This window comes from Aurantimonas sp. C2-5-R2, assembly GCF_036549495.1.
GTDB lineage: Bacteria > Pseudomonadota > Alphaproteobacteria > Rhizobiales > Rhizobiaceae > Aurantimonas > Aurantimonas coralicida_A.
The window spans coordinates 1-45,990 of sequence record NZ_JAZHLJ010000031.1 but is presented as its reverse complement, the minus strand read 5'-3'; the positions used below and the strand labels follow the sequence as shown (position 1 = coordinate 45,990).

45 protein-coding genes and 3 pseudogenes are annotated in these 45,990 nt (G+C 62.3%); 23 read left to right on the top strand and 25 right to left on the bottom strand.

From position 1 onward, the window contains the following. Positions 1 to 97 precede the first annotated feature (97 nt). Both VQ044_RS14230 and VQ044_RS14225 read left to right on the top strand, forming a co-directional pair. Entirely contained in the window at positions 98 to 1,753 is a 1,656-nt protein-coding gene (locus VQ044_RS14230) for a sensor histidine kinase (protein WP_327648885.1), read from the top strand. Continuing rightward, the gene (locus VQ044_RS14225) at positions 1,750 to 2,391 is read left to right on the top strand and encodes a response regulator transcription factor (RefSeq protein WP_327648884.1); all 642 of its coding nucleotides are present in this window, start codon (positions 1,750 to 1,752) and stop codon (positions 2,389 to 2,391) included. Before VQ044_RS14230 ends, VQ044_RS14225 begins: the two co-directional genes overlap by 4 nt. A gap of 50 nt (positions 2,392 to 2,441) precedes the next feature. Here the strand turns inward: VQ044_RS14225 and VQ044_RS14220 are convergent, their stop codons facing one another. The 3 genes from VQ044_RS14220 to bmt form a co-directional block, all read right to left on the bottom strand. Continuing rightward, positions 2,442 to 2,816, bottom strand: a complete 375-nt coding sequence (locus VQ044_RS14220) for a hypothetical protein (RefSeq protein WP_327648882.1) — start codon at positions 2,814 to 2,816, stop codon at positions 2,442 to 2,444. A gap of 251 nt (positions 2,817 to 3,067) precedes the next feature. Continuing rightward, positions 3,068 to 4,177, bottom strand: coding sequence for a helix-turn-helix transcriptional regulator (locus VQ044_RS14215; RefSeq protein WP_327625902.1), 1,110 nt, complete (start codon positions 4,175 to 4,177; stop codon positions 3,068 to 3,070). 518 nt (positions 4,178 to 4,695) lie between these two features. Next, positions 4,696 to 5,712, bottom strand: a complete 1,017-nt coding sequence (bmt, locus tag VQ044_RS14210) for a betaine--homocysteine S-methyltransferase (RefSeq protein WP_327625901.1) — start codon at positions 5,710 to 5,712, stop codon at positions 4,696 to 4,698. Positions 5,713 to 5,962: 250 nt separating this feature from the next. On the opposite strand from bmt, the gene VQ044_RS14205 reads away from it, so the two are divergent. Beyond that, entirely contained in the window at positions 5,963 to 6,232 is a 270-nt protein-coding gene (locus VQ044_RS14205) for a hypothetical protein (RefSeq protein ID WP_327625900.1), read from the top strand. A 170-nt stretch (positions 6,233 to 6,402) separates the two neighbouring features. On the opposite strand, the gene VQ044_RS14200 is transcribed toward VQ044_RS14205, so the two are convergent. From VQ044_RS14200 to VQ044_RS14175, 6 genes are all read right to left on the bottom strand, one after another. After that, positions 6,403 to 7,473 carry a quaternary amine ABC transporter ATP-binding protein gene (locus VQ044_RS14200; protein WP_327625899.1) on the bottom strand — a complete coding sequence of 357 codons (1,071 nt, stop codon included), beginning with the start codon at positions 7,471 to 7,473 and terminating at the stop codon, positions 6,403 to 6,405. Further along, positions 7,466 to 8,353 (bottom strand): ABC transporter permease, encoded by an 888-nt coding sequence (locus VQ044_RS14195; RefSeq protein ID WP_327625898.1) that lies wholly within the window; start codon positions 8,351 to 8,353, stop codon positions 7,466 to 7,468. Before VQ044_RS14195 ends, VQ044_RS14200 begins: the two co-directional genes overlap by 8 nt. A 220-nt stretch (positions 8,354 to 8,573) precedes the next feature. Further along, a complete protein-coding gene (locus tag VQ044_RS14190) occupies positions 8,574 to 9,572 on the bottom strand; it encodes an ABC transporter substrate-binding protein (RefSeq protein WP_327625897.1) in 999 nt (332 codons plus the stop codon). A gap of 632 nt (positions 9,573 to 10,204) precedes the next feature. After that, the gene (locus VQ044_RS14185; protein ID WP_327648879.1) at positions 10,205 to 10,486 is read right to left on the bottom strand and encodes a hypothetical protein; all 282 of its coding nucleotides are present in this window, start codon (positions 10,484 to 10,486) and stop codon (positions 10,205 to 10,207) included. Between the two features lie 348 nt (positions 10,487 to 10,834). After that, positions 10,835 to 11,617 (bottom strand): EAL domain-containing protein, encoded by a 783-nt coding sequence (locus VQ044_RS14180; RefSeq protein WP_327648877.1) that lies wholly within the window; start codon positions 11,615 to 11,617, stop codon positions 10,835 to 10,837. Beyond that, positions 11,529 to 12,830 carry a GGDEF domain-containing protein gene (locus VQ044_RS14175; RefSeq protein ID WP_327648875.1) on the bottom strand — a complete coding sequence of 434 codons (1,302 nt, stop codon included), beginning with the start codon at positions 12,828 to 12,830 and terminating at the stop codon, positions 11,529 to 11,531. Before VQ044_RS14175 ends, VQ044_RS14180 begins: the two co-directional genes overlap by 89 nt. Before the next feature lie 277 nt (positions 12,831 to 13,107). Here VQ044_RS14175 and VQ044_RS14170 point away from each other — a divergent pair, with 277 nt between their 5' ends. Then, a complete protein-coding gene (locus tag VQ044_RS14170) occupies positions 13,108 to 13,536 on the top strand; it encodes a L,D-transpeptidase (RefSeq protein WP_327648873.1) in 429 nt (142 codons plus the stop codon). A gap of 12 nt (positions 13,537 to 13,548) precedes the next feature. Here VQ044_RS14170 and VQ044_RS14165 read toward each other — a convergent pair whose 3' ends face one another. The 8 genes from VQ044_RS14165 to VQ044_RS14130 form a co-directional block, all read right to left on the bottom strand. Continuing rightward, positions 13,549 to 13,776, bottom strand: coding sequence for a hypothetical protein (locus VQ044_RS14165; RefSeq protein ID WP_327625893.1), 228 nt, complete (start codon positions 13,774 to 13,776; stop codon positions 13,549 to 13,551). Positions 13,777 to 13,803: 27 nt separating this feature from the next. Continuing rightward, entirely contained in the window at positions 13,804 to 14,727 is a 924-nt protein-coding gene (locus tag VQ044_RS14160; protein WP_327648872.1) for a universal stress protein, read from the bottom strand. 217 nt (positions 14,728 to 14,944) lie between these two features. Continuing rightward, positions 14,945 to 15,880 (bottom strand): lipid A biosynthesis lauroyl acyltransferase, encoded by a 936-nt coding sequence (locus VQ044_RS14155; protein WP_327648870.1) that lies wholly within the window; start codon positions 15,878 to 15,880, stop codon positions 14,945 to 14,947. Then, positions 15,877 to 16,932: a zinc-binding dehydrogenase gene (locus VQ044_RS14150; RefSeq protein WP_327648869.1), complete on the bottom strand. Its 1,056-nt coding sequence runs from the start codon at positions 16,930 to 16,932 to the stop codon at positions 15,877 to 15,879. Before VQ044_RS14150 ends, VQ044_RS14155 begins: the two co-directional genes overlap by 4 nt. A gap of 142 nt (positions 16,933 to 17,074) precedes the next feature. After that, positions 17,075 to 18,373: a beta-ketoacyl-ACP synthase gene (locus VQ044_RS14145; protein WP_327648867.1), complete on the bottom strand. Its 1,299-nt coding sequence runs from the start codon at positions 18,371 to 18,373 to the stop codon at positions 17,075 to 17,077. 10 nt (positions 18,374 to 18,383) lie between these two features. Then, on the bottom strand, positions 18,384 to 19,595 hold the full coding sequence (locus tag VQ044_RS14140) for a beta-ketoacyl-ACP synthase (protein ID WP_327648865.1): 1,212 nt from the start codon (positions 19,593 to 19,595) through the stop codon (positions 18,384 to 18,386). Positions 19,596 to 19,795: 200 nt separating this feature from the next. Beyond that, positions 19,796 to 20,077 carry an acyl carrier protein gene (locus tag VQ044_RS14135; RefSeq protein ID WP_327625888.1) on the bottom strand — a complete coding sequence of 94 codons (282 nt, stop codon included), beginning with the start codon at positions 20,075 to 20,077 and terminating at the stop codon, positions 19,796 to 19,798. 264 nt (positions 20,078 to 20,341) lie between these two features. Beyond that, positions 20,342 to 20,731: a DUF302 domain-containing protein gene (locus tag VQ044_RS14130; RefSeq protein ID WP_327625887.1), complete on the bottom strand. Its 390-nt coding sequence runs from the start codon at positions 20,729 to 20,731 to the stop codon at positions 20,342 to 20,344. Between the two features lie 479 nt (positions 20,732 to 21,210). Here VQ044_RS14130 and VQ044_RS14125 point away from each other — a divergent pair, with 479 nt between their 5' ends. The 5 genes and pseudogenes from VQ044_RS14125 (at position 21,211) to VQ044_RS14105 (ending at position 24,187) form a co-directional block, all read left to right on the top strand. Beyond that, on the top strand, positions 21,211 to 21,663 hold the full coding sequence (locus VQ044_RS14125) for a MarR family winged helix-turn-helix transcriptional regulator (protein ID WP_327625886.1): 453 nt from the start codon (positions 21,211 to 21,213) through the stop codon (positions 21,661 to 21,663). Positions 21,664 to 22,137: 474 nt separating this feature from the next. Next, a complete protein-coding gene (locus tag VQ044_RS14120) occupies positions 22,138 to 22,554 on the top strand; it encodes a thermonuclease family protein (protein ID WP_327648864.1) in 417 nt (138 codons plus the stop codon). Then, positions 22,551 to 22,847, top strand: a complete 297-nt coding sequence (locus VQ044_RS14115) for a hypothetical protein (protein ID WP_327648863.1) — start codon at positions 22,551 to 22,553, stop codon at positions 22,845 to 22,847. The genes VQ044_RS14120 and VQ044_RS14115 overlap by 4 nt, the downstream gene beginning before the upstream one ends. Positions 22,848 to 22,976: 129 nt before the next feature. After that, positions 22,977 to 23,165, top strand: a pseudogene (locus tag VQ044_RS14110) (transposase); the annotation flags it as partial. Between the two features lie 761 nt (positions 23,166 to 23,926). After that, a complete protein-coding gene (locus VQ044_RS14105) occupies positions 23,927 to 24,187 on the top strand; it encodes a hypothetical protein (protein ID WP_331827697.1) in 261 nt (86 codons plus the stop codon). Between the two features lie 433 nt (positions 24,188 to 24,620). Here VQ044_RS14105 and VQ044_RS14100 read toward each other — a convergent pair whose 3' ends face one another. Then, complete coding sequence (locus VQ044_RS14100) at positions 24,621 to 25,817, bottom strand: IS701 family transposase (RefSeq protein ID WP_331827696.1); 1,197 nt, start codon at positions 25,815 to 25,817, stop codon at positions 24,621 to 24,623. Between the two features lie 229 nt (positions 25,818 to 26,046). On the opposite strand from VQ044_RS14100, the gene VQ044_RS14095 reads away from it, so the two are divergent. From VQ044_RS14095 to VQ044_RS14085, 3 genes are read left to right on the top strand one after another with little or no spacing between them, the layout of a single operon-like run. Beyond that, positions 26,047 to 26,463: a hypothetical protein gene (locus tag VQ044_RS14095; RefSeq protein WP_331827695.1), complete on the top strand. Its 417-nt coding sequence runs from the start codon at positions 26,047 to 26,049 to the stop codon at positions 26,461 to 26,463. After that, positions 26,460 to 27,077, top strand: coding sequence for a hypothetical protein (locus tag VQ044_RS14090; protein WP_331827694.1), 618 nt, complete (start codon positions 26,460 to 26,462; stop codon positions 27,075 to 27,077). Before VQ044_RS14095 ends, VQ044_RS14090 begins: the two co-directional genes overlap by 4 nt. Positions 27,078 to 27,109: 32 nt before the next feature. Beyond that, positions 27,110 to 28,006, top strand: coding sequence for a ComEC/Rec2 family competence protein (locus VQ044_RS14085; RefSeq protein ID WP_331827693.1), 897 nt, complete (start codon positions 27,110 to 27,112; stop codon positions 28,004 to 28,006). A gap of 102 nt (positions 28,007 to 28,108) precedes the next feature. On the opposite strand, the gene VQ044_RS14080 is transcribed toward VQ044_RS14085, so the two are convergent. Next, a complete protein-coding gene (locus tag VQ044_RS14080; protein WP_331827692.1) occupies positions 28,109 to 28,765 on the bottom strand; it encodes an SOS response-associated peptidase in 657 nt (218 codons plus the stop codon). Between the two features lie 599 nt (positions 28,766 to 29,364). Here VQ044_RS14080 and VQ044_RS25690 point away from each other — a divergent pair. Beyond that, a complete protein-coding gene (locus tag VQ044_RS25690; protein WP_442880647.1) occupies positions 29,365 to 29,451 on the top strand; it encodes a hypothetical protein in 87 nt (28 codons plus the stop codon). On the opposite strand, the gene VQ044_RS14075 is transcribed toward VQ044_RS25690, so the two are convergent. After that, positions 29,440 to 30,051 (bottom strand): HK97 family phage prohead protease, encoded by a 612-nt coding sequence (locus tag VQ044_RS14075; RefSeq protein ID WP_331827691.1) that lies wholly within the window; start codon positions 30,049 to 30,051, stop codon positions 29,440 to 29,442. The two genes, VQ044_RS25690 and VQ044_RS14075, sit on opposite strands and share 12 nt — an antisense overlap. Next, positions 30,051 to 30,356 carry a hypothetical protein gene (locus VQ044_RS14070; protein WP_331827690.1) on the bottom strand — a complete coding sequence of 102 codons (306 nt, stop codon included), beginning with the start codon at positions 30,354 to 30,356 and terminating at the stop codon, positions 30,051 to 30,053. Before VQ044_RS14070 ends, VQ044_RS14075 begins: the two co-directional genes overlap by 1 nt. Positions 30,357 to 30,733: 377 nt before the next feature. Between VQ044_RS14070 and VQ044_RS14065 the strand changes: the two genes are divergently transcribed. Continuing rightward, positions 30,734 to 34,135: a class I SAM-dependent DNA methyltransferase gene (locus VQ044_RS14065; protein WP_331827689.1), complete on the top strand. Its 3,402-nt coding sequence runs from the start codon at positions 30,734 to 30,736 to the stop codon at positions 34,133 to 34,135. A 10-nt stretch (positions 34,136 to 34,145) separates the two neighbouring features. After that, complete coding sequence (locus tag VQ044_RS14060) at positions 34,146 to 34,553, top strand: winged helix-turn-helix domain-containing protein (RefSeq protein ID WP_331827688.1); 408 nt, start codon at positions 34,146 to 34,148, stop codon at positions 34,551 to 34,553. Positions 34,554 to 34,690: 137 nt separating this feature from the next. Here VQ044_RS14060 and VQ044_RS14055 read toward each other — a convergent pair whose 3' ends face one another. The 4 genes and pseudogenes from VQ044_RS14055 to VQ044_RS14040 form a co-directional block, all read right to left on the bottom strand. Beyond that, positions 34,691 to 34,984 carry a hypothetical protein gene (locus VQ044_RS14055; protein WP_331827687.1) on the bottom strand — a complete coding sequence of 98 codons (294 nt, stop codon included), beginning with the start codon at positions 34,982 to 34,984 and terminating at the stop codon, positions 34,691 to 34,693. Beyond that, positions 34,968 to 35,894, bottom strand: coding sequence for an NAD(P)-dependent oxidoreductase (locus VQ044_RS14050; protein WP_331827686.1), 927 nt, complete (start codon positions 35,892 to 35,894; stop codon positions 34,968 to 34,970). Before VQ044_RS14050 ends, VQ044_RS14055 begins: the two co-directional genes overlap by 17 nt. After that, positions 35,884 to 36,264 (bottom strand): carboxymuconolactone decarboxylase family protein, encoded by a 381-nt coding sequence (locus VQ044_RS14045; RefSeq protein WP_331827685.1) that lies wholly within the window; start codon positions 36,262 to 36,264, stop codon positions 35,884 to 35,886. Before VQ044_RS14045 ends, VQ044_RS14050 begins: the two co-directional genes overlap by 11 nt. A gap of 136 nt (positions 36,265 to 36,400) precedes the next feature. Further along, positions 36,401 to 37,246: pseudogene (locus tag VQ044_RS14040) on the bottom strand (branched-chain amino acid ABC transporter permease); the annotation flags it as partial. 84 nt (positions 37,247 to 37,330) lie between these two features. On the opposite strand from VQ044_RS14040, the pseudogene VQ044_RS14035 reads away from it, so the two are divergent. The 8 genes and pseudogenes from VQ044_RS14035 (at position 37,331) to VQ044_RS25685 (ending at position 45,930) form a co-directional block, all read left to right on the top strand. Further along, positions 37,331 to 38,186 (top strand): annotated as a pseudogene (locus tag VQ044_RS14035) (IS1595 family transposase). Positions 38,187 to 38,614: 428 nt separating this feature from the next. After that, positions 38,615 to 39,667, top strand: a complete 1,053-nt coding sequence (locus VQ044_RS14030; RefSeq protein WP_331827684.1) for a TAXI family TRAP transporter solute-binding subunit — start codon at positions 38,615 to 38,617, stop codon at positions 39,665 to 39,667. Positions 39,668 to 39,747: 80 nt separating this feature from the next. Further along, positions 39,748 to 41,670, top strand: a complete 1,923-nt coding sequence (locus VQ044_RS14025) for a TRAP transporter permease (RefSeq protein WP_331827683.1) — start codon at positions 39,748 to 39,750, stop codon at positions 41,668 to 41,670. After that, positions 41,663 to 42,856 carry a CoA transferase gene (locus VQ044_RS14020; RefSeq protein WP_331827682.1) on the top strand — a complete coding sequence of 398 codons (1,194 nt, stop codon included), beginning with the start codon at positions 41,663 to 41,665 and terminating at the stop codon, positions 42,854 to 42,856. Before VQ044_RS14025 ends, VQ044_RS14020 begins: the two co-directional genes overlap by 8 nt. 20 nt (positions 42,857 to 42,876) lie before the next feature. Further along, complete coding sequence (locus VQ044_RS14015; RefSeq protein ID WP_331827681.1) at positions 42,877 to 44,070, top strand: CaiB/BaiF CoA transferase family protein; 1,194 nt, start codon at positions 42,877 to 42,879, stop codon at positions 44,068 to 44,070. 20 nt (positions 44,071 to 44,090) lie between these two features. Next, on the top strand, positions 44,091 to 45,242 hold the full coding sequence (locus VQ044_RS14010) for a thiolase family protein (protein ID WP_331827680.1): 1,152 nt from the start codon (positions 44,091 to 44,093) through the stop codon (positions 45,240 to 45,242). Positions 45,243 to 45,250: 8 nt separating this feature from the next. Then, positions 45,251 to 45,676, top strand: coding sequence for a Zn-ribbon domain-containing OB-fold protein (locus VQ044_RS14005; protein WP_331827679.1), 426 nt, complete (start codon positions 45,251 to 45,253; stop codon positions 45,674 to 45,676). Beyond that, positions 45,673 to 45,930 carry an SDR family NAD(P)-dependent oxidoreductase gene (locus tag VQ044_RS25685; RefSeq protein ID WP_442880642.1) on the top strand — a complete coding sequence of 86 codons (258 nt, stop codon included), beginning with the start codon at positions 45,673 to 45,675 and terminating at the stop codon, positions 45,928 to 45,930. Before VQ044_RS14005 ends, VQ044_RS25685 begins: the two co-directional genes overlap by 4 nt. Positions 45,931 to 45,990 lie beyond the last annotated feature (60 nt).

Genomic DNA, 45,990 nt, shown 5'->3' with positions numbered 1-45,990 from the left:
CCTTTCCCATGAAGCACCTCCTGCTCACAGAGAATCAAACCGAACATCAAATGGGAACCCGTCGATTCAAATTATTCGCCGGATGCTCTAGCCGTACGTGCATCATCTTCTCGCGATATCCGTTGTCAGTCTTGCGGCCGGATGCCGGCTTCTCACCGCCTTTATCGGTTTGGTGGCGACGTATTTGGACCCGAGTCAACCGGTCAGCGATGATCGCGCCGTCTACGCACTCCTGCTTGCCTATGTTGTCTTTGCCATTGGTCTTGTGGTGGTGTCGCGACGGATTGAAAGCGCCAGATATCCCGCGTTGATCGTCCATGCCATCGATATCGCCGTGCTGGCAACGTTGATGCAGTTTACCGAAGGATCGACGAGCCCGTTTTTTCTGTTTTTCACGTTCCTGCTTTTCAGTTCGATGCTCCACTGGAACTGGGTGGGCGCCTTGGCCACGACGGCGGTTCTTGTCGGGATCCTGTTTGTCACCTGGATATCTGGTGTCGAATCCTCCGGTGCCGATCTGGAGGTGCAGAGGATCGTCATACGAGCCGGTTATCTGCTTGTGACGGGAGGTATTCTTGCCGTCCTGGGCGCTCAACGGGAGGGTCAACGTCGGCGCGTCGCCGACCTCGCCAATTGGCCCCTGGAGATGCAAACGAAAGATGACCTGCCGGCACTGGAACACACCCTTGCCCATGCTGCGCATGTACTTCAGGCCAACGAGGTGGTGGTCGTCTGGAGCAGTGAGTACGAGCCCTATCTCTTCACCGTCTCCTGGAGCGAAGATCACCTAAATGCCGCGCGCTCCGGACCAGCGGGGGATGCCTTGCTTTCCGTCGAGGTGACACGCCCGATGGTCGTGGTCGAGCGCGCGGGAGAAAATGTTCTTGTCCTGCTGGATGAAAGCGGAAACCGTTTCAATGCTCGGATCGAATCGCAGGCCCTCCAAGGGTTGCGGCTGCACGGCGGCGTCGTTGCTCCGATCGCGACGAGAAATGTAGCTGGACTCGTTTTTCTCTGCATCCATCATCCGGTTATCGAGACGCTTCCGCTAGCCGCCATCGTGGCAACTCGGATTGCCACGGAACTGGAGCACGATCTCCTGCAGAAACGGCTAGTGGAAACGGCGGCGACCCAGGCACGACGCAGCCTCGCCCAAGACCTTCATGACGGACTTCTGCAAAATCTGACGGCGATCGGGCTGCACATGAAAGCCATGGAAGAACAGGTCCCACCCGGCCTGCGCCAGGTCATGTCGAAATTGCAGCGTGATCTTGCCGCCCAACAGCAAAATGTCCGCAATTTCGTCTCGGGGGCTGAGCGGCTGGATAATCGTGCAGGGGCCCCAGCCCCGATTTCGGAACGTCTCGAGGCCTTTATCTCCGAACTCGAGCAGCGCTGGTCCGTGACAGTCCATCGCCAGGTCCCGCAGCAGTTGACGATTTCGCGGCCAATCGTGCACGGGCTTGAGTTCATCATTGGTGAGGCGGCGGCGAATTCCGTCAGGCATGGTGCGGCGAAGACGCTTTCTGTCAGCCTGCACCCGGTGGCGCAGCGCCTCTACGTCGAGATCGTGGACGACGGATCGGGCTTCGGCGTATTCCAGGGGACACGGGACGATTCGACGCTTGAGGCTTCGGGGCTCGGGCCGCGTTCCATCATGCGGCGGGCCACGAACCTGGGCGGGCGCGTGACGGTGTCGAGCAGCGACCGGGGCGTCTCTCTCCAGATTTCACTTCCCCTGGAAACGTCATGACACGGCGCACGGTCGTCATCGCGGATGATCATCCGCTTGTTCTCGACGGGCTGTCGAACCTGATCGATCGATCCGGTCGGTTCGAGGTGATTGCCGCGTTCTCTGACGGGCTTCTGGCCTGGGAAGCCATATTGCAATTGTCCCCGGACCTTGCCGTTCTTGACGTGGCAATGCCGATGATGGGGGGCATCGAGGTGTTGTGGAACATCCGGGCGAGCCGTTCGCCGACCCGTGTGGTCTTGCTAACGGCATCGATGCGGGATGAGCAGTTGCTCGACGCGGTGGCAGCCGGTCTGCATGGTCTGGTCCTGAAGGAGACGGCGCCCGAGCTCCTGATCAGGGTGATGATTGATGTCGCCGCCGGACGAAAGCATTTGCCTCAAGCTTGGATACGGGCGGCCACGAAACGCGAAGATGCCCGCCGACAGGAACCGCAACAGCGGTTGCCACAGCTGACCGCCTCCGAACACAAGATCGCGAGACTGGTGGCGTCGGGGCTTTCGAACAAGGAAATCGCATCTTCGCTCGGCATATCGAGCGCGACGGTCAAGAACCACCTTCACAACGCTTATCAGAAGCTCGGGGTCACCAACCGGACCGCCTTGGCGTCCGCCCTGATGCGCGTTGCGGGTGGATAGGGGGGAGTGGGCCGACCACTCAGTAAGGGCCAGCCCACTTCAAGATGCGACTAGCGGTTCGCGCCCGGCGCGTCCGTCGTCTCGGTGCTGCTGCTGATCTCGGTCTCAGTGCAGTTGTTGCAGGTGTCGCTGCTGCCGTCGACATAGGAATCGACCTGCCCCTTCGGGCCGTTGACCTCGGTTACCGTGGTGGTGGTATCGGTCCGCACGCCTTGGCTGGCAGCCGCATGGGCGTTCGGCGGTGACTTGTCGCTCATGCCCATGAAGGATTCGGTGGTCGTAGTGGTCATGGTTTCGGTCACGAAACCACCCTGTCCGCCGGGATTGGTGCCGGAGCCGGGTTGCCCGCCTTTGGGGGCGGCAAAGGCCGCACCGCTTGCTGCGAGGAAAACCGCTGCCGTGCAGGCCAATGCAAAACGTTTCATATTAGTAACCCCTGTATGTAGGAAACCGATCTTTGTCTTGCCGGTTAATGTTTTCTTAATATAGTTGGAGGGGCATCGCGAACATGGACCGGATGGTCTAGAAGAACAGTCGGATGAGGAAAAATCCGCTGACCATTTTTATATAAAGAACGGGTTGCGGCAGACCGTCATTTCCCGACGACATGGCAAACTGGATCACCCAAACTGCTTGATAAAACCGCTGGCTAGGCCCTGCGGTGCCTGCAATCCGCTCAAGACCCGAAGAGGCGGGCCAGCACGGCGACGACGTTGGCCTGTCGGGTGACGCCAAGCTTGGAGCGGATCTGTTTGAGGTGCGACCGCGCGGTGTGTTCGGACAGTCCTTCGCGTCTGGCATAGGCGATGACGCTTTCGCCCTCGAGGAGCGCGACGGCGAGACGCGACTCCGCCGGGGTCAGGCCGGTGGCGGCGCGCACGGTGTCGGCGGTGGGTGCCTGCCAGGAAGCTCGATCCTGAACCGTCAGAACGCCCATCCGATTGGCGTCCTTGCCCGTTGGTGAAACGAAGGCGCGCACGATCAGCGGCCGCGCATTGCCCGGCCGACGGAGCCCGATTGGGCGCGGAAGTTCGAAGTTGAGCCCCGCGGCGACCCGAAGCGTCCGGGTCATCATGTCGAACAGAACCGGTCGAGAATCCCGATGCGAGGCCCTCAAGACCCCACGGGTCAGTTCGAGCCCGTCCTTGATCGCGACGATCGCGCGTGCTGGTGCATTCATGTGAAGGACGAAACCGGCGTGGTCGAAAATGATGACGCCGTCGTCGAGGCCGTCCAGGGCGGCAACGATACCGTCGTCGCCGAGGGTTCTGGCTGACACGAGGGCCTGCAATTCGACCACGCGGCAGATGTGAGGACCCAGGACTTCCAGGAGCCGGGTTTCCTCTGGGGTGAAGTCGCCTTTGCTGGCCCGGCGCTGAATTGTCGGTGCGGTAATGCCTCCCAGATGCTCAAGCACCAGGATGCCGGCGTTCCAGCATTCGGGAAATAGCCGGTAGAATTCGTTGTGCACCGGACACTGGGCGATTTCCTGGGCGGTCATCACGTCGCCAGTATGGATCAGGCCTCGACGCCGTTGCGACACGATCCGCTGAAGGCGCAGATCCTTGTCGGCGAAATCCTGGGCGAACATGAGCAGGCCTTCCGGGTCGAAGGGTGCCGAGTCGTGGTGAAAGGATCCGTCGTGTCCGACGGAGTTGAATGTGAAGCGATCCGCCCCGGTTGCCGCCGCGACCCGGCCCATTGCGTCGGCCCAGGAGTTGGAGCCGTCGATGCTTCCGTAAAGACAGGAGAGGGTGTCTTCAACGACCGATGCGCTGGCAGCCATGCAATCGTCTCCCTACCGGATCAGTGCGCGTGCGACTTTCCGTCCTGTCCGTGACGATATGCCCTGCTTAGTGAAGACGCAACTCTAGGGAAATTCGGCAAATGATTAGAAAATAAGTGCTTTCAACTTAAAATATATACGATCCCCCAATGGGGGATGTGCTTTAGCCGGAGCGGGTAAAGCATGAACGCGCGGGTGCCAGGTCTTCGGCGTCCAGTCTCGCCGGAGGGTACGCCTGATCCTGGATCATTGAGGGAGGGCACCGTCATGCCATTCTTTGCTGTCCTCGCGATCTGCTTGAACTCGACGCCGGTCGAAAAATGCCGAGAGGCGACATCGGTGCATAGGGTGACGATCGCCGAGCCCGATATGGCCTTGCCGGCTGCATGCGCGCTGGAATGATCGCAGCCGTCAGGTCGCGACTCCTGCGGGGCGGGGATTATCCCAAAATATTCTGCCGACCCTTGGCGGCGACGGAGGAAGTGGCGACTCGGGAGCGGTAGCAGCCCGTACCGATGTCAGCCGCGGCGGCCGCGACGACCGCGCGTGGACGCGGTGCTGTTCGTTGCCGCGTCGGATGCCTGTTTGTTGACCAACGGCCCGACGGTGTCGACGATCTCTTCCACCGTCGGTCGCGGTCGCCGGCTGTGGGTGTCGATGGCATGGCGCATGGCGCCGAGGTGATGGGGGGAGGTGCCGCAGCAGCCGCCGATGATGCGGGCGCCGACATCGATCGCAAGGCGCGTATAATCGGCCATCTGCTCGGGCGTTCCGGAATAGACCGTCTGGCCATCGACGAAGCGCGGGATGCCGCAATTGGCCTTGAGGACGACTGCGGCGTCGCTGTCGCCGGTGCCCAGTTCCAGACCCGTGGCCAGCATGTCGGAGGCGCCGACGCCGCAATTAGCTCCGATCGCCAGGGGCGTTTCGGCAAGGCCCTCGACCGATTTGTAGAAATCTTTCGGGTGGATGCCCATCATGGTCCGGCCGGCGCTGTCGAAGGAACCGGTGAAGACATAGGGCATAGCGCAGGCGACGGCCGCCTCGGCGGCGGCGCGAACCTCTTCGGCCGCCGACATGGTCTCGATCCACGCGACGTCGGCGCCACCCTCCTTCAGGCCGGCGATCTGCTCGCGGAAGGTCTCGACCGCGTCCTCATAGGACAGATTGCCGAGCGGGGCGAAGATCTCGCCGGTCGGACCGACCGACCCGGCGACGATGACCGGCCGGCCGGCCCCGTCGGCAACCGCGCGGGCGATCTCTGCGGCCTTGCGGTTGAGGTCATGGGTGCGATCCGCCGCCTCATGCAGCTTCAGCCGGTGGCGGTTGGCTCCGAAGGAGCAGGTGAGAATGATGTCGGCGCCGTTGTCCACAAAGGCTTGATGAAGCGCCGTGATCCGCTCCGGGTGGCTCTCCAGCCACATTTCCGGGGCCTCGCCGGATTCGAGGCCCACCTCGAAGAGGTTAGTCCCCGTAGCGCCGTCGGCGAGGAGGACGCCTTTTTCCGCGAGCAGGCGGCTGAGCGGATCGGACATGGATGCCTCTTCGTCACGGATCGGAGGGGTCGCCTTTCGGCGATGCGCCACGCGAAGATGGTAACGCCCCCATCCCCTGCGAAGCGAGCTCTATCATGTCAAGCGCGACCTGCATGCCCTCCCCGTCGCGGGGGAAGAGGGGCGCGGTCTGCTGCCCTTGGGGAGACATTTCCACAGCTAAGTCGTTCCTACGGCATCAATTTTCCCGGCAAGCTCTACCAAAGCCACATTTCGTAAGGATAGCTGGTATTTGAGACGAATCACCGTCGCGCGGACTTGCGCCGCGGTGGAAATGGAAGACGGGGAAATGATGTTTGATCGCGCACCCAAGCGGCTTGACCAAGCGGATATGGTCTATGCCGCGGTTCAAGCTCTTTACGCGGAGGGCTACACCCCAGTGCAGATCGAGGACGCCCTGATTCGACAGGCGCCCACCGATCTCGACCTGCTTGCCGAATGCTACCAGTTGCTGTTTGGCGCCGACGACCGACAGCAGACGATCGCCGATCAGGCAGCCTGACGGCCCGCACCGCGGCGTCAGCGCGATAGCCGGCGCTATGGCGGATGAAACCGTGCCGAGCGTCCCGTTTGCCGTAGCCATGTACCCGTCCGAACGCGCGCCGCCGCCCGGTGATCGAACTCACGACGATCAGCGCAGGCGGAAATGTGGCGCGCGAAGGTGCGGGGGCCTCAGCTCAGCTCGGTCGCGTCGAGCGCGTCCTTGAGTACCGGCGTCACCATCGCAGCCATCAAACCGCGCATGGTCAGCGTGCCAATCGACGCGCCGCTGCCGTTGACGACATGAGCATTGGTGACGCCTTCCTCGCTCATCCGCCGGGCGGCGTCCTCGAGAATGGTACCCTTCTCGACCGGCAGGCTGCCGCCTACCGGAGTCTCTCCTTCCGCGGGAGCCGGGTCCATGACCGTTTCCACCTGGACGACTCGTCCCCGGTTCACTTCGCGGACGAAGGACGAGATGTAGTCGTCGGCCGGCTTCAAGACGATTTCCTGCCCGGTGCCCTGCTGGATGATCTCACCGTCTCTCAGAATCGCGATGCGCTCGCCCAGGCGCAGCGCCTCGTCGAGGTCGTGGGTGATGAAGACGATGGTCTTGTGAAGCTCTGCCTGCAGGTCGAGCAGCACCGATTGCATGTCGTTGCGGATCAACGGATCGAGCGCCGAAAAGGCTTCATCCATCAGTAGGATGTCGGCGTCGGTCGCGAGCGCGCGGGCGAGGCCGACCCGCTGCTGCATGCCGCCCGAGAGCTGGGCCGGATAATTGTCCTCGTAGCCCTTCAGGCCCACCCGCTCGATCCAGCGCATGGAGCCAGAGTGCTGCTCGGCCTTTGACTTGCCCATGACGTGCAGGCCGTAGCCGACATTGTCGATGACGGTCTTGTGCGGCAACAGGCCGAAGCGCTGAAAGACCATGGAGATCTTGTGGCGGCGGAAATCCTGCAACCGCTTGTCGGTCATGGCGAGAACGTCCTCGCCGTCGATCAGGATCTCGCCGCTGGACGGTTCGATCAACCGGTTGATATGCCGGATCAACGTGGATTTTCCCGAACCCGATAGCCCCATAACGACCTGGATCCCGCCCGCGAGCATGTCCATGTTGATATCCTTGAGGCCAAGGACATGGGAATGCTGATCGAGCAGGTCGGACTTCGTCATTCCCTGGCGGACCTTCTCCACCATGGCTTTGTCGTTCGGACCGAACACCTTGTAGAGATTGCGGATCTTGATGGCGACATCAGCCATGGGCGGCCTCCCGGTGACGTTGGAGGCGCTTGCCATAGGCCTGGCTCGCGCGGTCGAAGATGATGGCGATGGCCACAATGGCCATGCCGTTCAGCACCCCTTGGGTGAAGTACTGGTTGGTAATTGCCTGCAGCACCGGCTGTCCAAGCCCACGCACGCCGATCAGCGAGGCGACGACAACCATGGCGAGGGCCATCATGATGGTCTGGTTGATGCCGGCCATGATGGTCGGCAGGGCCAGAGGTAGCTGCACCTGGGTAAGCCTTTGCCAGTTCGACGAGCCGAAGGCGTTGGCGGCCTCGAGTACTTCCTTGTCGACAAGCCGGATGCCGAGATTGGTCAATCGGATGATCGGCGGCATGGCGTAGATCACCACGACGATCAGACCGGGGATCAGGCCGATACCCAGCAGCATGACGATGGGGATGAGATAGACGAAGGACGGCATGGTCTGCATCACGTCGAGGATCGGATTGAGGACCGACTGGACCTTGTCGGAGCGCGACATGAGGATGCCGATGGGCAGGCCGACGACGATCGACAGCAACGTGCACACCACGATGATCGACAGCGTGCGCATGGTGTCTTCCCACATGCCGAAGATGCCGATCAGCATCAGGGCAATAAAGGTGCCTGCGGTGATCCCCTTGGAGCGGCTGGCGAACCAGACGATGGCAACGAGGACGGCGATGACGATCCACCAGGGCGTCTGGAGAAGCAGCTTCTCGAACCAAAGGAGAAAATCGAGAAGCGGTCGGAACAGGGCCTCGATGTCGTTGCCGAACGCGCGCGAAAACGCGCGATATTGTTGATCGATCGCCCGCGACATGAGGCGCAGATTGCGCCCCCCGATCTGGGGAAATTCCGTCAGCCAGTCCAAATGTCAGGTCTCCTCGACGTCCGCTTCCAGTCCCGGCGTTCAACGGCCAATCATGGCCCACTCTTGGGTAGGCGCGGATTCATCCATGGTTACAAAAAAAACGGCCGCGGCGACGCCGCAGCCGTCATGTTTCATCGATCGGGACGGCTCAAGGCGTCGTGACCGAGAGCGGTAAGCCACCGGCTATCGCACGCCCGAACTGCCACCGATCGCGTCAAGATCAAAGCGCTTCCTTGATCTTTTCCGCTGCTTCCGGCGAAACCCATTTCGTCCAGATATCCGCGTTGTTCTCGAGGAAATAGAACGCCGTGTCCTCGCCGGTCGCCTGCTGATCTTCCTTCCAGGCCAGCAGCTTGTTGACGGTCGCGTTATCCCACGAGCGGGTGTTGAGATACTCCGCCGCGGCCTCGGATTCCTTGGCCACATTCGGGGTCACGATCGTGAAGACCTCGGATTTGGTCCAGGCGTTGATCTTCGGATCGGCGCAATCGGCAACCGTAGTGCACTTGGTCCACTCCTCCGGGTCGTGCTCGGCGTCGAAGGCCAGCTTCGTCATCGGGTATTTGCCGAGGATGGCGGTCGGCGCCCAATAGTAGCCGAACCATGGCTCCTTGTTCTCGTAGGCCTTGGCGATCGAGCCATCGAGCCCGGCGGCCGAACCGGTATCGATCAGTACAAAGCCCTTTTCCTCGCCCTCATAGGCGCGGAAGAGGTTGGCTGTGGTGATCTGGCAACCCCAACCCGATGGACAGTTGTAGAAGGCACCCTTGGACGGATCCTCGGTCGACGGGAAGAGATCGGGACGTGCGAGCGCGTCGGCGACCGTTTTGATGTCAGGATGCGCCTCGGCGAAGTAGGACGGAACCCACCAGCCTTCCTCGCCGCCATCCGACAGCGCTTCGGCCGCGAATACGACGGTGCCTTCCTCGACCGCCTTGTCGATCTGATCGCGGAACTGATTGACCCACATTTCCGGCGCGACGTCCGGCTCCTGCTTTTCCGTCATCGATGCGAAAGTGGGCATCGTGTCGCCGGGCAGCAGGCGTGTTTTGCAGCCGTATCCTTCCGAGAGGACGAACTGATCGATCGCGGCCAGCACCTCCGCCGACGCCCAGTTCATGTTTGAAATCGTCAATTCGCAGCTTTCCTGCGCCGATGCGCCCGGTGCGAAACCGAATAGGGCGGCTGCGAGAAAGGTGGAGGCGAGAAGTGATTTCATAAGAATTCCTTATTTATTGGGTTTTTCCGAGTATCGTCAGTGACATTTACATTCGCACTCGCGCTCCGCGCGGCGAAGTGGCACGATCCAGCCGGACGATTACATTCGAAAGCGGTCCGCTCCCAGTGCGTTCCATCGCGGAAACTAGAGGGTTCGGGCCTTGAATCCAACATTTTTTTTGGCCGCGGGGCTAAATAGGGCCGCGCGAGCTTGGCGCAGACCCGTTCAGGACGGGGCGGGTGGCCCAAGCGAGACGTGCCGAATCGTGGCGTCGCGGCGACCATGTGACGGGTTCCGTCGCAGCGTGAGGAAGAGGCTGCCACCCGTCTGTGGTTGCGGAAACCCTAAAGCGAAGCGGCGCCAGCTCCCGGATTCGACCCATTTCATCGCGGAGGGGCGACGCAATAACCGAACGGTAACGCTTACGGTTTACCAACGGATTCGACGCAAGAAGCGCCGCAGCCCCGGATAAGGTTTTGCGTACCGGGAAAGCGACCGCGTTCTTGCCGGTCGTCCGTGATAGAGTGGCCGCGCCTTTCTATAAAAGATTGGCCAGTTGACCCGGCTGTTTCGTCCAAGGGTCCCGATTTTCCGTCACCATCTCGACACCGACCGCCTTTCCTCGGGCCGGGTTACACGTGCACTGGCACCAAATTTTCCACCTCATGGGGCCGGAAGGGCTTGGAAATCCGCGGGACGGCGGCGAGCTGCGCCGGCAGCTGATCCAGGCTGCTGGAGATAAAGCAGAACGGCACATTGTTGCGGAGCAGGAGCTGCGCGATCGGAAGCGACGTCTCGCCGCAAGGGCCGAGGACAACGTCGAGCATTGCGAAATCGAGGCCTTCGTTCACGTAGGCGAGGGCATCGGCGACGGTCGCGGCATGAAGAATCTCTGCATCGATTTTTTCCAGCACGATCCCTTCGAGGTCGATGGCGATAATGGGTTCATCTTCGAGAATTAGAATCTTCATGGACGTGACCCTTCGCGTTCTCTCTCCAATGTTCCAGCGGCGCCGTGGTTGCGCCGATCGTGAATATTTTTAGTATTGTTCTCATTATCAACTAACTGTTAACTATGAATTCCCCGCCTGGCATAGAAAAACCCGGCGGCGGACGAGTCAAAGTCCCGGTGGGCCGTTGCGGTCATAGAATCAGACTTGATTGGCATGAACAGTCTTGGTCGACGCGCTGCAGCCTTACGGGGGCGGTCGCCGCCTGCTGGTCATGGCGCCAGCACGCGGGCGTCGAGAGAGGCGCAGGCGTCAGGAGGCGTGGTTAGCCCGCTGCAGCACGGGAACGTCTGACGGGCTTTCCGCGACGTTGTGCCGGAAGCGCGTCAGGATCTCGGCCGCCGCTTGGTCGGCGGGCATCGGTCGGCCGAAGAAATAACCTTGCAGTTGATCGCAGCCCAGGCTTTTCATCAGCGCCACTTGAGCCTCGGTCTCCACTCCCTCGGTGGTGACCTTCATCTTCAGATGGTGGGCCATGGAGACGATGGTCTCGAGGAGCCGGGAGACGTTCGGTTCGCCGTTTTCCAGGGCGACCATGAAGGATTGGTCGATCTTCAGCTTGTCGAATGGGAAGCGCCATAGGTAGCCGAGTGAGGAATAACCGGTGCCGAAATCGTCCATGTCGATGGATATCCCGAGCGCCCTCAATTCACGGAGCTGCGCGAGAATGTCGTCGGAGCGGTCGAGCAACAGAGATTCCACGACCTCGATCTCAAGCCTCTTCCCGCTGATGTTGGCATCTCGGAGAGCCGTTTCGACGATTCTCACCAGATCGCCGTCGCCGAATTGGACCGGGCTGAGGTTGACCGAGACGAAAAGATCCTGCGGCCACTGGGCGATCTGGCGGGTGGCCTCACGGATGACCCAGGTGCCGATCGCCTTTATGTAGCCGCGCGCTTCGGCGATGGGCACGAAAACGGAGGGAGAGATGTATTCGCCGTTCTCGTCACGCAAGCGCAGGAGCGCCTCGAAGCCGAGCAGGCGCGAGCCGTCGCCATTGACGATCGGCCTGATAGAAAAGTTCGAAGCTCTCATTCTCGACCGCCGCGCGCACCAACGCCTCGACATAACGGCGATGGTGCATCGCCTCGTCCATTGCGGGTTCGAAAAAGACGAGGTTGCGACTTTTATCGGTTTTGTGGTGCAGGTGCGCGATTTCGGCGTGTTTGACCAGCTCGGAGTGGGTGCGCCCGTCCTCCGGCACCATGGCGCAGCCGATCGAGACCCTGGGCTTGACGATTTCGCCCGCGAGTTCGACGGGCTCGCAAACCGCGTCGAAAATGCGTTTCGCCAGTGCTGCAATGTCCTCGATCGAAGTGATGCGGCGGCGCAGAACCGCGAAGTCGTCCGCTCCGATGCGGCCGATGAGATCGCTGGGATCGACGACGGCGGCAAGGCGGGCCGCCACCACCGTCAAAAGTTCGTCTCCGCTGTTTTGGCCAAGCCGGTCGTTGATCTCGGAGAGTTCGTCCAGATCCACATAAAGATAGCCCATCCGCTCGCGCGTCGCCCGCACGGTGGCCAGAACACGGTCGGTTTCCTCCTGCATTCGCCTGCGGTTCATGAGGTTGGTCAAGGCGTCGTAATTGGCCAGGAAGTCGATGCGGTCGGCGGCCTCGGCGATCTTGCGTTTGCGGCGCAGGTAGAGCAGCAAAGGCAGTCCGGTTGCCATGAACAGGATGAGCAGCAATGACACCGAGGCACGGGCAAGCGTGGCTTTGAACGCATAGCGTTGGGCGATCATGTCGGCCACGACGGAAACGTAGCCGATCGTCTTTTCATTCCGAATCAGCGGGGTCAGGAACGAAGGATTGGTGGTTCGGTCATCTTGGACGATCGACCACGCGCCGGGCTTCGTCAGCGTGGTTTTTGAAAGTCGGTCACCCGAGCTGATGCCACCGGGCCGATCGCGCAGCAACCAGTCGTAGCGTTCGGAACGGGATCGGTACACCTCTTGACCGTTGCGGTCGAAAACAGCGAAGCTTTCGATCCCCGCCAGATCCGCGATCTTGCGGATTGATGTCTCTGCGTCAGGGGTGCGGGTGATACCGGTCAAAAACGCGTCGACATGTCCTCCCGGCCCCAACAGAAGGCGCGCGAACTCCGCACCGCGGGCGCGTGCACCCGTTTCGACAAGCTCTCCGACAGTTGCTCCGCCGATCATGAACACGCTCGTGACCACGAACGCGGCGATGATTAATCCGCCGAGCAGGGTCGCGCCGTATCGCTTTATCACGCTGAGTAGCATTGCCATCCGCATCAAAGTTCAGGCGCAACGCTAGAACGAAGGTGTAAACAATTGTCGAATTCAGCTTTGGCAGAGAGCCGTTGCAGCCATTTCTTGCCGCCTCGCGTACAATTAAAGAGCCTCTCTTCGAGAGAGATGTCGATGCGTCCCCACTGTTCCAGCTCGCGGTAAGGAACGCAGGGGCACTTCACGCAATCGGCAATTGACCATCCGGGGGGAAGGAAATTAGACTTTTTTGGGGCGAAGACGTTTTGGCGTTCGGGCTGGAGGAACTACCATGAAAAACGGACTGCTTGCCATCGCCATGGTGGCCGGATTCTTTGCATTCGGCCTATCCAGCGCCGCCGCGGGCCTGGTGGCGAAGGTGGATCTTTCGTCGCAGACGCTGACCGTTATCAAGAACGGTAAGGTGATGTATCGCTGGCCGGTCTCGACCGCCAGGAAGGGCTACGTGACCCCCACCGGAAGTTGGCGACCTAAGCGCACGCACCGCATGTGGTATTCGCGCAAATACGACATGTCGCCGATGCCCTATTCGGTGTTCTACCATGGCGGCTACGCCATTCACGGCACCAACGCGGTCAGCCGGCTCGGACGTCCGGCATCGCACGGCTGCGTTCGGCTCCGCACCGCCAATGCACGCACCTTCTACTCGCTGGTCAAGACGTTCGGGATGGGCAACACCCGGGTCATTGTCCAGCGTTGATACGCCGCTCGCTCAGTGGGTCGGCCGCAAGACCCGCTGTGCGAGATCCGGGGCGTTGGCAGGGCGGGCGACGATCACCGTCACCTTGTGCCCCATCCGCTCGACCCGGTCGGCGTCCGACAGGGCGGAGCGGATCGCATCGACGCGCCGATCGAAAATTCCGTGCGGCGAGTGGCAGAAGGAAACCGTCCAGCGTCCGTCGGTCGGTTCCACGCAATAGTTCAGTTCTGACGCGTGCATGTACGTGCCTCCATCGCAATCGGCCCGTCAGTGGGCCATCAGCAGCGGGATCGGGCAGTCCCTCAGAAGGGCTCGCGTGACCCCACCAAAAATCATCTCGCGCAGGCGCGAGCGTCCATAAGCCCCGGCGACCAGGAGGTCCGCGCCGACGATCGCCGCCTCGTTCAGCAGCGCCTCGGCCGGGTAGTTCCATTTCGGTAGGTGCCGGACCTCTACCGAAATGCCGTGGCGGGACAGATGCTTGGCCATGTCGGCGGCGGGTTCGATACGCTTTTCCTCGCTGGAGGAAGTTTCCGCGACGGAGACCAGATGCACCTGTCGGGCGCGTTCCAGAAATGGCAGCGAGGCGGCGATCGCGTGGGAACACTCGGTGGTGTCGCGCCAGCCGATGAGGATCGTCTGCGGGTCCTTCGACGTCGCCGCATCCGGTGGGATCACGAGCGCAGCGGCCCCGGCATCGAAGAGAACGGCTTCCAGAATATCCGCCAGCCACCTGTCGCCATTGGGGCGTCCGAGCAGGAAGAGGTCGAGCGAGCGGGCCAGCGTTGCCGTTGCCGGGGCCAGCTCGTGCGGCATCCCGTCAACACGCCGCAATTCCACCGCGAAGTCCAGCTTGTCCAAACGCGCGCGAATGGTCTTCTCGGCGACGTCTCCCGCAGCTGCGCCTTCGGCCCAGATTTCGGCGGGAAGGCCCTCGTAGCCGGGTCCGATCGGGATGAAGGCGGTCGGAATGGGGTTGGCGAAAAAAGCTTCGGCATGGGCGCCGAAGATGGCGCGGATCGTCTGGAGGTGGGCGATCTTCGCCGCATCCTGATTGCCTCCGTCGAGATGGACCGCAAGGTCCGCGATGCGGTGCGAACGATCGCGTCGGCTTCGGGACGATGGCGCGCCTTCGAAGTCGGGCGCCCTCGCGCCGCCTTCAGCCCCGGCCCGCATTCCGATGGTGCCCATGGGGTGACCCTTTCGCTTGTCGGAGTATTGCTCCATTCGAAAGGACTTTCCACGCTCTCGTGGGCCGCAACCTTGATCCCGGTCAATTGGCGGACGATTTCGTGCCCGCTTTCTCGGCCGGCTCGACCGTAGCGCGGCTACGCTCCTCGCCGCGCTCCGCGTGGATCACCTCGGCAAACCGACAAACAGAACCGTGTCCTTATTATCGTCCGAGGCTCTAACGCTTGGCCAGTGGCTTCGATTGCCAGCGGTCGTGAAACCACATCCATTGTTCCGGGTGTTCGCGCACCCAGCCTTCAACCGTATCGTTGAGCAGCTGGCAGGTCGCCGCAACGTCGATTTCTCCGGTCGCGTCCCGAGGCAGGTCCAGCCGCGGCTTCAGTTCCAGGCGATAGCGGCCGTTCGGCAGCCGGATCGAGCGCGCCGGGTAGATTTCACAGTCGAACTGGCGGGCGAGCTTCGGCAGCAAGGGGTTGGTCTTACAGGGGCGGCCGAAGAACGTCGTCTCGGCGCCTTTGCGGAATTTCTGATCGACCAGCATGCCGACCGAGCCGCCGCGCTGTAAAACGCCGGCAAGCGACCATGCGGCGCCGGCTTTGGAGGGCACGAGATGTCCGCCGCTGGTCCGGCGGGCCGACTGGACCTCCTTGGCGATGTAGCGGTTATTCGGTTGGCGGAAGAGTGCGGTGAACTCGAGATCGAAGGCCGCTGCGCCGATCGGCAGCAGCTCGAAGCAGCCGAGATGGCCAGTGAAGAAGATGAAGGGTCCCTTGCGCTCGCGCAATTCCAGGAACGTGTCGACGCCTTCGACCTCGATGCGCCCGGCGCCCGGCTTTTCCGGGTCGAAGTCGAAGAGATCGTCGAGAAACACGAACTCCGCGGCGATACGGCCCATCTGCCCCCAGTTCTCCCGGGCGATGCGTTCGACCCAGGCGTCGTCTTTCTCCGGGTAAGCCTGACGCAGATTGTCCTTGGCGAGCCGGTGGCGCGGCGTCAGCGGCCCCAACAGCCGCGCCGTGCGGTCGGCGAGGGCGAGGCCGGTTTCGGCCGGCAACAGGCGAACCAGCCGGAGAAGCCCGAACAGAAGCTGGGCGACGACATAGTCCGCCGCCCGTTTGCCCCTTAGAGCGAGGCGTGTGGCAGTCGGATTCATGCGGCGACGGTGTCCGTGCCCTCAGCCTCAAGATCGAGAACGATCTTGCCGAAGACCTCGCGCGCTTCCATGCGCTTCAACGCGACCTCGATCCCATCGAAGCCGATCCGAGTGTCGATCACCGGATGGACCAGGCCGCGCGCCATCTTCTGCATGGCATCGCGCATGTTTTCCATGCGGCAGCCGAAGGAGCCGAGCAGTCGCAACTGCTGCTGGAACAGCATCATCAGATTGACCTCGGTCGAGATGCCGGAGGTCGAGCCGCAGGTGACCAACCGCCCGCCACGCTTCAGGCACAGCATCGAGGCCGCGAAAGTATCCTTGCCGACGTGCTCGAACACCACGTCGACCCCCTTTTTCTTCGTGAGCTTGCGGGTGACGCCCTCGAATCGATCCTTGCGGTAGTTGATCACATGGTCGGCGCCCAGCGCCTTGGCGCGCTCGATCTTGTCGTCGGACCCTACCGTCGTGATGACCGTGCAGCCCATCTTCTTGGCGAGCTGGATCGCGGCCGAGCCGATGCCGGAGCCTCCGGCGTGAATCAGGATCGTTTCGCCCGGCTCGAGCTTGGCATTGTCGAACAGCATGTGCTCGACGGTGCCGAAGGTGACCGGCGCCAGCGCCGCGCCGATCGCGTCGCAGCCCGGAGGGGCAGGGACGAGGAGCCGGGCGGGCAGGTTGACCTTTTCCTGCGCGAAGCCGTCGAGATGGAAGCCGTGGACGCCCCCGACATGCTCGCAAAGATTGTCGCGGCCCTCGCGGCAGGGGCGACAGAGCCCGCAGGTGCGCGCGCCATAGATCGACACGAGTTGGCCGGGCAGCACCGAGGCGACGCCCGGACCGATCGCCGACACGACGCCGGCAGCCTCGGCGCCGACGACCAGCGGCATCTTGCGTTTGGCGAACGCCATGCCGCGCCAGCCCCAGACGTCGATGTGGTTGAGCGCCACCGCCTTGATCGCCACGGTGACCTCGCCGGGGCCGGGCTCGGGCGGCGGTGGCAGGTCGACCACTCTCAGGTCGCGGTCGCCGACGAGTTGCAATGCCCGCATGATACTACCTCAGTCTGGATCACGATGACATTCGATCGGTTCGCCCCAATCCCATGTGATCGAATTTCGCAATTGAAAGCGAAAGAGACGCAGGACACCGTTCCTGCTCTTGCTTGCGCTCTTGATGTTGTGGAACCGGCGGTCAGGCGCGCGGTTCGCGCCCGATGACGAGACAGACGTTCTGGCCGCCGAAGCCGAAGGAATTGGACAGCACCGCGCGGATATCGGCCGAGCGTGCCGCGTTCGGTACGGTGTCGAGAGGGATCGCCGGGTCCGGATTGTCGTAATTGATCGTCGGCGGCAGCACGCCGTGTTGCAGCGACAGCACCGAGAAGGCGGCCTCAATCGCTCCGGCCGCGGTCAGCGTGTGGCCGATCATCGACTTGTTCGACGAGATCGGGGTCGTCTTCAGCGCCTCGCCGAAGATGGCGCCGAGGCCGGTCGCTTCCATCCGATCGTTTTCCGGGGTCGAGGTCCCGTGGGCATTGATATAGTCGATGTCGGTCGGCTCCATGCCAGCGTCGGCGATTCCGGCCTTGATGGTCGCGATGATCGGCGAGCCGTCGGGCTTGGAGCGCGTGCGGTGGAAGTCGTCGGCGCGTTCGCCGCAGCCGTGGATGATGCCGAGAATCTTGGCCCCGCGTGCCTTGGCCGCCGTCAGCGACTCCAGGACGAGCGCGCCCGCGCCCTCCGCCATGACGAAGCCGTCCCGATCCTTGGAGAAGGGCTTGGAGGCCTTTTCCGGAACGTCATTGTTGGTCGACAGCGCCGAAAGCAGCGAAAAGCGGATCACCGATTCCGGCGTGATCGAACCATCGGTGCCGATCGCGATCGCCCGCTCGGTCTCGCCGCGGCGGATCGCCTCGACGCCGAGCTGGATGGCGCTGGCGCCAGAGGCGCAGGCGGTCGACAGGGTGATCGGCAGGCCACGGGTTCCTAGCCGATCGGCCAGCAGCTCGGAGATCCGGCTGCACTGGGTCAAACGGTAGATCGCGGGATTGGGGTGGCGCCTGGCCACTTCCAGCAGCCGGTCGTAGCCGGCCTCCTCGCGTTCGGCGCCGTCCATCGCGTCGAGGGCGAGACGATGCTGCCATTCCATCTCCACCGGCGGCGCGGCCAGGAACAGCGGTCCGCCAAAGTCTTCGTCCGGCAGGCCGGCCATCCGGATCGCCTCGGACCCGGCAGCTTCGGCCATGGCGTAGGAGAGGGTGGTCGAGGTGTCGTTCTCCGGTCCCATGAAGTCGACCGAGCCGGAAATGGTCGTCCGCAGCCCCTCGGTCGAGAACCGCTCGATGCGGTGAATGCCCGAGCGGCCCGAGGACAGCGCCGCCCAATTGTCCTCGACGCCGCGGCCGAGCGAGGACACGATGCCAAGCCCGGTGATCGCGATCACCGGACGGCCCAGGAAATCGGTCTCCGCGGCGGTCACATTGGCGCTCATGATCTGATCCTCACAATCTGCGGCCGTCCACGGCCTCGAGCAGACAAGCGCCCTCGGCATGCAGATGGCCGATCGCGGTCACGACCGCCCGGCGGGGCCTTGCCGATGCCGGCTGTTCCTCGCTGGGATCGAGCGGCGGCAGGGCCTCGCCGCGCGACAGCGCACCCGCAGCCAGCGCGATCCCGGCCGGCAGCTGCGCCTCGAAGGAATGGCCGAGCAGCGTTCCATAGGCCCGGACCGGCGCGCCCGGAAAGGTTTTTTGCAGAACACTGCGTTCGATCGCCAGAAGATCGGCGATACCCGTCGCGCCCGACAGAACCAGGGTCTCTTCCGCCGGTCCCTGCTGCGGCGGCAGAACGGCCTGAAAGCGAGCCTCGGTCGCGGCCGTCTCGCGCCGGCCGCGGTCGCCGGTCGCGGTGATCAGCCGGGCGTAGGCGAGGGCCGATCGGGCGGCGGCATGCTCGGCCGATTCCAGGATGACGAAGGCGCCGACGCTGCCGACGGCGATGCCGTCATGGGGCGCCACGCGGGACGACACCGGGCGCCACTCGTCCTTGAGCATCAGCCCGGCGAGATCGAAATTGAGGATCAGATCCTTGCGCTCGGCCGAGAACGCGCCGCCGACCAGACAGATGTCGCTCTGACCGGACGCGATCCGGGCTCTGGCCGAGGCGAACGCCGAAATCCCCGCCGCTTCCTCGCCCATGAAGGTGCGCGACGAACCCGTGACCTTGTGAACGATCGAGATGTTGCCCGCGAGGAGGTTGGAAAGCTGCGTCAGAAACAGGGTCGGCCGCAGTTCCGCCGACAGGGTCTCGTTGACGATGCGGTCGCGGTCGTTCGACCCCCGCGCCCGCTCCATCACCAGCGCGTCGACGGTCATGTCGCGCTCGCCGCCCCCGGCGGCAACCACCATGTCGATCTTGCCGCGAACCACCTCGTCGGCCGGGATGCCGGCATCGTCCAACGCTAGCCCCGCCGCATAGGTGCCCAGCTTTTGCCAGGTCTCCATCTGGCGCTGGTCGCCCTTTTTCGGGATCTGGCCGGACCAGTCGATGGGGGGCAGGGGATGGACGAAATAAGGCGCGTAGGCCTCGGCCTCGATCCTGGGCTGCGGGGCGGGACCTCGCGCGATCGCGTCGAGATGGGCCGCGATCCCCTCGCCGATAGAGGACACCATGCCGATACCGGTTATGACGACGTCCCTGGCAGTCTCAGTCATGCGATTGTTCCAAGCTTCCGGATCGTTCCGTCTCCCAGCGGCGCGATCGGTCCGTAACGTCCTCCGCTCCAAAGCATGAGACCGGATAGCCGCGTCAGCTATCGGACCCCGTCACGCTGCCGTCCCACGTCCACGGCATCCGTCGGGTGGATTGGGCGAACCCGCGGGGGCTGTAGCCGCCACGCGATAGTTCTTATGCCTCAGCCTGCCTTCGCCGCGCGCAGCTCGTCGATCTTCGCGCAGAGATTCTTCAGCACGAAGTATTCCTCCGTCGGCACGTCGCCGTCATTGACCTCCTGGGTCCATTTCTCGAGCGGAATCTTGATCCCGAACTCCTTGTCGATCGCGAACACGATGTCGAGGAAGTCCAGCGAATCGATTCCGAGGTCGTCGATGGTGTGACTTTCCGGAGTGATCTGCTCGCGGTCGATCTCGCTGGTCTCGGCGATGATATCCGCGACCCGGTCGAAGGTTGAAGACAATGATTTATCCTTGTCTGATGGTCCATGTCGAATTTGGCGCGAAGCTATAGGGAATTTGGCGTGAAATGCAAAGCCGCGATCACCCCGTGCCGGCACAGCGGGCGCGATGCTGGTGCAGGGTGTGGAAAATGAGGGGAGGGGGCCGCCCCATCGATCTCCGCCGGCGCCGACCGTATACTTGCCGGTGTGCCAAACAGGCAAAGCACATTCACGCAGGCGCTCGTTCCAAGAGGATGCGTGGCATCCAGCGGGCACGGATGACCGTCAGATCTTCTGGACGACCGTTTCGAGCATGTCACGCACCTGACCGGCGACCGACTTCAGTCCCGCGTTGTCGATAGCCTCCATCGAGGCCTGCGGATCGACCGCGCTGACCTCGACCGCGTTCGGTCCAGTTTTTCGCACGATCACGTTGCAGGGAAGCATCGCTCCCACACGCGGCTCGAGGCCGATGGCCTGATGCGCCATGCGTGGGTTGCAGGCCCCGAGGATCAGATAGTCGTCCATGTCGATGTCGAGCTTCTTCTTCATCGTCGCCTTGACGTCGATCTCGGTCAGAACGCCGAAGCCCTGGTCGGTGAGCGCCGATCGGGTGCGTTCCACGACGGCATCGAAGCTCTCCGCGTCGAAGATACGGTTGATCGTATAGGACATTTGACGTCTCCTTTTGAAAACAGGTTCAGCGGCTCAGATATTTCACCAGCGCGAAGATCGCCAGGATGACGACGACGAGCAACAGCAGCATCCACAAACCGCCGAACCCCATGCCGCCGCCCATCCAACCAAATCCGTCCATCATCGGTTCCCCTTCGCTGTTGCTTGCCGGCGCGACGCGCTCTGGCGTTTCCTGTGTGGCCCAACCGGGACGTAGGGCCAATGATCTGAATCAACAGGCCTGACGAGCCTTCTTCTTCCGGCTGTCGCAGGCCGCCGACGCAAGCAAAGCCTGGCGCGAAGCGCCGGAAACGCTTGCGACTGGCCGATCAAGCGGAACAGTCGGCGCGATTGCAACGTTTGCTCGGTAGGACCGGATCACTTTTCAACGATCGGCTTCGCGCGGCTCTCGGCCAAGGCGGGCCGATCGCGGCAAGCCGGAGATGACGTCGAACTCTCCAAGTGTAGGGCAACGATCGATGAGCGCGAACAAGACCGAGGGCCGAACCCTTTTTCTTACCAACCGGCTAATCCGGGCGGCGACCGCGCTTGGCCGGATCACCGCCCAGGTTCACAGGGATGAGCACGGCCTTACGGCCCCGGAGTTCAGCGTGCTGATCATCCTCGGCGCCGCTGACGGAAAGGCATTCACCTCCTCTTACATCGTCGAGACGACGGCGATGGATAAGACCAAAGTCAGCCGGGCCGTGTCGTCTCTCGACCGGCGCGGTTGGCTGGGCCGCAGTCGGGCGACGGCCGACCGGCGTTTCGAATATCTGACCCTGACCGAGGCGGGCAGGCGCGCTTACCTGTCGCTCGTCCCCAAGGTCGAGGAGGCCGAAAACCAGGTGCTGAGCGAATTGAGCGAGGACGAACTCGCGGGACTCGAACGAGGGCTGGCCGGCCTTGATCGCGCCCTCGACCAGGAATAGCGGCAACCGCGGGTCCCCCGATCTCGCGCCGATCTCCCCGTCGATGCGTCGCGACTTGGCAGGCCGAGCGCCAATCGTTACCTAACGCGGATGCAACCGCTCCGAAATCCAGATGGCGTCGACCGCCGCTTTGCCGTCGCGCCGATGATCGACTGGACCGATCGCTTAGGACTGTAAGGCGAAGAGCGGTCGAGTCGTACCGTTTGTTGTACCAGCCAATGGAAAGCGCCCCGCCACCGTCAGGTCACTAGGCGCTGCGCTCTGCCGGTGGTGGACGGCGGCGCTACGGCTGCTTTGGTAGGGCGCGTCATCGGGATCGGTGTCGACACGTACAATGGTGCCGGCCTCGATCACACGCCGAATCCAGTCAATATCGAACTCGAGCCGAATGTGTTCCTCAGGTGCCGGTTGTCACGAAGCAGCCAAAGCCGGCCAAAAATGGCGTTCCGGTCTCGTAGAAGGTACACCGCTACAATGAACCCGATTTCGCCACTGGTGCTCGTGCTGATGCTGCTGGCCCCACCAGCCATGGCCGACGCGATCCCCGTCTGCTCCGGTGGCGATCGTGCGGCGCGGAAGCTGACCTGCATCGTCGATGGTGACACCGGATGGGAGCGTGGCGTGAAATGGCGCGCGCTCGATGTCGACACGCCCGAGATCAGCCAGCCGGAATGCGCCGAGGAAAGGCGCCTTGGGCTCAAGGCACGCGAACGGCTGCGGCAGTTGATGGCCGGCGGCTACCGTATAGAGTGGACTGGCGGCCGCGGACGATACGGGCGGGAGCTTGCCAACGTCATCCTGTCGGACGGCCGCGACGCTGGCCAGGTGCTAATCGAGGAAAGTCTGTCGCAGCCGTGGCCGAACGAAGGCAACAGGTGGTGCGGGCGATGATCGAGCCTGTCCGAAAGGTCGCCCCGATCGTCATCGAGACACTCGGGGATCTGATCGATGCCGGCATGCACCTGTCGGTCTATTGCGGCGAGGCGCTCGGGTCTCATCCGTGCGGACGGAAACTCGATGTCGATACGGCCGAACTCGCCAGACTGTTCGGTCGCGACGCGGTTTATGTCGGGCGACGCTTCCCGCTGAAATGCGCCCGCTGCGGCAGCCGCAAGCTCGAATACCGCGTCGGCACCAGCCCGGTGATCGTCCCGCGCCCGGGCAATCCCTTCGTCTGCCGATGATACGGCGCCTGCTCGCCCGCCTTCTCCGCCGCCCGCCGGAGATCCGCCGCGAGGCAACTGTCCTGGTGACGATGCACGGGGCGCAGCGTGCGTGGTTGGAGGCACGCGATCGCCGGCGGGCCGCGGCGCAGGGCGCTCTATCAGGACGTCTACTGCCGTCGCGGAGCTGCTGAGAACCACATCAAGTCGTTCAAGAGACATCTGGCCGCCGATCGTACCTCCTGCAGCAAGGCGACGGCGAACCAATTCCGCCTGTTCCTGCATGCTGGCGCCTACTGGCTGATGTGGGGCCTGCGAGCCGTGATGCCGAAGCGTTCGCACCTTGGTGAAGGTGAGGCTGGTCTTTCGATACCATGCTGCGGCATCGGCCGGAAAGTAATCTCACCAAAGATTGTTGTTGGCGCATGGCGGCCGTCGACAATAGCTTTTTTGGCCGTCAGATAAATAACGACACCTCCGAATGACAAGGCGGCCCGACGGTTCGCAGGTTCACCGGTTGCGAACATGTGCGTGGCCGTCTCCGGTCGTTTCGACCCGGCGCTTTTTCTCGGCCGACTTGGCACCAATGATTACAGCCGTTAAGCGTGGGAACCGTCAGCAACAGAGTTCCTCCATGCACCACACCTGCCACACTTTCCGGGCTAAAAGATGAAGGCGAGCGCTCTTTCCCGCCTCGTCGAGAATGTCCGCCGCCCCAACCATGACAAGCGCCCCTCAATCGAGACATTTGCCGACATCGACGTAAACCGCGTCGCCTCCGAGCTAGCGCTCGAATCACAGGGTAAGGAACGTGGCGAACGGGACGAGCCTCCGACGGGATCCGTCGCAATGGACGATGTCGAGGCGCGGATCGTTGAGCGCGTCGAGGCCGAGCGGAAATCCTCCCACGCGATGGTAGAGGACGAGCTAAGAACCTACACGGAGCGACTCGCATCCTTGGACTTTGAGGGGCGGTTCAGCGGGATACGACAGGCTGCTCNCCCGCTGAAATGCGCCCGCTGCGGCAGCCGCAAGCTCGAATACCGCGTCGGCACCAGCCCGGTGATCGTCCCGCGCCCGGGCAATCCCTTCGCCCGCCGATGATTCGCCGACTTCTTGCTCATCTCTTCCGCCGCCCGCCGGAGATCCGGCGCGAGGCAACGGTCCTCGTGACGATGCACGGGGCGCAGCGTGCGTGGTTGGAGGCACGCGATCGCCGGCGGGCCGCGGCGCAGACCGAGCGCTGGGGTGCGGATTGCCAGCGTGAGCAGCGTTACTGGACTGCCGTCATGCGGGAGATCGAGCGTCAGACCGGCTATCGGCACCAACCGGACACGGCGACGCGGATTTTGAAGCGGTGACGGCTCATGCTGCAAACTCAAACTGCACGATGCAAATTCCCGCGTCTCGGAGATAAAGGTCTGCTTCGCACCCATCCTAGTCTAGCAATCAGCCCCCGCTCGCGTGATCCGAATAGCTGCCATTCGTTTATGTTGAGCGACGGCATCTATGGCATGGTCGGCACGACAATGTGAGTGAGGAGGAGTAACGGAAGTACGTTCCCGACAAGGGGACACTCATAGAGGCAGAGCGGTAGTCGGCACCTACCGGACGAAGGCGGGGGGGGGGACCCAGCCTAGCATTACAGTTGCGCTTTTGATTTGAGGTGTGATTGTCGAGCAGCGGCCTGATGGGCTCGTCGCCAGAGCGACCATGCGATGACATGGGCGGGCTGGATTTTTCGTCGAGCAAGGCGGGTGGCGATGCGTCGGATTTCCTGGATCGACCACCGGATCAGCGGCGGGGTGCGCGCTTTATCCGGCGTATTGTTTTTTGGGGCGCGGCGTTGGCGTGATGGCGGATCGCGGCCATCATGGCGAAGGCGAGCATGACGAGCGAGACGTGGCGATGCCAGCCATGCCAGGAACGGGTCTCGTTGTGGTCGAGGCCGAGCTCGTTCTTGGCCGTCTCGAAGCCGTCCTCGATGGCCCAGCGATGGCCTTCGACCTTGACCAGCGTTTCGATGGAGGCGCCGGCGGGGCACCATGTGGAGAAGAAGGCGAGATCCTCGTCGGCGATGCTGCGGCGGACCAAAAGACCGCGTGTCCAGATGCCGGGGAACGCGGCATCGAAATCGCCGGCGTCGAGATCGGCCAGTTCGAGATAGGCCCAGTCATGCAGCCTCTCGCCCTTGGTCCCATTGCCCGCCGACAGACGCCGCCATGCATCGTCGGGCAGGCTTTCGGCGATGTCTTTTGCCGGTCCGGCGATCGCCTGCGGCTTTGCCCACGAGCGGAAGGGGTGGTTGGCGTTGACGCCCAGCACATAGCCCTTGCCGGCGCGCCGCAGCGCCGTTTCGATGTCGCCGACGCCGTAGACGCTGTCGGCAGCCACCCAACTGAACGGCACGTTCGCGGCAGTGGCCCGCTCGATCATGGCGAGCGCGAGCGCCGGCTTGGTGGCAAAACCGATATCGTCCGGAACATGCGCCCTGGCCATGCGCGCCGGATCGTCCGTCCACGCCTTCGGCAGATAGAGCGCCCGGTCGATGAAGGCATGGCCGTGTCGGGAGACATAAGCCGCGAACACGCCGATCTGGCAATTGGCGATCTTGCCGGCCGAACCCGTATATTGCCGCGCAACGCCGCATGAGGCCTTGCCCTGCTTCAGGAAGCCGGTCTCATCCAGAACAAGCACCGCATCCGAGTCGGCCAAGGTCTCCAGCGCATAGTCGCGCACGATGGCGCGCAGCGCATCGGCGTCCCATCGGCCCCGACCCAGGATCGCCTGTTGACGCCACGGACCGGGATCGCCGGCGGCCTCCGCCCGCATCCAGCCTGTCTTGCGACGCTCCTCCCCAAGCAGCCCGTCCAGGAACAAGCCAGCTGAAGCCGCCAGTTCCCGGCGAAACAGCGGCTGCATCCGCGCCTTCACGTCCCGCAACGATGACGCCCAAAGTTCCAGCGTCGCCTCGACCGATATCCCAGACATCCATGACCTCCGAATCAGGGAAACCCATGGATTCAGACGTTCTCGAAATGCGCAACTGTAATGCTAGTGTCGGTTCTGATGTCCTGATCGGCGCGAGGGACCCTAACGACACGACCAGCGGGTCTAGTCGGTATCAACATGTGGGCAGATGATAATTTGTCGCATACCACATCTTGACGTTTGAGCTTTTCGTTTCCATATTGTTCTTCCGACCGAATGGGATCGGGCTATGCTCGGCAACAACTATAGGCTGACGGCATTCGCCTCGGGGTGCGGGGACAGCATTCTGATCGGGGTGCACGAAAGTGGTGGGGATCAACGTCCACTACCGAGCCGGCAGGATAAAGAGGACGATGAAACGCCTGATTTCGTCCCGGCCATCCGGCAAGCACGCGGCAACGACCACCTCGACGTACTCGGCAAGGCGGGGGGCGCCCTAGCGGAAAGTCGGTTGACGCGCCTGACCCGTGACCGCATCTATCTTTACCCCACCTGGCACAGCCAGCCCGACTATTCGGCGGTCATGTCTGGTCGCGACGATCGAGCGATAACTGCGCATGCGGAGAAGAACGCACCTGAACTGCGGCCGACGCTGATGATCATTGTTGCCGAAGGCGACATCCAAGCGCATCTGAGGCTAATGTGACGGCTGCCCTGCTTAAGACCGGGATCAACAGGAAGTACCTCGTCCCGATCGTGGTAGCCTATGCTGCTGCAGCCGGTTTGGTCGGGCTCGATCGCATCACACAGATCCAGACGCTTCTCCAGCACGCCAGTATCGCGGGTGTGGCTGGCGTTGTGATGCTTGCTTTGCAGGATCTCTTCCCCCGCTCCCTGAAGGAGATGCTCGTCTTCTGGCGCCTGCGCCACCGGGTTCCGGGTTGCCGGGCATTCACCGAGATCGCCCCGAAGGATGCCCGCGTGGACCTAACGGATCTCGCCGTTCTGATCCCGACGGCGCCGATGACACCCACGGAGCAGAACGCTCTCTGGTTCAAGTGGCTCAAGGCGACTGAGAACGATCCCGCTATCGCAGACAACCACCGGCGGTTCCTAATCCTGCGCGACTGCGCCGTCCTTCTCGCGCTGCTCGCACTCGTCACGCCGGTGCTGCTCATCTGGACATTTGACACCCAGACCCAAACATTGATGCTCAGTGGCGGACTCCTCGTAGCCTATGTTGTGGTCGCATTGTCTGCCCGCAATGCTGCTGTCCGACTCGTCGGAAACGTCGTTGCCCGCAAGGTGGCGACCGCATGACGGACCGTCGGGATCGTGAGGGGGGGCCGTTGATGAGGATCGATATCCATGACGTCGATCACGGCGGATGCACGGTCATCACTGGCCCGGCTGGACACCGGCTAATGCTGGATTGCGGGCTTTGCAGCGATCGCCCTTGGTACCCGTCCCTGGCATACAAGCATCAGCGCATCGATACGCTGATGCTGATGAACTTGGACGAAGACCATTGCGAGGATCTGCCCTATCTGTGGCGGGATTGTCCGATCGGAGGACTCGTCAGCAACCCTACCGTTGATGCCCGCGCCCTTCGGGCGATGAAGGCGGAGTGCGGGATGCGGGACGGAGTGACCACCGCGACCGGAATCCTTGAGCGCTTCGGCCCCGGCTTTCTTGGCAATTGGTCACACAATCTGGGCGGAGTCGCCTGGCACGTGTTCTGGAACCGTTACAGGGTCGACTTCACCGACACCAACAACCTTAGCCTAGCGGCGCTCATCCGCTTCGGGGCCTTCACGATCCTGTTCGGTGGCGATCTCGAACGCGCGGGCTGGCGCCAGCTGCTGACGATCCCGGACTTCCGCGCGAAGCTGGCCGAAACCACCGTCTACGTCGCTTCGCACCATGGGCGCGAGAATGGCTGCTGCGACGAGATCTTCGAGATTTGCAGCCCTGAACTCGTCATCTTCTCCGACGGACGCAAGCAGTTCGGCACCCAGGAGACCCGGGATTGGTACGCCAGCCGTACTGGGGGCATACCCGACTATACGAAGCCAGGGGGACTGTTCGGCTTGCAGCCTCGCCGCAAGGTCATGACGACCCGACGGGACGGCACGATCTCTATCGATGTCGCCAATGACGGCAGGTTTTCGGTGTCGAGCACGAGAAATGAAAGCTCGGTGGCGCTTCCCGGCCTGCTCTCCAGTCATTCGGTCAGAGTGGCAACGTGAACGCGCAGAGATTCAGTCAGGCGTGTGCGCGAAAATAGTAAATAGCGGCTTTGGCATGTTCAGCTTATTAGCCATCGGTCCGCTAACGGCCCATCCCTCGCGCTACCCCCCGTCCTTCCGCTCGCCTCTGGCCACCACTCGCAGCGCGTCGTCCGGCAGTGGTCGCTGCAGCGCTGACGCTTCCGCCCACTCCGCCCGCATCCACACGTCCATCTCCTCCGGCTCCGTCAGGATCACCGGCATCGCCTTCGGGTGAATCGGCGCGACGATCGCGTTAGGCGCGCAGGTGAGGAAGGAGTATAGGTCGGAGTTCACCTCCCCTTCCTTCGTCTTTCGCACGCTGGTCCAGTTCGTCCAGATCCCGGCGAACGCCATCAGGGGTCGGCTCTCGTCCGCGGCGAACCACACCGGCACCTTCTTGCCCTCGGCCGTCGTCTCGTATTCCGAGAAGCTGGTGAAGGGCACCAGACAGCGGTTCGCCGGCCCTCGCCAGCGACGCCAGTGCGGAGACTTCACGTTGCGGACATTGGTGACGCCGCTGTCGACTGTGCGACCCTTCAGGACGAACTGCGGCGACGGCATGCCCCAGCGCATCATCGTCAGCTCGCGCTCGCCATCTTCAGCGGTGCGAACCACCGGCGCCGGATAGTCCGGGAAGACGCCCGGCAGCGGCGGCAGATTGCCGGTCTTGTCCCGCGTGGCGCGGGTGAACTCGCGGATCGCCGCCTGGCCCTTGGTGATCGAATAGAGATTGCACATGCCTGAGATTATAGGCGCGAAACAAAAAAAGACCGCCGCACCGGTGAGGGACGGCGGCTCTGGCATGATGGCGATGCGAGTGGCGTCAGTCGCGCCGCGCCTGGTCCGTCCGTGCTCGATCACTCGGTCCATGCGGCTACCCAAGGCATCGATCGATGCCCCGGACGCCAGCGCGCCAAGGTCAAGTGCAAGGGTCACATCACGCGAGGCAAAAGACGGGACCGCAAGCGTGTTGGCGGGGCGGATTTCTAACATGGTGTGCTCCGGGCATGAAAAAGGCCGCTCGAGGCGAGCTTTTTGGGAAGAGATGGTTTTTGGGGAGGGTCAGAATTCGTTAATGGGTATCAGCCACCCTTGGTCCGGCAGAAGCAGTTCCGCTGCCGTCCAGAGACCCCACGGTGGTTGCCGGCCTAATCGAACCGTGGGGTCTCGCGCATTTCTGTCGAGCTCCTGCGCCCTACCGAATATTGCCAGCGGCAAAGCTGGAACCCTTCCACCCACGCCCCGTTGTCTGCCAACGCGGCGGAAGCGCCGCCGCCCCGGTGTGGCGTCGTGGGTAAGCCTAGAAAGACCGCGATCGTTGTTGTGGAAGGTTCAATATGCTAAAATTTATTGGTGGTACGGTCGGCTTTATATTTATCGTGGGAGTGCTGGTAATCATCGGGATTCTGATGCTAATCTTCTGATTTGCACCAGCTGTCTCGGTCGCGATCTGGCGCGTCAGGGCCGCCCTGCTTACCTAGCGGTAGGGTCATCGTTTCATTTGCAGATATGCACTGAAACCAGCCCCACCGGTGCGAGGCGGCGACGGCTGTAGAGACGCGAGGCACCCCATGGGTCGTCAGCGGATTCCCCGGTGGCGCATAGCGCGCTCGGCTATGGCGGCCCGCGTCTTCGGACAGTCGCAACGTGCCGTTGCCCATCCGTCCGATCACACGACCCTTGTCGTGGTGCAGGAGCGCCCGCACGTCGTTCTCACGCAATGACCGAGCAAAGGCGCCAGGCGCAATGCGCTCACGAAACTCGCCGGCGATGACAGTTTCGGAATGAAACACCGCGGCATAACCAGTGATAAGGTTGCCGTTGGACGCCTCAAACGGCTGCGCCCGCAGCTCAAGGTCAGCGCCGGCCAACTTTGGCCTCGCCTCTGCCAGCCTGCGCTCCATCCGGCGTATCCGAAGGCCGCGAGCCGTCTTGACGGGGTTTGAGTCGGCTTCCTCGAACGGCCTTCCGTCGAGGGTGACGCGGGCCTTTTTCGTCACGTGCTGCTGGTTCATGCGTTCCATCAGTAGTACCCCGCTTCACGCGCTTCCATGAGATACCGAGCCAGATGACCGTCACGGGGATCTCCGAGGAAGCGCGGCGTCATCGGACCGAGTCCCAACCAGGCAATGTCATTGCGCTCGAACTCGTCGATGAGGTCGGCGTAGGCTTTCCTCGCCTCCGCGACGGATACCAACGCGGTGCAGATTGCGGCGACGCGCCGGCCGTATTCGGGCTTGGCGATCTCGCAGGCGCCGACGCTGGCCTTGGTGCGAGCGTCGGCGAGACGACCGTTGACGACGTCAATGGCGGTCTCGAGGTCGGCCATCCGAGTCGTGATCTCGGCACGACGCTTCCTCTTCATCGCCTTACCAGAAGCCGGATCGCCCAATAGCTCGGCGACGCTGGGGCGCATCTCGCGTGTATTATCCGCGTCGATCTGGGCGCGCAGCGTGGCCGACTAGATCGCAACCCTGGCGAAGCCGCAACTACTGGGGGTATGCACTGAGTGCCGCGCAGCCTGATTGGAATGGTTACGGCAAAGCCGGCGTGAAAAGCTTCCCAACTCGACGTCAACAATTACCGACGAGTTGGGGCCGCCCGTGCCGCCCAAGCTAAGCCATCACCGGCACGGTCATCCCCGCTTGGTTGCGGGCCGGCAGGGGCCTGTCTACTGTCGCGCAAAGAGGGCGGGGCCGAGTCAGCATGACCGACAAGATCGAGGCGTTCATCCAGCGCTGGCAGGGACGCGAAGGTGGACAGGAGCGAGCGAACTACGCGCTGTTCCTGACTGAGCTCTGCACCGTCTTAGAGCTTCCCCAGCCGGACCCAGCAGATGCGACGTCCGCGGGCAACGACTACGTCTTCGAGCGCGGGGTCCGGGAGACGGCTCGGGACGGCACGACGTCGGTCAAGCGTATCGATCTGTACAAGCGCGATTGCTTCATCCTTGAGGCCAAGCAGTCCCGCTTCTCCGGCGACAAGACCCTTCCGCAATCCGAACTGCCCCTGCCCGGTGTCGCCCAACCTGCACGGGGCCGACGCGGGGCCGATCGCGGCTGGGACGTCCTCATGCACAACGCCCGTAGCCAGGCCGAGAACTACGTGCGCCTCCTGCCGACGGCGCACGAACCGCCTCCCTTCGTTCTCGTCTGCGACGTCGGCCACTGCCTCGAGGTCTATGCGAATTTTCGCCGCGACGGGAAGGCCTATGACCAATTCCCCGACCGCCGCTCGTTCCGGGTCTATCTGGAGGACCTTCGTAACGAGACCGTTTGCGAGCGCCTGAGGGGTATCTGGACGGACCCGATGGCGCTCGATCCCTCGCGCCATGCCGCGAGGGTGACGCGCGATGTCGCCGAGCGGCTTGCCAAGGTCTCGGTCGCCCTGGAGAAGGCCGGACACGCGCCGGAGGAAGTCGCCATGTTCCTCATGCGGCTGCTCTTCACGATGTTCGCCGAGGACGTCGATCTCCTGCCGAAGGATTCGTTCAGAGACCTGTTGAAGGATTGCCTCGCCAATCCCGCGATCTTCCCCGGCATGCTCGAAGACCTCTGGCGCGCCATGGACGAAGGCACCTTCTCGGCGGCGCTGCGCCAGAAGGCAAAGAGGTTCAACGGCGAGTTCTTCAAGAACCGCCGTGCCCTCCCGCTCCCCCGGGAGGAAATCGGCGAACTCGTCGCCGCGGCGGAGCGCAGGTGGAACGAGGTCGAGCCGGCAATCTTCGGCACCCTGCTCGAACAGGCGCTGGACCCGACCGAGCGCCGACGCCTCGGTGCGCATTACACGCCCCGCGCCTATGTCGAACGGCTGGTCATCGCGACCGTCATCGATCCCCTCCGGGCGGACTGGGCCGAAGTCCTGTCGACGGCCGAACGCCAGAAGGCGGCCGGGCGGGGCAAGAACGCGATTTCGACCGTGCAGGCCTTCCACGACCGGCTGTGTGAGACCAAGGTGCTCGACCCCGCATGCGGCACCGGCAACTTCCTCTATGTGGCGCTAGAACTGATGAAGCGGCTGGAGGGCGAGGTGCTGGAGGCCGTCGCCGATCTCGGCGGTCAGGAAGCCCTGACGGGGCTCGCAAGCCACACGGTCGACCCGCACCAGTTCCTCGGGATGGAGTTGAACCCGCGCGCCGCGGCCATTGCCGAACTCGTGCTTTGGATCGGCCACCTGCAATGGCATGTCCGCACCAAGGGCGGCGAGCCGGGCGAACCAATCTTGAAGGCGTTTCACAACATCAAGGCGATGGACGCCGTGCTGACATGGGACGGCTATCCGCTGGCGAAGGTGGTGGACGGCAAGGAGACCTATCCGAACCCGCGCCGCCCGGACTGGCCAAAGGCCGACTTCATCGTCGGCAACCCGCCCTTCATCGGCGGCAAGGACCTGCGCGCGCGGCTGCCAGCCGGCAGAGTCGAGGCGCTCTGGGCCGCCCACAAGCACATGAACGAGAGCGCCGACCTCGTGATGTACTGGTGGGACCGTGCTGCCGACATTCTCCTGAGAAAGGGCTCGCCGCTCCGCCGTTTCGGCTTCGTCACGACGAACTCGATCAGCCAGGTGTTCCAGCGCCGGGTGATGGAGAAGCACCTGTCGGCCAAGAAGCCGCTGTCGATCATCATGGCGATCCCGGATCACCCTTGGACGAAGCAGTCCCGGGACTCAGCCGCCGTACGCATCGCGATGACAGTGGCGGAGGCCGGGAAGCGGGAGGGCCTTCTGAGCGAGGTGACATCTGAAGCAGGAATCGACACCGACGCGCCGGTCATCGGATTTCGAAAATTGGCGGGGACGATCAATTCGGATCTGACCGTGGGTGTGGATGTAACGAAGGCGGTGCATCTGCTTGCGAACGAAGGCGTCTGCTCGCCGGGCGTGAAGCTTCACGGATCGGGCTTCATCGTGACGCCGCGCGAGGCTGCTGCGCTAGGGCTCGGTCAACGACCGGGGCTGGAAAATCACATTCGAGACTATCGCAATGGCAGGGACCTGACGGCCCGCTCACGCAACGTGATGGTCATCGATGTCTTCGGCATGTCCGGAGATGCGGTCCGGGATCGCTTTCCAGAGGTGTACCAGCACCTGCTGCGAACGGTGAAGCCGGAGCGCGATGTAAACAATAGAGCGAGCTACCGAGACAACTGGTGGGTATTTGGTGAGCCTCGCCGCGAGTTACGCCCCGCAGTGGCACGCCTGCCGCGGTTTATCGCCACGGTCGAAACTACAAAGCACCGCATTTTCCAGTTTCTCGATGCTTCGATCCTACCGGACAACATGGTTGTCGCTGTTGCGAGCAACGACTCGTTCGTCCATGGCGTCCTCTCCTCAAGGATTCACACGGACTTCGCGCTCCGCGCCGGCGGTTGGCTTGGGATCGGAAACGACCCGCGATACTCGAAATCACGCTGCTTCGACCCATTCGCGTTCCCCGAGGCATCTGAAGCTCAAAAGTCTGCTATCGGCACCATCGCCGAAGAGCTCGACGCGCACCGCAAGCGCGTCCTTTCCGACCACCCGCATCTGACGCTCACCGGGCTCTACAACGTGCTCGAACGCTTGCGTGCGGGCGCAGATCCCGCAGACCTCGACCCGAAGGAGCGCATCATCTTCGACGACGGGCTCGTGCTCATCCTGAAGGAACTGCACGACCGGCTCGATGCCGCGGTGGCCGAGGCCTATGGCTGGCCCGTCGACCTGCTAGAGGAGGAGCTGCTCGCACGGCTCGTCGCCCTGAACAAGGAGCGGGCGAAGGAAGAAAAGCGCGGCCACGTCCGCTGGCTCCGGCCGGACTACCAGATCCCGCGCTTCGGCTCGGAGAAGGAGAAGGCGAAGCAGATCGAGGCCGATCTCGGCGGAGCCGCGGAAACCGTCGGCGCGGGGGCCAGGACGGCCTTCCCGAAGAGCGAGCTGGAACAGACCGTGGCGGTCATGGCCGCCCTCGCCCATGCCCCCGGCCCGCTCGATGCGGCCACGATCGCGGCGACGTTCAAGCCCGGCCGCAATGTCCGCTCCCAGGTCTCGGACGTCCTGATCGCACTGTACCGGATGGGACAGGCCGGGTCGTCCGACGGCGGTCGGACATTCGCCCTGAGACGTGCCGCTTGAGGAACCCTTAGTGACGACCGACATCCCGAAATACGATGCCTTCTTTCGACCGGTGATCCTCGCGCTGCACGCGATGGGCAGCTCGGGATCGATCAACGAGATCGACGACAGGATCGCGAGCGACCTTCGGCTCGGCCCCGACACGCTTGACCAGACCTACAAGAAGACTGGCGTCTCGATCGTTGCCGACCGGATCGCCTGGGCGCGCTCCCACCTGAAAATCGCCGGGCTTGCTGACAATCCATCACGCGGCGTTTGGGTTCTTGCTGTCCGGCCAAACCCGAGCGGCCTGTCGGGGATATGCGTGCCCTCTCACCTATCTCCCCTCGCGACGTCGCTGCCGGTTACCTCGTGTGCTCAGCGGTCGCGCCGTGGCTCCGGGCGAGCGCTTGACCGCGTCCCAGCCTATATTCAATGAAGCCGCTGAGCTCAGATCGCCGCCATCCCACCAAACCAATTTTCGATTTTGCGGATAAAAAATTCCCTGTGGGGACGCGGGTGCGGGCCGGCGAGGCCGTGGAGATGCGACCCACCCCCTGGGTGCGAAGCGCGTCATCACGCCGCCGCTTTTGCGTTATCATTCGCCGCCACGAGCTTCCGCTCCTCACGCGAGCGCAGCCGGATTCGCCAGCCTCGACTGCTACAATACCATGCTGCTTCCGGGCCAAGCGCTTGCGCCGTGTCCCGCGCCTCGTCGGCAGTGGCGTCCAGAGCACCGGCCAGCCCGTCAATGGTAATGCCGTCCTCGGCCTCGCCGATAGCCTTGCGCGCCGCCACCGTGAGCAAGGCGAGCCGCGCATCCGCCTCCGCCCGCGACAGCCAGGAGGACAGGTCAGGCAGGGTCGTCATGGCGGAAATCGGCCAGGAAGCGGAAGATCTCGGTATGGTCGGCCCCCTTGCCGAGCGTCCGGTTCGCCTGTGTCCAGAGAGTTCTGGCCTCGGTGAGCCCCGGTAGCGGACAGCCGAGAGCGTCGGAGAGATCGGCGGCGGCGGTGACGTCCTTCGCCATCAGATCGAGGGCAAAGCCGGCCTTGCGAAACTCGCCCGACAGGATGAACGGCTTGAGCTTGTTCTCGGTGGAATTGTTGCGGCCCGTCGACACGTTGATGACGTCGATCATCATCGCGGGATCCAGACCGAAGGCCTCGCCCACGATCACCGCTTCGCAGGCCGCAGCGAGACCGGCAGCCGAAACGTAGTTGTTCAGCGCTTTGGTCGCGTGGCCGGAGCCGAGCCGACCCGTGCGATGGACGGCGCCCATCGCCTCAAGGATCGGAGTGACCGTCTCGATGGCGTCGGCATCGTCGCCGCCCAGCATGATGGCCAGCGTCGCGCTTTCGGCCTTGCGGACGCCGCCGGACACGGGAGCATCGACAAGAGCAATCTCGCGGGCCGCCAATTCCTCGCCAAGCGCCTGGGTCGCGACGGGATAGGACGAACTCATGTCGACGACCACCGCGCCCGCGGACAGCCCGTCGGCGACGCCTTTAGAACCGGCTTCGCCCAACAGAGCGCCGCGGACGATCGCCGCATTGGGCAGCATGGTGATGACGAGGTCACTGGCGGCGCCGAGCTCGGACAGGGTCTCGGCCGCCCTGGCGCCCGTCTCCGTCGCGAGGCGGGCCGTCAGGTCACGGTCGATATCGAACAGGCAAAGCGGGCGTTTCGCTGCGATCAGGGCGCGCACCATCGGCGCGCCCATTGTGCCGAGGCCGACGAAACCGACGCGCGGCCCCGCCCCGGACGATCTATTTTCCATTGATCTCACCGAGCACCGTCTTGGCGATCCGGAAGCTGTCGACCATCGCAGGTACGCCGCAATAGATGCCCACCTGCAGGAAAATCTCTTTGATCTCGTCCTCGGTCAGCCCGTTATTGACGGCGCCGCGAACATGGGCGGCCAATTCGTGCGGCCGGTTGAGTGCACTGATCATCGCCAGGTTGATGATCGACCGTGTCTTGCGGTCCAGGCCCTCGCGCCCCCAGATTTCGCCCCAGCAATAGGTGGTGACGAAGGTCTGGAGATCCTGGGTGAAGTCCGTGGCTTCCGACAACGCCTTGTCCACATAGGCGTCGCCCAGCGTCTCACGGCGGATCTTCAGACCCTTTTCGTAGGTTTCATCGTTCATGGGAAGAGTTACTCCTTTGGCTTTTGTTCGAAGTTTCGCCGGTCTGACGGCCGAAACGCGCAGGACGCGTCGCGGCAGGTCTCACCCGATCGGCCGGCTCCTCGATTGATTTCGGGAAGCCGGGACGGCAACACAGTTACAGCTTGCGTTTGATCAACCGGGCGAGGACGCCGACTATGCCCTCGCGGAACAGCAGCACACAAACGACGAAGACGAGCCCCTGAACCACGACGACCCAGGAGCCGATGTCGGCCAGGTAGTTCTGCATCCAGACGATGAGCGCCGCGCCGGCAATCGGCCCGAAGATCGTCCCCATGCCGCCGATCAGCGTCATCAGCACCACCTCTCCCGACATCGACCAATGCACGTCCACCAGCGAGGCGATCTGGAAGACCAGAGCCTTGGTGCCGCCGGCAAGACCGGCCAGACCCGCCGACAGGACGAAGGTCAGCAGCTTGTACTGCTGGACCCGGTAGCCGAGCGAAATGGCCCGTTGTTCGTTCTCCCGGATCGCCCTCAGCACTTCGCCAAAGGGCGAATGGACAACCCGATAAACGATAAACAGGCCGATCAGAAAGATCGCCGCGACCAGCCAGTAGATCGACATGTCGTTGGACATGTCGATCACGCCGAACAGCGGCCTCCGCGGTATCGCCTGCAGGCCGTCTTCCCCGCCCGTGAATGGGGACTGCACGGCGAAGAAGTAGATCATCTGGGCAAACGCCAGGGTGACCATGGCGAAATAGATGCCGCTCCGCCTGATCGCCAGGAGTCCGATCATCGCTCCAAGAGCCGTCGCGACGAGAACACCGAAGAGGATCGAGAGCTCCGACGATAACCCCCAGATCTTGGTGGCGTAGCCCACCGTATAGCTGGCCATGCCGAAGAAAGCCGCGTGCCCGAAGGACAGCAGACCTCCAAAGCCGAGCAGCAGATTCAACGCGCTGGCGAACAACGCGAAGCACAGCACCTTCATGATGAAAGGCTTCTCCCCTTGGCTCCGGTAGCTCGATATGTGGGGTCTGAGGCGGTTGCGGCGGAGCGGATGTTCGTGTAATGTTCCGGCATGGCGAGCCGCTGGAAGCATGACCGCCCGCTCTCGCGCGCCCAGTTCGAGGCGCGCTTTCCCGATGACGCGGCCTGCGCGGACCACCTGGCGCGGCGGCGCTGGCCGGAGGGCTTCCGTCTGCCCCGCCTGCGGCGGCGCGAAGGGCTGGGCGCTGAAGGCCAAGCGCTTCACCTGGGGGTGCGCCGCCTGCGGCAAACAGACTTCCGTCACCGCGGGCACGATCATGCACCGCAGCCACTTGGCCCTGAAGGTCTGGTTCACCGCCATCCACATCGTCACCAGCCACTCCAACGGCATCTCCGCCCTGCAGTTGCAGGCCCAGCTCGGCCTCGGGAGCTACAAGACGGCTTGGCTGCTGCTGCAGAAGCTGCGCCGCGCCATGGTCGATCCCGAGCGCAGCCTGCTGGAGGACATCGTGGAGGTGGACGAGACCGAGATCCCGCTGCGGGCTGCGGCCGATCCGCCGCATCCGCCTCTCCCCGATCGAGGACTTCTCCGCCATGACGCTGAAGCCCTTCGTCGCCAGCGTCGCGGCACCCGGCGCGCGCGTCGTCACGGATGGCTGGCCGCCTATGCGGGCCTGCCAGACCACGTCCACGAGGCGAAGGTGGTCGGCCGGATGGCCGCCCATGTCGTGCTGAAGTGGACCCACCGCGTCTTCTCGAACCTCAAGCGCTGGGGCCTCGGCGTCTATCACGGCCTGCGTCGCCAGCACCTGCGGCGTTATCTCGACGAGTTCGTCTTTCGCTGGAACCGCCGCCGCCACATGGCCGCCGCCTTCGACAGCCTGCTCGGCATCGGCGCGCGCCTCGCGCCGGCGACCGCCCGCGATTTCCTCGAACAGCGCGCCTGACCGCGCCCGGCCCTCACCGCCACCCGCCCGGAGGTCTGCGCGACCCAAGGTCATCCCCTCCCCGAAACACCTTAGTCCACGCCGCGACACCATGCCGATCCCGCCTCGCCCCCCAGCACCACACCACAATATCTGGTCCGACCGGAACCAAGGGGAGAAGCCTTCCTCCGTAGTCTTCCCAAACCACAGAGAATCACAAGCCACTGAAATCACCCAACATAATTTTCGGTTGGGCTCTAAGCCGCGGTCGTAAGTCGTCTTCTCCATTGAAAGCCCCTCTAAAGCTGTGGCCGGCGAACTTGCGCCGCCGGCTGATATCTCTTGGTGGTCGCCAGCGCTTGTGACGCGACAATCATGGACCGTCGTTGACAGCCGCGCCAGATCATATAATATAATTTATATCTTGGAGAGAGCTGGGAGGAAAATTAATGAAAAAACTAGGGTTTATGACCGCGGTGGCGGCATTGTGCATTTCGCCAACGCTAGCGATTGCGCAGGATGCGGCAGACCGATGGAAGCAAGGGGATCAATGGAATCTCGTATTTGGCTCGGCCACAGCAACGGGATCCTATTTCGCCGGGATGTCGGCCGTCGCCACAATGCTTTCCCAAAAGATGGACAATGTGATCGCCACCGCGACGGTCAGCCCCAATACAACGACGGAGGTCTACCCGCAGATGGTCCGGGGGGAGCGTGTCGGAGGTGTGGCTAGCCAGGATCTCCTTGATGCCTACGAGGGGAGTAACGCCTGGGAGGGGCGGAAAATTCCGGTTCGTGGTTGGTCTCTCGTTCAGGAAGGCTTCTTCAACATATTCGTCCGCAAAAGCCTCGGCATCACCAAGGTTTCTGAGTTGGCCGACAGCGGTGCCCGGATTGCTGCAGCCTGCGTCCCGCCGGAGCCCGGTAATCCACAGCGCTGGGATCAGCCTTTCACATTCTTCAACACGCTAATGGAAGCTCACGGGCTGGATGCGTTCGAAGACGTCACCGTCGTTCCGTACTGCACCTCGCAGGCGATCGAACAGCTTGGCGCCGGCAATATCGACGGCATGTCCCACACGCGCGGCCTGGGTGGCGGGGCCATCCGCGAGCTTATGACCAAGCAGGATCTGGTTCTACTGCAGCCAGACGAAGATGCAGTTGCAAAGATCACATCCGAATATCCGGTCTATATCAAAGATGTTCCTACTGACGTCTATCCAGAGCTTGAAATACCCGAGCCTGGCATCGGATTCTTCCACGGTGTATACTTCTTTTTGCATGAGGATCTACCGGACGAACTCGTCTACGACATGACGAAAACGCTTTTCGAAAATCTCGACGTCCTTCGCAATGCTCATCCGGCGTACAAGGGTCTTACCGTAGAAGAGGCCCTTAAGGGAATGCCAATCCCCCCCCATCCAGGTGCTCTCAAATATTATAAGGAAGTTGGCGTCCCAGGTGCCGAGGACTTTGCTGCCGCATCGTCTCCTGAAAAGTAGTCACTCCAATAGACGAAAGAAAACGGGCGGCGCTCATGATGCGCCGCTCGTGAGAATTTTCCGCTTTGGAGTGTGGTCACTTGTCGGATGAGCAAATCAATTCAGACTCGGTCGTCAGGACTGTACAGAACGGCCTTGCCGTAATCATCGGGCTTTCGGTACTCGCAACGGCCCTCTATGCGGCCTTTTTCGGTGCACCGATAACGTATGTCTATCGACCGATTTTCCTTTTCGCGATCGTAGCGGTCGCGATTTTTCTTTATCCTTCTGGAATTTTTTCCAAGGATTCCACCTCCGAGTTCATCTTCAATGTTCTCTGTGTCGGCACCTCGGCAGCCGCGACTTTATACTTCGTTTCGTATTGGGTGGACCTTCAGTGGGAGTCTTACCTCAACAATACCGGGCGGGTGCTTGCAGCGCTCCTCATCCTCTCGGTCGTTGAAGCAGCTCGGCGTACGACGGCACGCCCTTTGATCTTCGTCGCCGCTGCCTTCCTCATCTATGCGATATATGGCTCGTACTTTCCGGGTATTCTGCAGCATACGGGCGTGACATGGGAAAACGCGCTCCGTGTCACTGTGCTGGGAACGGACGGCATCTTCGGAGCTCCGATCGGTTTTGCCGCCGGCTTCGTCACGCTGTTCGTCTTCTTTACCGCTTTGATGAACGTCTCGGGAGCGGGCACCTATCTCCTTAACATCGCGTATGCGATGGCGGGCCGAAGCAGGGGAGGGCCAGGTAAAGTTGCCCTAATCGGCAGTGGGATGATGGGCATGGTATCGGGCAGCGGTGTCACAAATGTCCTGACGACAGGAACCATCACCATCCCGATGATGAAAAGGGCGGGCTATTCGCCGGCCTACGCGGCGGGGATAGAAGCAGTAGCTTCCCAAGGAAGCCAGTTCGTGCCGCCCATCATGGGCGCCGCCGTCTTCCTGATGGCCGAGTATACCGGCGTGCCGTTTTTGACACTTGCGGCGTACTGTCTTGTGCCCGCTTTCCTTTACTATCTAAGCGTCTTCACGCAGGTACATTTTCGCGCGTGCCGCGAAGACATTCGCCCGGAGGATGCGGAGAAAATTCCTAAGCTCAAGGACAACGCTCTGAAGAGCCTGATGGTCTTCATCCCCATCGGCTTGCTCGTGGCTCTCCTGTTCCTCAACTACTCCACTGACTTCGCGATCGCTGTGACGTTTCTCTCTCTCGTGCTGACCACCATGGCGACGAGCGAGACCCGCATCTTCCATTATCGCCAACTCGCACAGATCGGTTTCGAAGGGATCCGCACGCTCGCATCCATCGCGGCGGCTCTGGCTTTGGCCGGAATGGTCGTGGGGATGATCCTACTCACAGGGCTGGGCGCCCGTCTGACAACGTTGATCAGCGTGATGGCTGACGGCTCACTTCTCATAGCTCTGGTCATGACCAGCATCGTCGCGATCCTGCTGGGCATGGGCGTGGTCACCGTCGGAGCCTACGTTATCGTGGCCAGCCTCACCGCGCCGATTTTGACGAGCTTCGGCCTACCGCTCGAAATCGCTCATCTCTTTATCTTTTATTACGCGACGCTTAGCGGGCTAACGCCACCGGTCGCCGTCGTCATTTTCGCTGCCGCAGGAATTGCGGAAGCGCCCGCGATGCGGACGGCTTGGTACGCCATGAGACTCGGTTTTGTGGCGTGGCTAGTGCCCTTCATCTTCGCCTACTATCCCAGCCTCATCGGCTATGGCGGGATCACCCTGCCGGGCATCCTGAACATGATCAGTGCGACATTTGGGGTAATCGCGGTCGGTGCTGCTTTCGAAGGCTGGGCGCTGCACAGGGCTGGCGTGGCGGAGCGACTACTCTTCTTTGCAGGCGGCGTCTGTCTGATGTTCCCGAGCTTTGTCCTCGTTCCCGTGGGCCTGACCTTCCTCGGCGTCGCCATCTTCCTCAACAAGCGACATGGCACCGATCACGGTCTACCGGCGTCCAACGGCAATCGGAGCGAAGAACATGGATAAGATTCGCCCCTATTCCGGCGTTCGCATCCTCGATATGTGCCATGATCTCGGCTCCTACGCGACCAAGCTGTTCGCCGATCTTGGCGCCGAGGTCATACGGGTCGAGCCGCCAGACGGCCTCCCCGACCGCCGACGCGTCGCCGCCGAAGCCAAGGAGACCCAGGACCGCTACGAGCTCTCTTCGTTCGAATTCAAAAATTCGAACAAGAAAAGCATCTCCATCGACTTTGACGACGATGGCGGTCTCGCCACCTTCTCGCAACTGGCAGCGACGGCGCAGATCATTATTCTCGAAACCTCGGGGCCGCTCTACGACCGTATCGACTTCGTGAAGGAGACGGCGCCGCGCAGCGTCATCACGGTCGTCTCTCCCTTCGGGATGGACAAGCCGGTCGGAGAGTTCCAGTCGTCCAACGATTTGATCCTGCAAGCAGCCGGGGGCATCGCCTATCTCTCTGGCCGCCAAGAAGATTCGCCTTTGTCTCTTCCCCAAGGACAAGTGGGGATGGTGGCATCCGTCTATGCGGCGTCTGCCACTGCTATTGCTCTGGCCGATCTCGAGCAGCGCAATCGCGGCCACGTCGTCGACGTCTCGGCGCAGGAATGCATCGCCCACTCACTTCAAAACGCCATCCAGGTCTGGGACCTTGAGAAAAAGATATCGACCCGCGGCGGCGTCGGCACGAAAGACGCGTCTGAGGACATTTTTGAGTGCAGCGATGGCTACGTCTTCCTTGCGTCGCCGCCGACGCTTGGGGTGTCATGGAAGTCGTTGATCGCCTGGATGCGAGAACAGGAAGCGCCCGAAGCAGAGGAATTTGCAAAGGAGCGATGGCTGGATCGAGGCTGGCGATTGACGGAAGAGGCACACCGGCTCTTCCGTAGGCACTTTGAGCCGTTCAGCCGCAGGCAATCTAAACAGACACTGCTCGATGAGGCGATCAAGCGAAAGATCGTGATGTCACCCGTAGCGAAAGTGGCCGATCTTTTCGATGACGCGCAGCTCAGGCATCGCGAGTTCTTTCGCGCGGTCTCCTATGACGCTAGCGGCGTGACCGCCCGGGCCCCTGGAGCACCCTACAAGCTTTCCGTAGAAGTCTGGACGATAAGCCAAGCGCCTCAGCTTGGTGCGCATACCGGCGATATTGAGGCCCTACTGACGAATGGATCGGAGGCGAAAGGATGAAGCTAGATTTTCTGAGAAATGTGCGCTTCACCGACATGACATGGGCAGGTGCCGGTCCGTTTGGCACGAAGCTGTTTTCTGATTTTGGCGCTGAGGTCATAAAAGTTGAGACGAGCACCCATCCCGATCCAGTCCGACTCGGTGGACCATTCCAAGACGGAGTCGCTGGGATCAATCGGAGTGGGTATTTCGCGTCGCGCAACAGCGGAAAGAAGAGCGTTTCGGTCAACGTAAAATCGGAGGAAGGCCGTCAGATCGTCCTCGACCTCGTGCGCGAGTCCGATGTCATCAGCAATAATTTCGGTCCTGGCGCTATGGACCGGCTCGGCCTCTCCTATGAGGAGGTCTGCAAGGTCAAGCCGGACATTATCTACCTTGGCATGCCGATGTATGGCGAGGGCGGTCCGCGCTCGTCGCTTCTCGGCGTTGGAATGACAATCAGCGCAATGACGTCCCTGATGTGGCTGACAGCTTACGGGAGTGACGACCCAACTGGGCCCGGGACCCATTACCCTGACCATGCGGCCAACCCCTACCATGCCGCCTTCGCCGTCGCGGCGGCTCTGCGCTACAAGCGCCGGACAGGAAAGGGAATGAAGATCGACCTGTCACAGGTGGAATCGACGATCAACTTCCTCGGTCCGCAAGTCCTCGACTACGCCTTTACGGGCCGAGAACCCGCGCAGACCGGCAATCGGTCTCTGCGTCACGCGCCGCACAACATCTTCCACACTTCCGGAGAGGATGAATGGGTTGCGATCGCTGTCGAGTCTGACGCGCAGTGGTCGAGCCTATCGAAAATCATCGGTGCGCGTGGCGACCCGAACACCGACAGGCTGGCTTCGGCAGCAGGACGTCTCCGAGAAGTCGACAAGGTTGAGGATCTCGTCTCAACTTGGACCTCGAAAAGATCTGCTAGCGATATCGTCGAGACGCTGACTGCAGCGCGAATACCTGCGGCTCGCGTGGCGACCTCTCGCTATCTCGTCGAGGAGGATCCTGACCTAGCCAGGCGCGACTATTGGCAGACGGTAAGCCACGAAGAGCTTCGCAACAGTGTGCAGAGTTCGCCCCCTTACAAGATCGACGGCGAACGCGTTGAACTGAGCGCGCCTCCACTGTTCGGCCAGGACACCGCGGAAGTCCTCTCTTCGATCCTCGGTCTCTCGCGCGAGGAGATTGCTGGGCTCAGAGACCGAGACGCCCTGAAATAATTTATGCTGCGGAGATCGAAATGAAACGATGTAAAGCGGCCGTCGTCGGCATCGGCCAGACGGACTATGTAGAGGACTGGCACGCAGTGCGTGCCGGAGAGAAGCCCTTCGATTCCGACGGTTACGCGGCTCATGCCTTCAACCGGGCTGTTGCCGACGCAGGCATCGACAGGGAGGAGATTGACGGTCTTATCGTCGGACCGACGACAGCCTACGAACGGATGGGCGAGATTCTTGCTCTGAACGTCAGATGGGGAGATCAGGCCGACGCAATGCTAGCCGTGATTCAAGCATGCCAGGCGATCGAGACCGGCTCGGCGGAGATCGTGGCTCTCGTCTACGGCAACGACCAGCGCTCGGCCAAGACCCAATATGGTGGCCCGCAGGCGATGGGCGGCGACATGTTCCTGTCTTACGTCTATCATTCACCTTGGGGACTTACTTCGCAGGGCGCTCTTTATGCGCTGATGTTCCAGCGTTACCGTCATCTCCACGGCTTTGACGAGAGAGACCTAGGGCACGTCGCAGTTGCTCAGCGGGAATTCGCGAGCCTCAATCCCAACGCCATTCAGAGAAAGCGCATCAGCCTTGATGAGTACATGGCATCGCGTTACATTTGCGAGCCGCTTCGCCTGTTTGACTATTGTCTCATAAACGACGGCGGGGTTGCTCTCATCATCGCCGAAGAGGAGCGCGCACGCCAACTCTCGAAATCTCCGGTCTTCATAGAAAGCTTCAGCCGGTTTGATCTGAATGCCGGCGCGACAAGTCTGGAGCCTCGACTTACCGACTTTTATAAGCCAGCCCAGAAGAAAGCCGCTGAGGCGCTTTTCAACAACGCAAGCATCGGCCCTGAAGACGTGGACGTTTTCCAGGTGTACGACAGCTTTTCGTTCCACGTGCCGCTGGCCCTGGAAGGTTATGGCTACTGCCCTCCCGGCGACGTCGCTCGCTTTCTACGCGAGGATGGGATCGGCCCCGGCGGACGCTTGCCGACCAATACAAGCGGCGGCCACCTTTCTGAATCTTATATGCAGGGTTGGAACCATCAGATCGAGTGTGTCCGACAATTGCGTGGCCATGCCGGTGAGCGCCAGGTCGAAGACGCGCGGTATGCGCACTACTCCTCCGACGTTGCCGGAAAGGCCGTCTCGATCCTTTATTCCCGGTGAGCCAAATCATGAGCACGCAAGCAACCATCCCCACCCCTATCGGCGGACTATACCACGACGAAATGTGGGCCAGCATAAAGTGTGAGCGGTTCGAACTTCAGCAATGCACAGAATGCTCCGCCTTTCGCTACCCACCGGGCCCCGCATGTCCTCATTGCCTGTCCCTCAAATTCATCTGCAGTCCCGTCTCGGGAAAGGCCGAGATCCTCTCTTGGGTGATTTTTCACAAAAGTTACCTGGAGTCATACCCAGCGCCATACAACGTCATCGCCGTCCGGCTCAAGGAGGGACCGACGATGGTTTCAAATCTGGTCGGTCCCCTACCGTCGGGTTCCTGGATCGGCCGCGCCGTCGATCTCGTATATGACAAGGTGGCGGATGGCACCATTTTGCCCCGGTTCCGTCTTTCGGACGAAGACGTGGGGGTATTGTGAGCGCTCTCCCCCGCATCCTGCTCATTACCGATTCATCTCGCGGAATTGGAGCGGAAACTGCGATTCGAGCGGCCGAACGCGGCTACTGGATCGCTTTAAACTATTCGTCGGACGATGACGGCGCGCGGAAGACAGAGGAAACCATCCGTGAAAGCGGCGGGAAAGTCGCCGCCGTTCCGGCCGACATTGCAGATCCCCGTGCCGTCACGCGGCTCTTCGCTACGGGAATGTCCCGATCTCTGTTGAAACTCTGAAGTGGGCGGCGTTGCCCGCCTCGAGCCGTTAGGCTCGGGGTGCCGATTCCACTGAGGAGA

What these genes read in the sequence shown, in the direction of transcription:
- VQ044_RS14165 (WP_327625893.1), bottom strand. Translation starts at nt 13,776, where the DNA reads ATGCACGCGTCAGAACTGAACTATTGCGTGGAACCGACCGACGGACGC.
- VQ044_RS14225 (WP_327648884.1), top strand. Translation starts at nt 1,750, where the DNA reads ATGACACGGCGCACGGTCGTCATCGCGGATGATCATCCGCTTGTTCTC.
- VQ044_RS14200 (WP_327625899.1), bottom strand. Translation starts at nt 7,473, where the DNA reads ATGGCTGATGTCGCCATCAAGATCCGCAATCTCTACAAGGTGTTCGGT.
- VQ044_RS14175 (WP_327648875.1), bottom strand. Translation starts at nt 12,830, where the DNA reads ATGCTACTCAGCGTGATAAAGCGATACGGCGCGACCCTGCTCGGCGGA.
- VQ044_RS14045 (WP_331827685.1), bottom strand. Translation starts at nt 36,264, where the DNA reads ATGAACGATGAAACCTACGAAAAGGGTCTGAAGATCCGCCGTGAGACG.
- VQ044_RS14220 (WP_327648882.1), bottom strand. Translation starts at nt 2,816, where the DNA reads ATGAAACGTTTTGCATTGGCCTGCACGGCAGCGGTTTTCCTCGCAGCA.
- VQ044_RS14160 (WP_327648872.1), bottom strand. Translation starts at nt 14,727, where the DNA reads ATGGGCACCATCGGAATGCGGGCCGGGGCTGAAGGCGGCGCGAGGGCG.
- VQ044_RS14190 (WP_327625897.1), bottom strand. Translation starts at nt 9,572, where the DNA reads ATGAAATCACTTCTCGCCTCCACCTTTCTCGCAGCCGCCCTATTCGGT.
- VQ044_RS14070 (WP_331827690.1), bottom strand. Translation starts at nt 30,356, where the DNA reads ATGGCCGACCTCGAGACCGCCATTGACGTCGTCAACGGTCGTCTCGCC.
- VQ044_RS25690 (WP_442880647.1), top strand. Translation starts at nt 29,365, where the DNA reads ATGCTAAAATTTATTGGTGGTACGGTCGGCTTTATATTTATCGTGGGA.
- VQ044_RS14100 (WP_331827696.1), bottom strand. Translation starts at nt 25,817, where the DNA reads ATGTCTGGGATATCGGTCGAGGCGACGCTGGAACTTTGGGCGTCATCG.
- VQ044_RS14150 (WP_327648869.1), bottom strand. Translation starts at nt 16,932, where the DNA reads ATGCGGGCATTGCAACTCGTCGGCGACCGCGACCTGAGAGTGGTCGAC.
- VQ044_RS14215 (WP_327625902.1), bottom strand. Translation starts at nt 4,177, where the DNA reads ATGGCTGCCAGCGCATCGGTCGTTGAAGACACCCTCTCCTGTCTTTAC.
- VQ044_RS14095 (WP_331827695.1), top strand. Translation starts at nt 26,047, where the DNA reads ATGCTCGGCAACAACTATAGGCTGACGGCATTCGCCTCGGGGTGCGGG.
- VQ044_RS14155 (WP_327648870.1), bottom strand. Translation starts at nt 15,880, where the DNA reads ATGAATCCGACTGCCACACGCCTCGCTCTAAGGGGCAAACGGGCGGCG.
- VQ044_RS14125 (WP_327625886.1), top strand. Translation starts at nt 21,211, where the DNA reads ATGAGCGCGAACAAGACCGAGGGCCGAACCCTTTTTCTTACCAACCGG.
- VQ044_RS14075 (WP_331827691.1), bottom strand. Translation starts at nt 30,051, where the DNA reads ATGGAACGCATGAACCAGCAGCACGTGACGAAAAAGGCCCGCGTCACC.
- VQ044_RS14130 (WP_327625887.1), bottom strand. Translation starts at nt 20,731, where the DNA reads ATGTCCTATACGATCAACCGTATCTTCGACGCGGAGAGCTTCGATGCC.
- VQ044_RS14085 (WP_331827693.1), top strand. Translation starts at nt 27,110, where the DNA reads ATGAGGATCGATATCCATGACGTCGATCACGGCGGATGCACGGTCATC.
- VQ044_RS14180 (WP_327648877.1), bottom strand. Translation starts at nt 11,617, where the DNA reads ATGAGAGCTTCGAACTTTTCTATCAGGCCGATCGTCAATGGCGACGGC.
- VQ044_RS14065 (WP_331827689.1), top strand. Translation starts at nt 30,734, where the DNA reads ATGACCGACAAGATCGAGGCGTTCATCCAGCGCTGGCAGGGACGCGAA.
- VQ044_RS14140 (WP_327648865.1), bottom strand. Translation starts at nt 19,595, where the DNA reads ATGACTGAGACTGCCAGGGACGTCGTCATAACCGGTATCGGCATGGTG.
- VQ044_RS14105 (WP_331827697.1), top strand. Translation starts at nt 23,927, where the DNA reads ATGATTCGCCGACTTCTTGCTCATCTCTTCCGCCGCCCGCCGGAGATC.
- VQ044_RS14120 (WP_327648864.1), top strand. Translation starts at nt 22,138, where the DNA reads ATGAACCCGATTTCGCCACTGGTGCTCGTGCTGATGCTGCTGGCCCCA.
- VQ044_RS14005 (WP_331827679.1), top strand. Translation starts at nt 45,251, where the DNA reads ATGAGCACGCAAGCAACCATCCCCACCCCTATCGGCGGACTATACCAC.
- VQ044_RS14050 (WP_331827686.1), bottom strand. Translation starts at nt 35,894, where the DNA reads ATGGAAAATAGATCGTCCGGGGCGGGGCCGCGCGTCGGTTTCGTCGGC.
- VQ044_RS14055 (WP_331827687.1), bottom strand. Translation starts at nt 34,984, where the DNA reads ATGACGACCCTGCCTGACCTGTCCTCCTGGCTGTCGCGGGCGGAGGCG.
- VQ044_RS14010 (WP_331827680.1), top strand. Translation starts at nt 44,091, where the DNA reads ATGAAACGATGTAAAGCGGCCGTCGTCGGCATCGGCCAGACGGACTAT.
- VQ044_RS14080 (WP_331827692.1), bottom strand. Translation starts at nt 28,765, where the DNA reads ATGTGCAATCTCTATTCGATCACCAAGGGCCAGGCGGCGATCCGCGAG.
- bmt (WP_327625901.1), bottom strand. Translation starts at nt 5,712, where the DNA reads ATGTCCGATCCGCTCAGCCGCCTGCTCGCGGAAAAAGGCGTCCTCCTC.
- VQ044_RS14115 (WP_327648863.1), top strand. Translation starts at nt 22,551, where the DNA reads ATGATCGAGCCTGTCCGAAAGGTCGCCCCGATCGTCATCGAGACACTC.
- VQ044_RS14145 (WP_327648867.1), bottom strand. Translation starts at nt 18,373, where the DNA reads ATGAGCGCCAATGTGACCGCCGCGGAGACCGATTTCCTGGGCCGTCCG.
- VQ044_RS14030 (WP_331827684.1), top strand. Translation starts at nt 38,615, where the DNA reads ATGAAAAAACTAGGGTTTATGACCGCGGTGGCGGCATTGTGCATTTCG.
- VQ044_RS14170 (WP_327648873.1), top strand. Translation starts at nt 13,108, where the DNA reads ATGAAAAACGGACTGCTTGCCATCGCCATGGTGGCCGGATTCTTTGCA.
- VQ044_RS14020 (WP_331827682.1), top strand. Translation starts at nt 41,663, where the DNA reads ATGGATAAGATTCGCCCCTATTCCGGCGTTCGCATCCTCGATATGTGC.